Annotated in this window: 56 protein-coding genes and 4 pseudogenes (2 of these 60 cut by a window edge); 10 read left to right on the top strand and 50 right to left on the bottom strand. The window is 64.2% G+C overall.

The window, feature by feature from the left end; genetic code table 11:
- Both F627_RS0105310 and F627_RS0105305 read right to left on the bottom strand, forming a co-directional pair.
- Nucleotides 1-1,794: the 5' portion of a bifunctional diguanylate cyclase/phosphodiesterase gene (locus tag F627_RS0105310; RefSeq protein WP_019583485.1), read on the bottom strand. It extends 1,548 nt beyond the left edge of the window; 1,794 of the gene's 3,342 nt are visible here — the first part of the coding sequence; it begins with the start codon at nt 1,792-1,794; its stop codon lies beyond the left edge, outside the window.
- 541 nt (nt 1,795-2,335) lie between these two features.
- A complete protein-coding gene (locus F627_RS0105305; protein WP_019583484.1) occupies nt 2,336-2,833 on the bottom strand; it encodes a DUF302 domain-containing protein in 498 nt (165 codons plus the stop codon).
- A 211-nt stretch (nt 2,834-3,044) separates the two neighbouring features.
- Between F627_RS0105305 and F627_RS0105300 the strand changes: the two genes are divergently transcribed.
- The gene (locus F627_RS0105300; protein WP_018867105.1) at nt 3,045-3,269 is read left to right on the top strand and encodes a hypothetical protein; all 225 of its coding nucleotides are present in this window, start codon (nt 3,045-3,047) and stop codon (nt 3,267-3,269) included.
- A 51-nt stretch (nt 3,270-3,320) separates the two neighbouring features.
- Complete coding sequence (locus F627_RS0105295) at nt 3,321-3,527, top strand: hypothetical protein (protein ID WP_018867106.1); 207 nt, start codon at nt 3,321-3,323, stop codon at nt 3,525-3,527.
- A gap of 842 nt (nt 3,528-4,369) precedes the next feature.
- On the opposite strand, the gene F627_RS0105290 is transcribed toward F627_RS0105295, so the two are convergent.
- Nucleotides 4,370-4,795 carry a restriction endonuclease gene (locus F627_RS0105290; protein ID WP_026332036.1) on the bottom strand — a complete coding sequence of 142 codons (426 nt, stop codon included), beginning with the start codon at nt 4,793-4,795 and terminating at the stop codon, nt 4,370-4,372.
- 307 nt (nt 4,796-5,102) lie between these two features.
- On the opposite strand from F627_RS0105290, the gene F627_RS0105285 reads away from it, so the two are divergent.
- Both F627_RS0105285 and nadS read left to right on the top strand, forming a co-directional pair.
- Nucleotides 5,103-5,441 (top strand): type II toxin-antitoxin system RelE/ParE family toxin, encoded by a 339-nt coding sequence (locus tag F627_RS0105285; RefSeq protein WP_018867108.1) that lies wholly within the window; start codon nt 5,103-5,105, stop codon nt 5,439-5,441.
- Nucleotides 5,438-5,722: a NadS family protein gene (gene nadS, locus F627_RS0105280; RefSeq protein ID WP_018867109.1), complete on the top strand. Its 285-nt coding sequence runs from the start codon at nt 5,438-5,440 to the stop codon at nt 5,720-5,722. The genes F627_RS0105285 and nadS overlap by 4 nt, the downstream gene beginning before the upstream one ends.
- Nucleotides 5,723-5,897: 175 nt before the next feature.
- Here the strand turns inward: nadS and F627_RS0105275 are convergent, their stop codons facing one another.
- From F627_RS0105275 to smc, 42 genes and pseudogenes are all read right to left on the bottom strand, one after another.
- Nucleotides 5,898-6,305, bottom strand: a complete 408-nt coding sequence (locus F627_RS0105275) for a type II toxin-antitoxin system VapC family toxin (RefSeq protein WP_019583482.1) — start codon at nt 6,303-6,305, stop codon at nt 5,898-5,900.
- 3 nt (nt 6,306-6,308) lie between these two features.
- Complete coding sequence (locus F627_RS0105270) at nt 6,309-6,545, bottom strand: AbrB/MazE/SpoVT family DNA-binding domain-containing protein (RefSeq protein WP_018867111.1); 237 nt, start codon at nt 6,543-6,545, stop codon at nt 6,309-6,311.
- Between the two features lie 226 nt (nt 6,546-6,771).
- The gene (locus tag F627_RS0105265; protein ID WP_018875684.1) at nt 6,772-7,323 is read right to left on the bottom strand and encodes a sugar transferase; all 552 of its coding nucleotides are present in this window, start codon (nt 7,321-7,323) and stop codon (nt 6,772-6,774) included.
- Between the two features lie 128 nt (nt 7,324-7,451).
- Entirely contained in the window at nt 7,452-8,765 is a 1,314-nt protein-coding gene (locus F627_RS0105260; protein ID WP_019583481.1) for a type II toxin-antitoxin system HipA family toxin, read from the bottom strand.
- Nucleotides 8,765-9,013 (bottom strand): helix-turn-helix domain-containing protein, encoded by a 249-nt coding sequence (locus F627_RS0105255; protein WP_019583480.1) that lies wholly within the window; start codon nt 9,011-9,013, stop codon nt 8,765-8,767. The genes F627_RS0105260 and F627_RS0105255 overlap by 1 nt, the downstream gene beginning before the upstream one ends.
- Nucleotides 9,014-9,259: 246 nt before the next feature.
- On the bottom strand, nt 9,260-10,210 hold the full coding sequence (locus tag F627_RS0105250) for an NAD-dependent epimerase/dehydratase family protein (RefSeq protein WP_019583479.1): 951 nt from the start codon (nt 10,208-10,210) through the stop codon (nt 9,260-9,262).
- Between the two features lie 13 nt (nt 10,211-10,223).
- Complete coding sequence (locus F627_RS0105245) at nt 10,224-11,105, bottom strand: glycosyltransferase (protein ID WP_019583478.1); 882 nt, start codon at nt 11,103-11,105, stop codon at nt 10,224-10,226.
- 109 nt (nt 11,106-11,214) lie between these two features.
- Nucleotides 11,215-12,375, bottom strand: coding sequence for an ATP-binding protein (locus F627_RS0105240; protein ID WP_026332034.1), 1,161 nt, complete (start codon nt 12,373-12,375; stop codon nt 11,215-11,217).
- A 382-nt stretch (nt 12,376-12,757) separates the two neighbouring features.
- Nucleotides 12,758-13,063, bottom strand: a pseudogene (locus tag F627_RS15560) (transposase); the annotation flags it as partial.
- Nucleotides 13,064-13,138: 75 nt separating this feature from the next.
- On the bottom strand, nt 13,139-14,194 hold the full coding sequence (locus F627_RS0105230; protein WP_231370135.1) for a glycosyltransferase family 4 protein: 1,056 nt from the start codon (nt 14,192-14,194) through the stop codon (nt 13,139-13,141).
- Nucleotides 14,195-14,410: 216 nt separating this feature from the next.
- Nucleotides 14,411-15,382 (bottom strand): IS481 family transposase, encoded by a 972-nt coding sequence (locus F627_RS0105225; RefSeq protein ID WP_019583475.1) that lies wholly within the window; start codon nt 15,380-15,382, stop codon nt 14,411-14,413.
- A 104-nt stretch (nt 15,383-15,486) separates the two neighbouring features.
- Nucleotides 15,487-16,608 (bottom strand): non-hydrolyzing UDP-N-acetylglucosamine 2-epimerase, encoded by a 1,122-nt coding sequence (gene wecB / locus F627_RS0105220; protein ID WP_019583474.1) that lies wholly within the window; start codon nt 16,606-16,608, stop codon nt 15,487-15,489.
- 312 nt (nt 16,609-16,920) lie between these two features.
- Nucleotides 16,921-18,360 (bottom strand): glycosyltransferase family 4 protein, encoded by a 1,440-nt coding sequence (locus F627_RS16325; RefSeq protein WP_081630720.1) that lies wholly within the window; start codon nt 18,358-18,360, stop codon nt 16,921-16,923.
- 237 nt (nt 18,361-18,597) lie between these two features.
- Nucleotides 18,598-20,043 (bottom strand): hypothetical protein, encoded by a 1,446-nt coding sequence (locus F627_RS16880; RefSeq protein WP_155987094.1) that lies wholly within the window; start codon nt 20,041-20,043, stop codon nt 18,598-18,600.
- A gap of 17 nt (nt 20,044-20,060) precedes the next feature.
- On the bottom strand, nt 20,061-21,209 hold the full coding sequence (locus tag F627_RS0105210; RefSeq protein WP_017926877.1) for a DegT/DnrJ/EryC1/StrS aminotransferase family protein: 1,149 nt from the start codon (nt 21,207-21,209) through the stop codon (nt 20,061-20,063).
- A gap of 142 nt (nt 21,210-21,351) precedes the next feature.
- Nucleotides 21,352-21,927 carry an acyltransferase gene (locus tag F627_RS0105205; protein ID WP_017926878.1) on the bottom strand — a complete coding sequence of 192 codons (576 nt, stop codon included), beginning with the start codon at nt 21,925-21,927 and terminating at the stop codon, nt 21,352-21,354.
- 86 nt (nt 21,928-22,013) lie between these two features.
- Nucleotides 22,014-22,400 carry a GxxExxY protein gene (locus F627_RS0105200; RefSeq protein WP_017926879.1) on the bottom strand — a complete coding sequence of 129 codons (387 nt, stop codon included), beginning with the start codon at nt 22,398-22,400 and terminating at the stop codon, nt 22,014-22,016.
- Between the two features lie 58 nt (nt 22,401-22,458).
- The gene (locus F627_RS0105195; RefSeq protein ID WP_019583472.1) at nt 22,459-23,523 is read right to left on the bottom strand and encodes a Gfo/Idh/MocA family protein; all 1,065 of its coding nucleotides are present in this window, start codon (nt 23,521-23,523) and stop codon (nt 22,459-22,461) included.
- A gap of 23 nt (nt 23,524-23,546) precedes the next feature.
- Nucleotides 23,547-24,863, bottom strand: coding sequence for a nucleotide sugar dehydrogenase (locus tag F627_RS0105190; protein WP_017926881.1), 1,317 nt, complete (start codon nt 24,861-24,863; stop codon nt 23,547-23,549).
- A 605-nt stretch (nt 24,864-25,468) separates the two neighbouring features.
- The gene (locus tag F627_RS0105185; RefSeq protein ID WP_019583471.1) at nt 25,469-27,196 is read right to left on the bottom strand and encodes a hypothetical protein; all 1,728 of its coding nucleotides are present in this window, start codon (nt 27,194-27,196) and stop codon (nt 25,469-25,471) included.
- A 198-nt stretch (nt 27,197-27,394) separates the two neighbouring features.
- Nucleotides 27,395-29,110, bottom strand: a complete 1,716-nt coding sequence (locus F627_RS0105180; RefSeq protein ID WP_019583470.1) for a bifunctional sulfate adenylyltransferase/adenylylsulfate kinase — start codon at nt 29,108-29,110, stop codon at nt 27,395-27,397.
- Between the two features lie 228 nt (nt 29,111-29,338).
- Entirely contained in the window at nt 29,339-29,677 is a 339-nt protein-coding gene (locus tag F627_RS0105175; protein WP_018878726.1) for a MarR family EPS-associated transcriptional regulator, read from the bottom strand.
- A 156-nt stretch (nt 29,678-29,833) separates the two neighbouring features.
- A pseudogene (locus tag F627_RS15555) lies at nt 29,834-30,064 on the bottom strand (hypothetical protein); the annotation flags it as partial.
- Between the two features lie 286 nt (nt 30,065-30,350).
- A pseudogene (locus F627_RS16315) lies at nt 30,351-30,573 on the bottom strand (hypothetical protein); the annotation flags it as partial.
- Nucleotides 30,574-30,599: 26 nt separating this feature from the next.
- Nucleotides 30,600-30,899 carry a nucleotidyltransferase domain-containing protein gene (locus F627_RS16310; RefSeq protein WP_081630719.1) on the bottom strand — a complete coding sequence of 100 codons (300 nt, stop codon included), beginning with the start codon at nt 30,897-30,899 and terminating at the stop codon, nt 30,600-30,602.
- A 138-nt stretch (nt 30,900-31,037) separates the two neighbouring features.
- Nucleotides 31,038-31,451 (bottom strand): PIN domain-containing protein, encoded by a 414-nt coding sequence (locus tag F627_RS0105160; protein WP_019583467.1) that lies wholly within the window; start codon nt 31,449-31,451, stop codon nt 31,038-31,040.
- Entirely contained in the window at nt 31,451-31,726 is a 276-nt protein-coding gene (locus tag F627_RS0105155; RefSeq protein ID WP_019583466.1) for a type II toxin-antitoxin system Phd/YefM family antitoxin, read from the bottom strand. The genes F627_RS0105160 and F627_RS0105155 overlap by 1 nt, the downstream gene beginning before the upstream one ends.
- Before the next feature lie 197 nt (nt 31,727-31,923).
- Nucleotides 31,924-32,304, bottom strand: a complete 381-nt coding sequence (locus tag F627_RS0105150) for a type II toxin-antitoxin system VapC family toxin (protein WP_019583465.1) — start codon at nt 32,302-32,304, stop codon at nt 31,924-31,926.
- Nucleotides 32,301-32,507, bottom strand: a complete 207-nt coding sequence (locus F627_RS0105145; RefSeq protein WP_018878730.1) for an AbrB/MazE/SpoVT family DNA-binding domain-containing protein — start codon at nt 32,505-32,507, stop codon at nt 32,301-32,303. Before F627_RS0105145 ends, F627_RS0105150 begins: the two co-directional genes overlap by 4 nt.
- Nucleotides 32,508-32,803: 296 nt before the next feature.
- A complete protein-coding gene (locus F627_RS0105140; RefSeq protein ID WP_018882246.1) occupies nt 32,804-33,247 on the bottom strand; it encodes a transposase in 444 nt (147 codons plus the stop codon).
- Nucleotides 33,248-33,490: 243 nt separating this feature from the next.
- Nucleotides 33,491-33,682, bottom strand: coding sequence for a DUF2283 domain-containing protein (locus tag F627_RS0105135; protein ID WP_018882247.1), 192 nt, complete (start codon nt 33,680-33,682; stop codon nt 33,491-33,493).
- A gap of 2 nt (nt 33,683-33,684) precedes the next feature.
- A complete protein-coding gene (locus F627_RS17310; RefSeq protein WP_081630718.1) occupies nt 33,685-34,209 on the bottom strand; it encodes a DUF4258 domain-containing protein in 525 nt (174 codons plus the stop codon).
- A 181-nt stretch (nt 34,210-34,390) separates the two neighbouring features.
- Nucleotides 34,391-34,681, bottom strand: coding sequence for a type II toxin-antitoxin system RelE/ParE family toxin (locus tag F627_RS0105130; RefSeq protein WP_019583464.1), 291 nt, complete (start codon nt 34,679-34,681; stop codon nt 34,391-34,393).
- 11 nt (nt 34,682-34,692) lie between these two features.
- On the bottom strand, nt 34,693-34,935 hold the full coding sequence (locus F627_RS0105125) for a type II toxin-antitoxin system ParD family antitoxin (protein WP_019583463.1): 243 nt from the start codon (nt 34,933-34,935) through the stop codon (nt 34,693-34,695).
- A 280-nt stretch (nt 34,936-35,215) separates the two neighbouring features.
- Nucleotides 35,216-36,382, bottom strand: coding sequence for a nucleotide sugar dehydrogenase (locus F627_RS0105120; RefSeq protein WP_019583462.1), 1,167 nt, complete (start codon nt 36,380-36,382; stop codon nt 35,216-35,218).
- Nucleotides 36,383-36,615: 233 nt separating this feature from the next.
- Nucleotides 36,616-38,517, bottom strand: coding sequence for a nucleoside-diphosphate sugar epimerase/dehydratase (locus F627_RS0105115; protein ID WP_026332033.1), 1,902 nt, complete (start codon nt 38,515-38,517; stop codon nt 36,616-36,618).
- A gap of 388 nt (nt 38,518-38,905) precedes the next feature.
- Entirely contained in the window at nt 38,906-39,361 is a 456-nt protein-coding gene (locus tag F627_RS0105110; RefSeq protein ID WP_019583460.1) for a transposase, read from the bottom strand.
- A gap of 148 nt (nt 39,362-39,509) precedes the next feature.
- Nucleotides 39,510-39,701 carry a HepT-like ribonuclease domain-containing protein gene (locus F627_RS16875; RefSeq protein WP_019583459.1) on the bottom strand — a complete coding sequence of 64 codons (192 nt, stop codon included), beginning with the start codon at nt 39,699-39,701 and terminating at the stop codon, nt 39,510-39,512.
- A gap of 66 nt (nt 39,702-39,767) precedes the next feature.
- Nucleotides 39,768-40,154, bottom strand: coding sequence for a nucleotidyltransferase family protein (locus F627_RS0105100; protein ID WP_019583458.1), 387 nt, complete (start codon nt 40,152-40,154; stop codon nt 39,768-39,770).
- Nucleotides 40,155-40,424: 270 nt separating this feature from the next.
- Nucleotides 40,425-42,515, bottom strand: coding sequence for an NAD-dependent DNA ligase LigA (ligA, locus tag F627_RS0105095; RefSeq protein WP_019583457.1), 2,091 nt, complete (start codon nt 42,513-42,515; stop codon nt 40,425-40,427).
- A complete protein-coding gene (locus F627_RS0105090) occupies nt 42,512-43,726 on the bottom strand; it encodes a cell division protein ZipA C-terminal FtsZ-binding domain-containing protein (RefSeq protein ID WP_019583456.1) in 1,215 nt (404 codons plus the stop codon). The genes ligA and F627_RS0105090 overlap by 4 nt, the downstream gene beginning before the upstream one ends.
- A gap of 140 nt (nt 43,727-43,866) precedes the next feature.
- Nucleotides 43,867-47,361 (bottom strand): chromosome segregation protein SMC, encoded by a 3,495-nt coding sequence (gene smc, locus F627_RS0105085; protein ID WP_019583455.1) that lies wholly within the window; start codon nt 47,359-47,361, stop codon nt 43,867-43,869.
- 173 nt (nt 47,362-47,534) lie between these two features.
- Between smc and queF the strand changes: the two genes are divergently transcribed.
- The 4 genes from queF (at nt 47,535) to cysZ (ending at nt 50,465) form a co-directional block, all read left to right on the top strand.
- Nucleotides 47,535-47,957, top strand: a complete 423-nt coding sequence (queF, locus tag F627_RS0105080) for a preQ(1) synthase (protein WP_018878344.1) — start codon at nt 47,535-47,537, stop codon at nt 47,955-47,957.
- Between the two features lie 11 nt (nt 47,958-47,968).
- Nucleotides 47,969-49,264: an FGGY-family carbohydrate kinase gene (locus F627_RS0105075; protein WP_019583454.1), complete on the top strand. Its 1,296-nt coding sequence runs from the start codon at nt 47,969-47,971 to the stop codon at nt 49,262-49,264.
- Nucleotides 49,265-49,507: 243 nt separating this feature from the next.
- Nucleotides 49,508-49,717 (top strand): DUF3185 family protein, encoded by a 210-nt coding sequence (locus tag F627_RS0105070; RefSeq protein ID WP_018875710.1) that lies wholly within the window; start codon nt 49,508-49,510, stop codon nt 49,715-49,717.
- A gap of 7 nt (nt 49,718-49,724) precedes the next feature.
- Nucleotides 49,725-50,465, top strand: a complete 741-nt coding sequence (gene cysZ, locus F627_RS0105065; protein WP_018875711.1) for a sulfate transporter CysZ — start codon at nt 49,725-49,727, stop codon at nt 50,463-50,465.
- A 304-nt stretch (nt 50,466-50,769) separates the two neighbouring features.
- On the opposite strand, the gene F627_RS0105055 is transcribed toward cysZ, so the two are convergent.
- The 4 genes from F627_RS0105055 to F627_RS0105040 form a co-directional block, all read right to left on the bottom strand.
- Complete coding sequence (locus tag F627_RS0105055; protein WP_018875712.1) at nt 50,770-52,740, bottom strand: DUF1631 family protein; 1,971 nt, start codon at nt 52,738-52,740, stop codon at nt 50,770-50,772.
- A 368-nt stretch (nt 52,741-53,108) separates the two neighbouring features.
- Nucleotides 53,109-53,435 carry a non-heme iron oxygenase ferredoxin subunit gene (locus F627_RS0105050; RefSeq protein WP_018875713.1) on the bottom strand — a complete coding sequence of 109 codons (327 nt, stop codon included), beginning with the start codon at nt 53,433-53,435 and terminating at the stop codon, nt 53,109-53,111.
- 44 nt (nt 53,436-53,479) lie between these two features.
- Nucleotides 53,480-53,824, bottom strand: coding sequence for a hypothetical protein (locus F627_RS0105045; protein WP_019558184.1), 345 nt, complete (start codon nt 53,822-53,824; stop codon nt 53,480-53,482).
- A 391-nt stretch (nt 53,825-54,215) separates the two neighbouring features.
- Nucleotides 54,216-54,665, bottom strand: coding sequence for a YaiI/YqxD family protein (locus F627_RS0105040; RefSeq protein ID WP_018866806.1), 450 nt, complete (start codon nt 54,663-54,665; stop codon nt 54,216-54,218).
- A gap of 540 nt (nt 54,666-55,205) precedes the next feature.
- Here F627_RS0105040 and F627_RS16290 point away from each other — a divergent pair.
- A pseudogene (locus F627_RS16290) lies at nt 55,206-55,319 on the top strand (PLDc N-terminal domain-containing protein); the annotation flags it as partial.
- A 30-nt stretch (nt 55,320-55,349) separates the two neighbouring features.
- On the opposite strand, the gene F627_RS0105030 reads toward F627_RS16290, so the two are convergent.
- Complete coding sequence (locus F627_RS0105030) at nt 55,350-56,798, bottom strand: P-loop NTPase (RefSeq protein WP_019583452.1); 1,449 nt, start codon at nt 56,796-56,798, stop codon at nt 55,350-55,352.
- 231 nt (nt 56,799-57,029) lie between these two features.
- On the opposite strand from F627_RS0105030, the gene F627_RS0105025 reads away from it, so the two are divergent.
- Nucleotides 57,030-57,044, top strand: the beginning of a protein-coding gene (locus tag F627_RS0105025; protein ID WP_019583451.1) for an HDOD domain-containing protein. Its footprint extends 2,118 nt past the window's final position; only the first 15 of its 2,133 coding nucleotides appear in the window; its start codon is at nt 57,030-57,032; the stop codon falls past the right edge of the window.

Here is a 57,044-nt window from a genome sequence, read left to right as displayed (position 1 = left end):
GCGGCCGACCACTTCGTCCTGGGTATATCCCATCAACTGCGTGAAGGCGCGGTTCACCGACAGGATGTGCGCGGTGGCATCGGTGATCACCACCCCCTCGCGGGTGTTTTCGAACACCACCGACGCCAGGCGCTGACGCTCCTCCTGTTCGCGCCGTTCGGTGATGTCCTCGACCGTCGCGACGACGCGGTCCAGCGCACCCTCGGGCGTGCGGCTGCACTTGACGTCGATATCCGCGACCATCACCCGGCCATCGCGCCGCAGCAGGCGTTTCACGACACTGTAGCCGCTGCGTTCGCCGCGCCGCATCTCGGCGTCCAGTTCCGCCTCGCAGCCACGATCCTCGGGGGTCGCCAGCCGGTTCCAGTCCATCGCCGTCAGTTCGTCCGGGGCATAGCCCAGCATGTCCGCCAGACAGGCGTTCACGCGCTCCCAGCCCTCGCCACCCGGACCCGAGATCGCCATACCAACGAACGGCATGTCGAAGAAGATCCCCAGCATCCGGTCCTGGTCGGCATGGGCCCGCACCAGCGCCAGGTTGCGCCGCAGCCATTGCTGGCGCCACAGCAGCCCGCCGGCCGCCAGCACGACCAGCCAGACCAGCAGCGTGGCCCCGGCCGCCCAGACCGCCTGCTGGCGGGGTGCCAGCTGCACGCCATCGAGATCCCGCTTCAGCACCAGGTCCCAGCCGGCCGGCGCCAGGCCCTGCACACCCGCGAAGAAGCGGCTGTCCGCGTTGTCGAAACGCTCGATCACCACCGCGTCGCGCGGATGGTCCAGGATCCGCTCGCGTAGCCGCGGGAACGCAGCCGGAGCCGGGATGATCACCCCGCCGGCTGCGCTGATCCGGGCAATCGTGGCCCGCTGGTCGCCGCCCCGCACGACGATATGCGCCTGCGCATCCAGCCCGTTCCGGCTCTCCGTCAGCGTCAACAGCGGATGCAGGCTCTCGACCGTGGACGACAGCAGCACCAGCCCCACCACCGGATCATGCGGCCGCGCGCGATCCCGCACCGGCACCGCCCAGCTGATCCGCGGGCGTCCGTCCGGGTCGGCATGCAGGATGGGTTCGCTCGTCTCCGCGCTGCGCCGCACTTCGCGCAGTACGGCATCCATCTGCGATTCATCCAGCGCGCTGCGCCCCAGTTCGATCACCGGCTGGCGATTAGCATCCAGCAGGGCAACACCGTCGTAGTCATAGGCCCGGCGCATCAGCTCCAGGCGATCACGCACCTGCTCCAGCGCCAGCACCGAGCGCCGTTCCAGCGCCGTCACCGCGAACAGATTGAATCCGCGCGCCTCGGCCAGCACCACGGCGTCCCCGGTACGCTCCGCCAGCCAGCGATCAATCACGCCCCCCTTCAGGAACGCGGCGCGTTGCAGGTCCTCGCGGGCCTGCGTCTCGGCGGCCGCCACCTGCCACTGCCAGGCGCCCAGCCCCACCGCCGCGGTCGACCCGATCACCGCGGCCGCCAGGGCCAACCAGGGCCAGTAGCCGAAGCGCCCGAGTGCCTGACGGGACCCCGCCACCGGTGCCTCCGGGTTCGAGGCCGGCAGCCAGCGCATCGCCGCGTACAGCAATACGCCAGAGACCAGCACAAACCCGATGCCCTTGCCCAGGTTCGCGCGGGTCAATGCGTCGGGCACGTCCGCGCCGGCCCACCACGCCAGCGCCACATCGGACAGGGCAATCCACAACACCCCCACCACGACATAGCCCCCGGCGATCCAGCCGGCGGCGAAACGACGGGTCCTGCGGCGCGCGTCCGTCATCGAGCGCCCCCGCACGCCCATACGGCAGACGCAAAAAGGCGCCGTACCCCGTTTCCGGTCCGCACGGCGCCCCAAAGGCCGGGTTCAATGGTTGTCACGTCGTCAGTCGACACTGCCAAAGGCATTCGCACCCGCAAAGAGGTCTCTGTCCAAATCTGTTGTCACCGGCATACCGATGTACTACCCGGCCCGAACAGCATGGGACCCGCCGAAGCGGGCCCCTAGGGAGACGCTGACTTAATCGCACGTTCGCGCTCGAGTCGCTTTTGCGTGCGAACAAGGCGCGGTGACTGCGGTGCAGTCATTCTGCACAAAGGAGCCGCAACGCCGTTCCCGCGCGAAAGCGGCCGAGCCCCTGCTTTCAATCGCTTGTGGGGTTGGTGCCCCCTGTTCCCCGATCCTGCGTTGCGCCGCTTGCGGGTAGAACCACTACCCGCTACACGACGCGCCTTGTCTCGGAAAACAGGGGGCACCAACGCGGACGTGCGATTAAATCAGCGTCTCCCTCGTACCGGTTCTCGCCCGAGAACCGGGTCACAGTACCGGACTGTACCGGATTGCGTTACTCGGCGACGGTCCGCTCGATGATCGCCTCGATCTCCTCCGAGGACTTCTCCATCACCTCGGCGACACCCTCGGGCATCATCGGCAGGAAGCCCGGCACATTCATCCGCGAGATGAACACATCGCCCTGGCTGTCCTGATAGATACTCACGCGGCAGGGCATGAACGCGGACACCGGACGGAAGGCATCCTCCTCCAGGACCTGCGCGCTGTAGCGCCCGCTGCACACATCCAGGATCACCACCGGATCAATCGTGAAACCGCGCTCCGACAGCGTACCGGCCATGTTGTTGCGGTTCAGGATGCTCCACCCCGCCTCGGACGCCTCCTGTTCAAACGCGGCAAGCGTGGCCGGGAAGGAATGCGGGCTCGGGGTCACCTTTACCATGTCCGGGCGTTCGCCCCCATGACTGCCGGCCTGCACCGCACCGGCAAAGGCCAGCGCAAACAGCATCGCCAGAAGCGCGAGGAACCGCGCACCATGGCGCATGGTCATCACATTAGACTGCATCTTGATTTCTCCTTTCCCTACAAGCGGGAATCGTCGTGATGGTCCGCCTCTTCGTTACGTTGGAGACGTCACCTGCACAAACAGACTAGCGACAACGGCCTGGACCCGTATTGATGCAGGTCAACCAGACACGAATCAGACCCGTTCCAGACGGGTCCCACCGGCGCAGCGTCGCCGCAAACGCAAGGAGATCGACATGGAAGCCACACTGAAAAACGGAACGGTCACCCTGAAGATCGACAAGAAGGCCGCCAAGGACATCGCCGAGAACATCACCGAACTCGACGGCGAGATCAGCAACGGCGCGCGGGCCCTCGGCTCCGTACTGCAGGAAGGCGTCTACGAACTGGAAAACGAATTCCGCCAGCCCCCGCACGCCTTCGACGAGCACGCCCCCAAGCAGCCCTCCATCGAGGACTGACGCGCCCGCCACGGCCGCAACAAGCCAATCAAGAATACTAAGGAGCACGACATGCACCTGGAAAAAGCCGAGAACGGCGAACTCGTCATCACCATGCCCGAGGCCGAAGCCGCCGACGCCCTGGCCACGCTGAAAAAGCGCGCCGACGAACTCGACGAATGCGAGGACCTCACCGAGGCCCTGGAAAACGCCGGCGTCCAGCTCCCCGAACAACCCGACCACATCCGCCACGAATACATGCCCCCGGCGGACCACTAACCCCGCCCCACACTCTTGGGGCGGGCACGCCGTCACACCCCGGGGCGATGATTCGGGCCTATCCAGCACCCCATCGCTGAGAGACTCGGCTCCTACAATTCCAGGGCCACCACACGGCGTAGGAGCCCAGCCCCCTGGGCGATCCGACCTGCCCACACCCCAATCGCCGAGAGGCTCGGCTCCTACGCATCCCGAAACCACAGCCCCCGTAGGAGCGTGCTTGCACGCGAAGCCCCCGCCAAAGCCAGTCACGGAACACCTTCCGCAGCCCCCACCGGCTCACAAGCAAGAAGCCCAAATAAACCCATGCCCCATAAAGAGAAAGAGCCACCCCAGCATCCGTGCCCGGGCGGCTCTTTCAGGGGGCATCCCTGTCCCCGCGACAAAAACTAGCACACAAAGTAGAGGATTCCACCCCATCCACGAAAAAAACGCCCAACGGTCGTTTTCGACCCCTCAGCGGTAGCCCCACTCCCCACCATCGGACCAAATTCGAGCATTACCCGACACCGTCGCATATCCAGCATCCCGGCACCATGCTACAGCCCGCTACTCCCGGCTCCCCCAGATCCCGAATAACCGCAACGCCGTTTCCGCGACAACGCCCCCGATAAGCCCCCTGTAGGAGCGGCCTCGGCCGCGAAGCCCCCGCCAAAGCCCGAAAACCACCCGGTCAGGGCAAACACCAAACCACAACCCTTGCGCCTCTCCAGCCCGGCCCAGCGAAGATGCCGTAAGAACCCAGATCTCTCACGCCGGACCGCACCCGACGCCGGAGCCATTCCGGCGAAACCCCGGATAACCACAACGCGGTTCCCGAGATAACCATCGATGCACACAAATCAGCCCAGCAATGCCTGTGTCTCCGCGTCCAGCGCACTCCAGTGCTGGCGCAACCGCTCGGCCAGGTCCTCCGCCTCCAGCAGCATCACCGGCATCGGCAAGTCCGCTGCACGCTCCCGCGCCGCGGCCGAGAACCCGGCCAGGTTCACGTACATTCCCCGGTCACCGGCGCCGCGTCCGGTGGCAAAGCGCTCCAGTTCGACCAGCTCCGTCTCCACCGTCGAATCATTCGCCACACCCACCACCAGCCGCGGCACATAGTCACCCCCGCCACCGGCCGGAACCGTCACCCGCTCCAGCCACGGCCGGTTTTCATCCTCCGACGCCTCGACCACCACATACCCCATTCCGCGCAACAGCCCCTGCACCACCCGCATCCGCTCCGATGCCGCCAGTTGCTCCATCCGCTCAGCCCAGTCATCCATCACCATCTCCCGCATCCACCCCTCGACGCTAAGGGAAAACCCGCACAGAAACCAGATCCCCGCCCATCACACGCCAAACACTGAACCATTCCCCTGTAGGAGCGGCCTCGGCCGCGAAGCCCCCGCCAACGTTCGATAACCACCAACCCCACCTCTTCTATGCCCCGAAGCCCCATCACCCGGCACAGCACCCGCCTCCTGCGCCGATCGGCAGAACCTCGACCGTATCCCGGCAAGACTCGCCCCAGAACACACAATGGTGTACACTGTACGCTTGGGTGGTACAGACATAAGGACATTTCTCCACGTGCTCCATGCCATTGAATTCATTGAAACCCCAACGTTCACTCGGCAATTCCAGGCGATCGCTACAGATGATGACCTGAAAGAACTCCAGAACACGCTGATCGCCCAACCCGACAAAGGCGACCTGATCCAGGGAACAGGCGGCCTACGGAAAATCCGCATCGGGTTGGGCCAACAGGGAAAGCGTGGTGGCGGCCGCGTCATCGACTTTCTGGCGAGTGCGCAGATCATCTATCTGATTCTGGCCTATCCGAAGAACGTGAAAGACAACCTCACCGCCACCGAAAAAGTGGCCCTGAAAGCACTGACTTCACGGCTAAAAGAGGAAACTCCCCAATGAGCATCTACGACGAACTCCAGAGCTCACTACAGGAAGCCGTCGCCATCAAGCAGGGCAAGAAAGCACCCAGCCGCGTCACACGCCACGAAGTGGCGGACGTGAAGGCCATTCGCGCCCACTTGCACGTTTCGCAAGCCGAATTTGCCAAGGCCATGGGAACGAGCGTCGACACCATCAAGAGCTGGGAAGCCAAACGCCGCAACCCCACCGGACTTGCCGCAAAGGTCCTCGCCACCATCCAGGACAACCCCAGCTTTTACAGCGAAATCGCCGCGCACTGACCCGAGCGAAACGCAAAGAATCTTCGTATCCCCCGCAGGAGGCCAGCCCTCTGGCCGATGGGGCGTCGGGCTGGCGTGGGTGATCGGCCAGAGGGCTGGCCTCCTACATCGAATACCGCCCCCGGTGGGGGCGAGTCGCCCACGAAGCCCCCAACGCGCTACTACACACACCTGATCAATGCGCCGCCACCCAGTTCTCTACCTGCAGCCCGGATACGCGCTCGAATTCACGGCCATTATTCGTGACCAGCACGGCCCCAATGGCCCGAGCATGCGCTGCGATCAAAAGGCCGTTTGCACCAATCGGAGTCCCTACGCGCTCCAGCTCGGCACGGATGTCGCCGTAATGTTCGGCCGCTTCTTCCGGCCAGTCGCACACCCTCGCGAAAGCCAGAAAGCGCTCCAGTGCGGCCTCGCTGCGTTCCCTCTGATTCGACCGGCGAACCCCGTACCGCAATTCCACCAGAACGACAGCAGAAAGGCCCACCTCCCCCACTGGCACACCACTCAGGCGTGCGTGCACCTCGGGTGGTCGGCGTTTCATGATGTAGATGCAGATATTCGTATCCAGCATGTAGCGCATGGCTCACAACGCCTCGCGATCCTGCGCCACGCGATCCTCGATCGAATCGGGAAAGTCATCCGGCAGGGTCTCTCCAGACCCCTGGAAGTAATCATCCCAGGATCTCGGCTTGGCACGCAGGATCAACGCATCGCCACGCTTCTCGATAACCACTTCATCCGCATCGAACGCAAAACCCTTGGGCAGCCGAACTGCCTGGCTGCGTCCATTCCGGAACAAACTCGCCGTGCGCCGCTTCATCGCCAACCCCACATCCTTTGCATATGCCTAAAGCATATCCTCCACCCGCTCCCATTCCAAGGCCCCGCTGCCACCCCTGTAGGAGGCCAGCCACCTGGCCGATTGTATGTTGGACAGGCCCCATCGCCCAGGAGGCTGGCCTCCTACAACCAATGCTACCCCCCTGTGGGAGCGGCCTCGGCCGCGAAGCCCCCGCCAAAGCCCGAAAACCACCAAAGCGCGGAACCTAACCCCGAACCCGATCCCCGGAACCCTTCCCCGTAACCGTCAAAACCAAATACCGGAAATAGCCCGCCAGCGTCAGCGACCCAATCATCTTCGCATCCACCTCGGCCAGCCTCTCGGGGTCCGACATATCGATCCCGTTCACCTGCGCCAGCCCGGTAATGCCCGGGCGCACCGCAAACACCCCGCGCGCCTCGCGCGCCGCGATCAACTCCACCTGACTCACCAGACAGGGCCTCGGCCCCACCAGGCTCATCTCCCCCTTCAGCACGTTCCAAAGCTGCGGCAGCTCATCCAGCTTCGTCTTGCGCAGAAAGCCCCCCAGCCGCGTCACCGACGAAGACTCCGCCAGATGCGTCGCCACCGACGCCGTATCCGGCCGCATCGTCCGAAACTTCACCAGCACAAACGGCCGCTGATACCGCCCCACCCGCTCCTGCCGGAACAGCGGCGAACGCGACTCCATCCAGCCCAGCACCCACAACACCGCCATCACCGGCGCCGCCACCACCAGCCCCACCAACGCCAGCACCACATCCAGAATCCGAATCAAAACGCCTCCTAAATCCCAACCAACAACGCCCCGTAGGAGGCCGGCCCCCTGGCCGATTGGACGTTGGACAGGCCCCATCGGCCAGAGGCTGGCCTCCTACACCGAGCGCCGCCCCTGCGGGCCTGGCCTCAAAGAACCCGCTCCAGCGACTGAATACCCGCTTCCACCGAACGCCGAACGGCGTCATGGATGCCAGCCGGGAACCCCGCCGGCAATTCATGTTCCACCTGATCCAGTGCGGATGGGGCCTGCAGCACCACGGATGCCAGGACCTCGTGCACCATCGCCGCAGGCAGACGGGCCGAAGCGCCCGTCTCCAGAAAATGGCGACCCTGGATGCCATCCACCCGATAGTGGTTGCGCCGCCCCACAGCGAGCGCCAGCCGAACCTGCTTGCGCTCGACCTGTCGGCTGGCCACGCTGGGTAAAATCGTCAACACGTCATACAGCGGCGTGAGCCGGAACCCGCCGCCCGGTTGCAGGAACACGCTGAAATTCTTGGCGTGCCCATCCGTGGCGCCGATCAGCCAGAACAGGGTCTGCGCCTTCAACACTGTCGCCTGGTCCGCCCCCGGCGTATCACTGCCCCGCAACAGCCCCAGCACATCCACCAGCCCGGGGCCACCTTCGCTCTGATACTTGCGGCTCGGCGGCACGCCCAGTGCCTGGCAGCAGTCCTCCTGCGGCAAGCGCAGCAGCCGCCCATCGCGCGCCCAGTGTCGATCAAACCGCTCCACTACCAGCGCCCGGGCGCCCCCAAAGCGCCCGATCTCCGCACGCGCCACCGGCAAACCAAACGCCGCCAGCAATCGCAGGCAGTAAAACTCGTTCTCCACACTATCCGACAGATCCAGCCCGTTGGGTAACTGCCCAATAGCGGGCTTCAGGATATGCGTAGTCGGCGTCGAGCCATGCGGCTTGAGCCAGCGACCCTCATGCCACAGCAGTGCCGTCTTCTCCTGGGCACCGGCAATCGAAATGCGGAAAGCCTCGTCGCTACCCAGACCCAGCGGCGCCTGGGCCAAACCGCCAAGCAGCTCTTCGATGCCCCTTTCATCGACCGGCTCCCCCTGAATCCCTCCAGCGGGCCCGGACTCCTGCGCATCCGACAGCGAAAACTGCAAAGCCCCCACACAATCATGCCCGATCGCCGCCAGCAGGCTGTAGGCATCCGTCCCAGCGGCGCCCACACGTTGCGCCACACGCCGCCGCAGGACGTCCGCATCCGGCAACAAGTTCTCGAACACCGCGGCCACGGCCTCGCCGTGGTAGGCATCTTCCCGCAACGGAAGCGATAGCGAGACCGGCAGCGCATGCTCCCAGCCCAGCCAGCTAGCGTCATACCGAAACCGGATCGCCCCGGCCGCCGACTTCTCCAAAAACCCCACTAGGCGACTATTCAGCAAGACACGCAGCGGCGGATGGCGGCGCGTGCGCGGCATCAGAAAATTTCTTCAATGGACGCCGCCGACCGCGCACGGGGAGAAACCTGAAACTCCAGATCCAGCGCCGCCAGAACCGCAAGCAACGTCTCCAACCGGGTGGCCGGGTTTCCGTTCTCGATCAGGGAGATCGTCTCCTGACGCAATCCCGACTTCTCACCAAGCGCGGCCTGCGTAAGGCCCTGCTTTCGCCGGACCCGGCGCACAATCGTCCCAATCTGCTTAGGTGTTCGCGCAAGCAATGTCATAACGCCCGATTATGCGCCCAACCCGATAACCAATCAATATCGGAATCAACCCATAAACCAAGCACCCCGCCGCCCTCTGGCCGATCACCCACGCAAAACAACACCCCCCTGTAGGATGCCAGCCCCCTGGCCGATTGGATGTTGGACAGGCCCCATCGGCCGAGGCTGGCCTCCCACACCAAATCTCACCCCCTGTGGGAGCGGGCTCGCCCGCGAAGCCCCCGCCAAAGCCGGAAAACCACCAACCTACCCAACCAACGACACCACCGCCCGCCGCAACCCCTCATCCACACTCACCGGAGGCTCCCACCCCAGCGTCTCCCGCGTATCTGAAATATCCACCTGCAACGAATCCAGCAACCGCCGCGCCATCTCGCCGCGCCTCACCGCACGCGCCCCGGCCCGCAACAGCCCAGGCGGCACCGGCACCAACCGCGCCCGCCGCCCCATCGCCGCCGCCACCCGGCGCAACAGATCCGTGGTGGAAAGATCCTCCCCATCCCCCGCCAGGAACACCCGATTCGCCGCCGCCGGATGCTCCAGACACGTCACCAGCAGATCCACCAGGTTATCCAGCCCCACCAGCGAACGCCTGTTTCCCGTCACCGCCCCCAGCGGCAGCGGCACACCACGAGCCACCCATTCCATCAACTTGCCAAAGTTGCCCGGCGCATTCGGCCCGTAGACGAGCGGCGGCCGAACGATCACCACCTCCATCCCCGTCTCTCGGCTCAAATCCTCAAGCCCCTGCTCCGCCTCCCACTTGGATACGGCATAGTCATCCTCCGGAGCCGGCGGATCATCAAAACGCAAAGGGCGCTCACCCGAGCGCCCCAGCACACCAATCGAACTCAGAAAAACAAACCGCCGCACCCCAGCCTGCGCCGCCTGCCGCGCCAGCTCCAGCGTCCCGTCGACATTGCACCTGCGAAACTCGGTCAAAGGATCATCAGCCGCCTCATCCAGCACATGCGCCCGGGCCGCCGCGTGGACCACCGCACTCACCCCGTGCAGCGCCTCACTCCAATCCGCGCCCGCTTCCAACGAAGGCGTAACAACCCATTCCGCGCCACGCGACAACGCCCCACCCCGCCGCGAGCCGGCGCGCGCCTCCCAGCGACCGTCCCGCTCCAGGCGATCCACCAGCGCCGATCCGACAAAGCCGCTCGCACCGGTGACAAGCACGCGCCCCGTCATCCCTCAACACCCGTCATTGCGAGGGCCCGAGGGGCCCGTGGCAATCTAAATCCACGCCCCCATCGACGGGATGCAACCACCCCAGCCGCCGCGCCACTCTCGGAAGATGATTCCGCACCGCCGCCCGCCCCGTCTGATGCGCCAGACAGTACGCTGATCGCATCACCGACAACCCTTCCAGCTCACGGTAGACCCGCCAGGTGTACCCCGCCGTCGTCAACTTGTTGGATGAAACGGACCCGGAGCGAACCGTATACCGAACCAGCGGCTCATTCAGCCCCTGCGCAAACTCCACCTGCTTCAACAGCCAAAGCCACAGTCCGTAATCCTGCCTCCGGTCGATAAGCGGCATCTCCACCTTCCCGAAGAACCCGGTGTCGTACATCACCGTAGAACAGCCAATGTAGTTGGTCTTCAGGAGCTCTCCATAACCAACACGCTCCGGCACCCCGGCCGCGGACAGCCGCCTCCCCTGCTCGTCCACACGCTCCATCGCCGTAAAGCTGAACACCGCCCCGCGCTCCATCAACTGCACCTGCCGCGCCAGCTTCTCCGGCGCCCAGACATCGTCGCTGTCCAGAAACGCGATATACCGCCCGCGCGCCTCGCGAATGCCCGCATTGCGCGCCACCGCCGGCCCGCCATTGCGCTCCAGCCGCAACACCCGAATGCGCGCATCCTCCGCCGCCAGCGCCTCCACCCGCGCCACCGAGTCATCCGTGGAAGCATCGTCCACCACCACCAGCTCCCAATCCGCCAGCCACTGCCCCTGAACCGAACGCACGCCTTCAACCACCCGATCCGCCGCGTTGTGCAGTGGCATCACCACAGAAACCCTCGGCGTGGACGAATCCGAACGGGTCACAAGCCCACCCTCGACCGGATCACACCCCATCACAGTGCTCCCCGTGGCTCTGCGGAATCGACACGCACCCACATCCCGGCAAACCAGCACTCACGAGCGCCCCCGTGCACGTCTGGTCCACACGCAGCAGTCCCGACATCTAAACAACCTCGCCAATCTTTTCCCAGCCCAGTACCCGCACATCCTTCCGCTGGTGCTCGCCCTCTCCCCCGTAAATCAGCGTAGGAGAACGGGCCATGTCACCGGCCAGCACGGTCCAGCGCTCCAGCCCGGTGAAGAAATCCCGGTTCAACGTCTGCCCGGACTTGATCTCCACCGGCACCAGGCCACCCGCCCACTCGATCAGCAGGTCGACCTCATTACCGTTGCTGTCGCGCCAGAAGTGGAAGAGCGGCGGCTCGCCGCGATTGAGAAAGGCCTTGCGCAGCTCCGAAATCACGTATGTCTCGAACACCTGCCCGCGCAACGGATGCACCACCAGCTGTTCCGCCGCCTGAACCCCCAGCAACCAGCACAACAACCCGGTGTCGTGGAAATACAGCTTCGGCGACTTGATCAGCCGCTTGTTGAAATTCGCATGGTGCGGCCTCAGGAGAAACAGCACATAGCTGGCCTCCAGCACCGAGATCCACGCCTTGGCCGTGTTGTGGGTAATACCGCAATCGGTCGCAAGGGATGACAGGTTCAACACCTGACCACTGCGCCCGGCACACAGCCGCACAAAGCGCTGAAAGGCGTCCAGATCCTGCACCTGGAGCAATTGCCGCACATCCCGCTCCACGTACGCCGTCACATACGCCGGAAACCAGTGCCGTGGAGACACCGGCCGGTCATACAGTGCCGGGTAACCACCGGTAAACATCATCGCATCCAGAGCCGTTGGTGCCTGCCCGGCCTCCACCAACTCCGCATGGCTCAACGGCAGCAACTCCACAAAGGCCGAACGCCCGGCCAGCGACTGCGAAATCCCCGACATCAACCCGAACTGCTGCGACCCCGTGAGCAGAAACCGGCCCATGCGACCATCGCCGTCCACATGCGTCTGCAGATAAGAGAACAACTCCGGTGCCCGCTGAACCTCGTCCAGCACCGCCCCATCGGGGCACTGCGACAGAAACCCGCGCGGATCATCCAGCGCCAGCGCCCGCACATCTGGATCTTCCAAGGAACGATACGGGCGATCCGCCATCACCGAGCGTGCCAGCGTCGTCTTGCCGGACTGGCGCGGCCCCGTGACCGTGACGATGGGAAAGCCGCTCAACAGCTCCCTGACCAGCGTTTCGGCTATGCGCGTTATCATGCGCGTACGCTACCGCTATTTATGCAAACTGTAAATTGAGATAACCATTTGCATAGATCAACGCCGAACGGGGCCACCGCTCATACGCGTGACCAGCACTCGCCCCGGCATCCCTCAGCCCCCGTCATTACGAGGGCCCGAAGGGCCCGTCGCAATCTCGATCCACACCCCATCCACGGCGTGCAACCACCCACGCTCGCCAACCCAACCCCGTGTAGGAGGCCAGCCCCCTGGCCGATAACCCACGCCAGCCAACCCCATCGGCCAGAGGGCTGGCCTCCTACACCAACTGCTGCCCCCTGTGGGAGCGGGCTCGCCCGCGAAGCCCCCGCCAAAATGGCCCCCGAAAATAATCATCCCAATCTCGGGTTTGACGGGCAGCACCAAGGCACAACGTACCGTCGCGCTCCCCAAGCCGATTCCGATACCGCGTGGCACGCGCCGCCAGTGCCTTCATCAGACGGCCCATCGCCGCGACCTCCTCGCCCGGCCCCAGCAACAGGTGAACATGGTTGGTCATCAGGCAGTACGCATACACCCGAATCTCCAGCGCACTACTTAGCTCCCGCAGATCCTCCAGGTACCGCTCATGATCCTCGGGCCCGGCAAACACCACCTGCCGGTTATGTCCCCGCTTCACCACATGGTGCGGCATATGCGGCAATACCACTCGCACCATCCTTGGCATGCCTTCCCTCGCTGGTCATTCCTCTCGACCGCCACATCCGTGCATCGGAAAATAAATCTGTCCCGGTTTTAGCCACTACCGCAACAGCCGACGGTAAAGCGTCAGTAGCTTCTCCGCCTCCGGCGCCCAGCTGTACTCGCGTTCCACTGCCTCACGCCCGCGCCGACCCATGGCCTCGGCCTCTTCCGGGTGGGCCAGCAGCCACTCCATAGCCGCGGCGATCACGGCCGGGTCCTGCGGATCGACCAACAGACCGCATCCAGCGCCGTCCACGATCTCCCGCCACAGCGGGAAGTCGGACGCGATAATCGGCAGCCCAGCAGCCATGTATTCGAACATCTTGTTTGGCTGAGCATCCAGATGGTTCGGGGCCGGATGAAACAACACCAGCCCTGCCCGCACGTTCCCCAGGATCGCAGCCACCTCCGGGCGCGAGGCCCAGCCATGAAACACCACCCGCTGCCAGCCCGGTAGCGCGGCGAGTTCGTCGCCGTGGGTGGCGGGCGAGAACCCGCCGGCCAGTTGCAACCGACAGGCGGACTGACCTACACGGCCCGTGGCCTCCACCATATCCCGCGACCCGCGTATGCCCGTGATCCCACCGACATAGGCGAAGTGCGGCGGGCGCTGCTCGTACGGCACCGGGTCCGGCGCCACCAGCTCGGCCAGGATGGGGAAGTTCTGCACTGTAATGGTCTTGTGATCCGGGAAACGCCGCGCGATGGTCGGCGTGGCGGCAACGACACCGTCGAACACCCGCCCCGCCAGCCACTCGAACGCTTCCGCCGCCCAGGCCACCGGCCGCCGCAACCACGCCGAAATCCAGTGCTTGCCCAGGATCTGCCGGGGCACGTCCTCATGCACGTCGTACACCACCTTGATGCCCGACAGCTTCAGCGCCAGCCCCACCGGGATCAGCTCCGGATCATGAAAATGCGCCACCCGCGGCCGCACAGTACGCACCGCGCGGTACATCCGCCAAGCCCCCAACACCATCCGTCGACCACGCCCCCCTAGGGTCAACCCTGTATCCACCACCTCAACGATCGCAGCTTCATCACATTCGGACCCCTTCCCATCCTGAACATACAGGCCGACGTCCCCGTCAAGGTATTCGGCAAGCGAAGACACTTCCTTCACCCGGATGCGCGTATCACCCCGTGGGTGCACGGTCGTGAAGTGGATGATCTGTGTCATCGCCCGCCACCGTCATCTATGAGCACATCACTGTGCACCGCCGTCAACATCTTTGATTCCCTTTCCCCAAAGAGTCTGCATACTCGTTCCTTAAAGCCCTGACGCAGCGCGGCACCCTTGGTTTTCGTTAAATTAGATGCCAGGTCGCGCCTAGTCATATAAACGTTTTCGAAAACAATCGGGTCGTTCATGCTGCCAGGCCTTGAGGGTTTCCACCGGCGTCCGATGCCCCAGCGCCTTCTGGCCGATGTGATGGTTGTACAGCCGCTGGTAGTGCCGCAGCGCCTCGTCCAGGTGCTGGCCAGAGTTGAAGTGCCGCGTCCGCAGCAGGTCGGCGATGCGCCCGTTGAAGCGTTCGACCATGCCGTTGGTCTGGGGCCGCTTGGGCCGGATCAGGCGATGCTCGATCCCGTGTTCGGCGCACAGCCGGTCGAAGGGGTGATGCCCCGTGGGCTCGCGCTCGCCAGTCGCGGCAAAGCGGTCCGTGAACTCCTTGCCGTTGTCGGTGACGAGGTGGGTGAGTTGGAACGGCGCTTTCTCGAGAAGCTTCTTCAGAAAGCCGCGCGCGGCTTCGGCGCTCTTGGTGCGCCGCACATCCTGGTACACCCAGCGGCTGGCCCGGTCGATGGCGACGAACAGGTAGCCCCTCGAGGCCTGGTCCGCCATCTGCGGCAGGTACTTCACGTCGACATGCACAAAGCCCGGCACGTAGTCCTTGAATGGCTTGTGCGCCGGTTCCTCGGGTTCCCCGTCGCGTTCCCGCTGCAGGGCCCGCACGTCAGCCACGCCGTGCCGGCGCAGGCAGCGCGCCAGCGCCGCCCGGCTGAGATCCGGGTTCAGGAACTCGCGCGCCACGATCAGCAGGTCATCCAGCGACAGCAGGGCCACTTCCCGCACCTGGATCACGATCGCCTCCTGCTCCGGCGTCAGGGTCGTGTGCAGCCGTTTGGGGCAGTGCGACCGGTCTTCCACGTCCCGGCGGTAGCGCCACTTGCGCACGGTCATGCGGGTAATGCCGTAGCGCCGGGCCAGCTCGGGATCGCTCACGCCCGGCGGCGCTTCCTGCAGCTCCCGCCGAATCTGGGGTGTGGTCCGCGCGTTCGAATGGATCGTGCTCGCCATGCTATCCGTCTTGCGTGGGGTCGTCGCACACGCTACTCAGCCACTCCCGGGCACGAAACAGGGGCGCCTTCTCGTGCGGTATAGAATCATCCGTTACCCAACACCTAAGCCCCTTGCAACAAGTGCTCAACGATCCGTTCCGCGGCCTTTCCACCCCCGTACAATTCGCCGTCGTCCTTGACAGGACGTGCCAGATGCCGCGAAGCCGCCTGCTCGATACGACTAGCGTCGGCACCAACCAGCTCATTCGCGCCAATCTCGACGAGTTCCACCCACTCGGTCTGATCCCGCATAGTCACGCACGCCTTGCCGAAGAAAAACGCTTCCTTCTGTACACCGCCACTGTCGGTCATCACTAAATCGCAGTGATCTAGCAGCCAGATCATCTCAAAGTAACCGACCGGGTCAATCGTGTGGGTCAGCAACTCCAGGCCCTGTCGGGTGATCGCAGCACGAGTCCGTGGGTGCAGGGGCAAAAGAACCGGAGCCACGTCACGGTGAACGGCATTTAAGGCCTTGACGATTGCCGCGAGGCGTGTCGGATCATCCGTGTTTTCGGCCCGGTGCAATGTAACCAGAATGAACGGATTCGCCAGACGGCCTTCTTCCTTACCTCCTTCCACCTGATCCTGCCTGCGCAACAACACCTCCGGTAGATCGGAGGGACGCATGGCTCGTTGCGCGAAGAACAAGGCGGCATCCTGCATGACATCACCAACCTTGAGAACATGAGCCCACTTGTCACCGAAGCCTTCTCTTTCAAGGTTGTGCACCGCCGAGCCAGTGGGACAGAACAGGAAATCACTGACTTGATCGGTGAGAATGCGATTGATCTCCTCGGGCATACGCATGTTGAAACTACGCAAGCCCGCTTCGACATGAGCGACCGGAACATGAAGCTTCGCCGCAGCCAAGGCTCCGGCTAGCGTTGAGTTCGTATCACCATAAACCAACACCCGGTCGGGCTTCTCCGAAAGTATCACCGCCTCGATCTGCTCGAGCATCCGGCCAGTCATCGCCCCGTGCGACCCTCCGTGAATGTCGAGTTGCACATCAGGGCGTGGAATCCCGAGCTGATCAAAAAAAACGTCGGACATGTTGGCGTCGAAGTGTTGACCCGTGTGAAGGAGAATTTCGTGAATCCCCTCCCGTGCCTGGATAGCTTTTGAAACAACACTCGCCTTGATGAACTGTGGCCGAGCACCAATAATCGTCAGAATCTTCATATAATGGTTAGAGCCCTTTTTATACGAAGCATCAATGAATGCCCCGAACTATTTCCTCTTTTTCGCCGATGCGAAGCGCTTGATTCCGTTTGCCAGCGCTTTGCAAATGCTCGCAAAAATACCGTTCAAAAACGACACGATCGCCAACACGAGTAGAATTTTCGCGTATTCACCAAGGCCGCCGACCACCAGGTTACCCGCAATGCTCAGGAAAAGTATCAGCCGAATCCACATTCATAAGGGCAGGGCCAACCCGCCCTTTATCTCGGCAAACGTCCTTTACCCCGGGATGCGTTTCACTCTCCTAAGCTACTACTGGTAGGCTTCAAGCAGAGCGGGTTCGAATTTCGACCAAGACATCTCCGACGAAAACCTTTCGCAGTTCTTCCTCCACCTGGCAAGGTCGTCCTCGTTGATATTTTCCAAGGCCGACAACACATCGGACGCCGAGAAATCTCTCGGGAGCAGAGTACCGATATCCCATGCCCGGATCATCTTGCCCATCTCAATGAGGTCGGTGGCCAAGATCGGCACCCCGGCGTTCGGGTACTCCCAAAGCTTGTTCGGCGTGCAATACAGATGGTTCAAGCTCGTGTTTTCGTACGGAATAACACCGAGTGTCGCCCCTGAAGTCCAGGCCACAAGGTTATCTTGAGAGACAGGGGGGAGAAGCTCGACCGCAGACCGACCTTGCTCCCGCCCCTGATTCAACTTAGAAGAAACGTGAGAAATCATATCTTCTAGCTTCCCCCAACCCATAAAAACGATCGTCCAATACGGGGGAAGGTCTGATGCAGCTTCTAACAGAACCTCAATCCCACGCCCCGGCGAAAATCCGCCCTGAAACAATAAGACTTTTTGTGAACCTTCCAAACCAAGCGTTTTCTTGATTTTATTTTCGGAGCATGAATCTGACGAATATCCACCTTTACGTGAGCCATCATAATTCAGCATTGTTGCATTCATAACGACCGACGCCGAGGGCAAGCGTGGAAATTTTTGGGCGTAGATCTCCTTAAAGCTATCGCTAATGGTTACGAAGGAGTCAATCTTACGCGAGGCTGTGCGCATCAATTCCCTTATGTAAACACGCTCCATGCAACTTGAGTAGGCAACCTCATCATATAACTCATGGGCATCCCAAATTAACTTCACTGACGGATTTTCTTTTTTATAGCGCAGACCGGGTATCAACGCGATTAGGTCATGACAATGAACGTAATCATATTCCTCAGATTTTATCGCATTAAATAAAGCACCGCCAACCCGTTCAAACGCTGCTTTTCTCTTGACGTACCCAACTTTCTCAAAAAGCAGAGGCCAAGCAGCATATGCTATTAAAAGCAAGCTTAGGAACATTAGCACCAGCAGGCTAAATTTACCCGGATCGGAAGAGCCACCAATGAATACGCCGGCGAGGACGGCAATCAAGCCAAACAAAACACCGGAAGACCCTTTTACAATCTTCTTTAAATCATTCCGAAACTTGTTAACAGCGTTCACTGAACGAAGTATAATCTTGTATATATGAAATTGATAACCTAACTTTGTGCACCGAGACGTAAGATCTATAAGTGTAAACGATCGACATCCTTCGATCTTTTTTGCCATCACCTCCCTGTCCGTTTTGACACCATAAACATCAACCGCTAATCCCGACTCCCACAACGTCTTAACCTCTTTCAGGACTCGGGCATCCTTAATCACACTATTGTGAACAATAACCGCGACGCGTGTGGCATTTTCTCTCATCTTATCATCCTCGCATACTGATCGATTTCAGGACCTCAGCGTGTCAGGCGACAAACACGCCCACGCCTAGTCAAGGTCAGGAGACATATATTAGGAATCGACGCCAACGCCGCCAAGTCGATCTGACACACGCGTGATTACCATAAAAGCTCGCACTCAAGGACGGATCAACATCTTACCGGCAACTGCATGCTCTTTTACTAGAAGCTGCCAACATCCCCGTGGACACACAGACGATCAATGCAAAATGTCCTCAGCATTTTGAAATTGCTTGAGAACTTTCCCCCGATTTAAAGCATTCAGAAGGTCCTGAGGGCTTGCGAAGACCAAATCATTTTTGCGGAGAAAAATATCGTTATTGTGCAACCAGCTTTTTGCAATCCTAATCAATCGTCTGTCAAGCTCTGGGTCGTCGTATGAAGAGGTCCTTGCTAAATAAATTAGGGCCATGATGTGCTGTGTATGGTAGTGATTTTTCCCGTCCTGTTTGGCAAAGTTGGTTGGATAACCACATATCAATTCAGAGTCATCATAATCACTCAAACTAACCTTTACCGCACTCAAATCTCCGTCCAACGCATGTGACTTAAGCTCACGCCACTCACCCGTTCCGTCCGGTGTTGCGCGGTAAGGATCATAACCATCATCACGAATCTTCAGAGTAAATTCACCACGTGAATATACATAAACGTCGAAAAGGCCAGAGCAAGTTAGACCCATTGTAGAGCGCCGCCCGGCCTGCCTCAGAATGCGCACATCGAAGCCGGAGAGAACACGTTCATAGTCACGAACCGGAAACACTTGGTAGTTGCTTAAGCGGGAATCTTTTGCTTTATAAAAAACACCATATTCAGCATTATCTGAAACATGATCCAAAACAACTCGATGAGGAGAAGTATCTGAGTATCTGCTTATTTTTCTTTTATTATCGTACCAAACATCGCTATTATCTGCGAAAAAAACAAGGTTATCGTGAATATATTCAGCAACGTCCTGATCAGCCCGGACGAGGGCATAGTCGTTCAGATGCAATAAAGAGTGCAACCATCCGTTCAATATTATTTCCGGATTCGACTGAAAGAGAGGGAGTTCTAACTGAGCCACACCCAGGTTAACGCCGCCGATATCATGCGGCAGCATCAGCCCCTTCAGAACTTTCAAAAGGGCCTCATCTAGCTGCTTTGTTGGCGTTTTCTTAAATTGATTCAATAATCCAGCGAGGATCTCACTCTGACTAATCGCACTGTACATGAGATGCGGGCCACTCATGCGATTTAGCGCATATCGGTTTGGGTAATAGAAAGCGACACCGCCATTCGGCAAGTCGACGGAAACCTTAGACAAGGCGTTCGAGATCGCCTCTGGGACATTTTGGTTGTATATCCAGCGACCAAAAACCATCGGATGAAAGACGTATTCGTTGGGATTGTCGTTTTGCCAGTATTTAGCGTATGGAACCCCATGATGAAGAACGACCGATTGCTTGTTACCGTACATTTCAAAGTCGGTAGACTTCACTCCGATCTCAACCACCTTATCGGCATAAGCCATAGCCTGCTCTGAAGGTTGAAATGGTCTAGGTGTATAGCAGCTCCCCCCCCCCCCCAAAAGCTCGCATGCCATTTTGTGCATATTCGGATCTCCAAAACCAAGAGATGGAAGGAATAACAATGTCGCTGTCAACAGATTTTTCCGCATACTCATAAAAGCCGGGCCACTGTGCCTTTCAAACAATTGGCAACGCGCTCCATGGAGCTTGACGCGAGATAAGGGTGCATAGGAAGACTAATTACTGCCTCGGCAGCTCGATCACCCCCGGGTAGATATATGGACTGATCGCTCACCGCTGGCTGCTTGTTGAGCGGAATCGGATAGTGGACCGCGGTTGGAATGTCTTCCTCCTTGAGAGCCGCCTGCACCGCCTCACGATCGGAGACACGAATGGTGTACTGCGCCCAAGCGCTACAGTTATGTTCCTTGATAACTGGAGTTTGGCCACGGAATGCTTGGACCGACTCTGAAGAGGGTTCTGTCAGTGGCTGTCCGTGAATGTCCGTGGCCGACAAGAGCTTGTTGTATCGAGCGGCAACCTCGTTTCTAAGCGCCAGCTCTTCTTCCAGGATTTCAAGCTTGGGCAGCAAGATAGCCGCTTGCAGGGTATCCAGGCGGCTATTCACTCCCACACGGAGATGGTGATACCGCCGGTCCTGCCCGTGACGGGCGATCTGGCGAAGTTTTGTGGCCAGTTCTTCATCGTTGGTGAAGAGTGCGCCGCCATCCCCGTAGGCCCCCAAGGGCTTGCTGGGGAAGAAGCTGGTGGTACCGATGGTGGTCAGGTTGCAGGAGCGCTTGCCCTTGTAGGTCGCACCGAAGCTCTGCGCGCCGTCCTCGATGACCGGGATGCCGTGCTTTTCCGCAATCGCATTGATCTCATCGAAGTCGGCACACTGCCCATAGAGCGAAACCGGGATGATTGCGCGTGTCTTTGAAGTGATCGCGGCTTCAATCTTTGCCGGATCCATGTTGTAGGTAACGGGATCGATGTCAACATAGACCGGTTTTGCACCCAGTACGGCTGGCGTTTCCGCGGTGGCGATGTAGGAAAAACCGGGAACGATAACCTCGTCGCCCGGGCCGACACCGACGGCCATCTGCGCAATCTGCAGGGCATCCGTGCCGTTGGCGCACGAGATGCAGTACTTTGCCCCAGTGAAGTCAGCCAGCTTTTCTTCCAGCTCGGCCACTTCCGGGCCAAGGATGTACTTGCCGTGAGCGAGCACCCGCTGGATGTTCGCGTCGATCTTGTCCTTGATGCGTGCCTGCTGCGCGGCGAGGTCGATGAACTGCATATTTTTTGATCTTCGTTTTGGTCTCACGCGAAGGCGCTAAGACGCTAAGGGTTGTTGGGTTCCACGCGTATGGGCTGACGGCACGTCCCTGCCACACCCACTGTCGTTCTTTATTTTGGTGACTGTTTGCCTTAGTCGAGAGTCACTCAGCCGTTACTTGGCCACCGGAGAGCTTATAGCGCCTGCCCGTGTGCTCACAGACTGCCTCACCATCCCCTTCCAGGGGCAGGTCGAGGCGTTCGCCGTATTCGCTCATCCAGCCGATCTGTTTGGCGGGGACGCCGACCATCAGGGCGTAATCGGGTACGTCTCGGTTGATGACGGCACCGGCACCGATGAAGGCATAGCGTCCGACGGTGACGCCGCAGACGATGGTGCAGTTTGCACCTAACGTGGCGCCCTGCTTGACGAGGGTAGGACGGTACTCGTCCTTGCGCGATACCGCCGAGCGAGGATTGTAGACGTTGGTGAAGACCATGCTCGGCCCGCAGAAGACGTCGTCCTCTAGGGTGACGTCGTCGTAAACCGAGACGTTGTTCTGCACCTTGACGTTGTCGCCGATCTCGACGCGGTTTCCGACGAATACGTTCTGGCCGAACGAGCACTTCTTGCCGATCCGCGCTCCTCCACAGACATGTACCCAATGCCAGATGCGGGTGCCTTCGCCGAGCTGCGCGCCGTCATCGACGATGGCGGTGGGATGGATGGTTGTAGTCATTGAATTAGCCACGGATGTTCACGGATGGACGCTGATGGTCACGGGTTTTGGGTAGTCACGGATGATCACGAATTCACCTGGATGCCTTACAGGACGAAGCGTTTGATTTGCGCCCGGGACTGGCCGAAGTTGATCAGCAGGCCGAGCGGAATGCCGGTGGCCCGCAAATAGTTGAGCACTTGCGCTTGGTGCTCCGGTGCCAGCTTGCTACAGGCCTTCAGCTCCAGCAGCACGCGTTTCTCGACGAGGATATCGGCAACGTACTCGCCAACTGCTTGTCCCTTGTAGCAGACCTTTACGGGCTGCTGTGTCTGCACCGGGAGCCCCGCATCACGCAGTTCGATTGCCAGGGCGTTTTCATACACTCGCTCCAGGAACCCCGGTCCAAGTTCATTGGACACCGCGAAGACACAGGACCGGATCCGATAGGTCAGATCCTCTTCAACAAGCGTTCCCTGCTCGTCCATATCCATTCGCCCTTCATCCGTTTTCATCCGTGAACATCCGTGGCCGGCTTTTTGCCCTTGGTCGTCAGTAATCCAGCGGCAGAGGCGTCTGGCGGCCGTCGCGGGCGGAAAGATACGTGGCGATGAGAATTTCCAGGGAGCGCAGGCCCTCACGACCATCGGTTTCCGGGTCGGCTTCGCCGCGCAGGCTGTCGATCACGTTTTCGTAGTACGCCGGGTGGCCAAAGCCGTAGACCGAGGTGGTCTCGTAATTGGCCTCCTTCACCTTGGCGTCTTCGGGCTGCTCGTCCGCGAACTCCCAGTGCTGGATCTCGTTCACCGCAACGCCACCCACGCGTACCGTGCCCTTCTCGCCGAGGATGGTGATGGAGCCTTCCAGGTTCTTCGGGTAGGTGAGCATGGTGACGGCCATGCTGCCCAGAGCGCCGTTGCGCCAACGAACGTTGAGCACGCCGGAGTCTTCGACCTCGATCAGGCGATCCTGCGTGGCAGTGTAGGCCTGCACGCTCTCCACCGGGCCGATCAGCCAGTCGAGAAGATCCACGTAGTGGCTGGCCTGGTTCATGAAGGCTCCGCCGTCGAACTCCCAGGTGCCGCGCCATTTCGCGCTGTCGTAGTACTCCTGCGGGCGCGTCCAGAAGACGTTCAGGTTGACCATGAAGATGCGGCCGAAGCGGCGCTGCTCCACTGCGCGTTTGAGCAGTTGCAGCGTGGCGTTACGCCGGTTCTGTTTGACCACGAACAGCCGCACACCCGCATGGTCGCACGCTTCCACCATGGCTTTGGCGTCCGCCCAGCGCGTGGCCATGGGCTTCTCGGTGATCACGTGCTTGCCGGCCTCGGCGGCCAGGATGGCCTGGCGGGCATGTACGCCGCTGGGGGTGCAGAGGACAACGCCGTCCAGGCCCGGGTCCTGTTCGAGAAGATTGCTCAAATGACGATATCCGGGGGCGCCGGTACGCGCCTCGGCCTGGGCCAAGGCAGCCGGGTCGATGTCGCAAACGGCGGCCAGTTCGATGTTCTCGGCGTGCTTTTCAAGCGCGTCGATATGCTTCTGGGCAATGCGGCCACAGCCGACCAGGGCCAGGCGGATGCGGCGATCGGTAATGGGCGTGAACTGATGAATCATGGGGTTCCCTGTGTTGGATGGGCTCAGGCGCGAACGATCTTCGGGTCGGTACGATCCCGGTAGACCCCGCGGGTATCGAGGATCAATGGCGCGTATTTCTGGACCTGGTCGTAGTCCACCGCAGCGTGATCGGTGGCGATGAGTACACAGTCCTGTGCCGCCAGGGTTTCTTCGCTGATCGGCGTGTGCTCAAGATCGAACTGGTGCTCACGCATGGGGGGAAAACTGGGCACGTGTGGATCGGAATAGGCCAGGACGGCGCCCTGCTCGCGCAGGTATTCCATCATCTCGACCGCCGGGGATTCCCGCATATCGTCCACGTTCTTCTTGTAGGCGATGCCAAGGATCAGGATGCGGCTGCCGTGGACGGCCTTGCCGCGTGCATTGAGCGCGTCGGCGAGTTTGCGCAGCACCCACTCCGGCATGCCGCTGTTGACCTCGCCGGCGAGCTCGATAAAGCGGGTATTGAGCCCGTACTCACGCGCCTTCCAGGTGAGGTAAAAGGGATCGATAGGGATGCAGTGCCCGCCCAGGCCCGGCCCCGGGTAGTACGGCACGAAGCCGAACGGCTTGGTGGCGGCTGCATCAATGACCTCGTAGATGTCAATACCCATACGGTCGGCGACCATCTTCATCTCGTTGACGAGGCCGATGTTCACCGCGCGGTGGATGTTCTCCAGGAGCTTGGTCATCTCCGCGGCACGGGCACTGCTGACCGGTACCACCCGATCCACCACCTGGCCGTACAGGGCCTGTCCCACCTCCTGACATGCGGGGGAGTATCCGCCGCAGACCTTGGGGATCGTCTGGGTCTTGAAGTCGGGGTTGGCGGGGTCTTCGCGTTCCGGGGAATAGACAAGGAAGATCTCCTCCCCCACCTTAAGTCCACCGGAGCCGATGCGCGGGGCCAACTCCTCTTCGGTCGTACCCGGATAGGTGGTGCTTTCCAGCGAGACCACCTGGCCCGAACGCAAATACGGGACGACGGCATCCGTGGTGCCCACCACATAGGACAGATCCGGTTGGCGATAGCGGTCCAGTGGCGTGGGGACACAGATGATCAGGGCGTCCGCCTGCGATGCCCGTGACATGTCGCTTGTGGCCTCGAACAGACCGCCGCTGACCGCATCGGCAATCTGGTCGCCGTGGATGTGCTCGATGGGGCTTTGCCCCGCGTTCAGCTGCTCAACCTTGGAGGGGTCGTTATCGAACCCGAGCACATGGTAGCCCAGCTCCACATAACGAAGCATGAGGGGCAGACCGACATAGCCCAGCCCAATGATGCCGATGATGGCGCTGCGCTCTTCCAAGCGCTTGATCAGTTCCTGTTGTGCAGACATTCCGTTGTATTCCACTAGATGTTTTGGTTCGTTGGCCCGGTTGGACCGATTCCATTACTGAGAGGACTAACCGCTGAACGTACAGGCTCGGCGCTTCGGCCCAGCCGGGATGGCAAACTAGAGAAGTGGCATGACTCCACCCAGTTTCAGCACGGGCTGTAATTATATTCGGGATCGCCAGGGTACCGCTCTGCACCGCGCGGGAGCCGCAGCAGCTCGTCCTAGTCGCGCATGCCCCCGGGAATAAGTTGCCCCGGCCATTCCCGCCGAACTCCTGATCACCAAGCACGGTTCGCTTTCGTTATTGTCGATGCCTATACACTCGGCCACCCCGAATTCTTCCAGTGCCTGCCGCACCAGTTCGCGCCCGATGGTGCCGCATGCACCCGTGATCAGAATTCTCTTGTTGTTTCAGCTGGTTCAATTTCGCATCCCTGTTTGTCGCAGCGGAGCCAGTCACCCTGCTAAAAAAACTCTTGAACCCCTGCAAGAGTAACTGCTTTCAGGGGAATGTTTATCCAAATACTCCAACTATTCGCCCGCGCCCTCCCGGCGCTGGCGCAGCCTACCGAACTTCACCGATGGACGGAAGCCACACGCTCTCACTACCGCGACTCGTTCCCGGCTCGCTCCAATTGGTCGAGACTATCCCGGATGGGCTTGAGCTTTCTGGTCGCATCGAGGTAATGCTTGGCCTTCAGGTCTCTTTCAAGGTCGGCCGTCAAGGCCGCTAGATCAAGAGTGATATCCGATACATTCTGGAGTAGGGAATCGCCGTTTCGAATCACCTCGGCAGCGTGCTTCAGGTCTTCACTACCCTTGGAGGATGCAGGCCAACCCACACCAGCGGGCTCCATTGCCCAGCGCCCCCAGTGAAGCGCCACACCTGCTCCATCTTGCGTCGCGATCACGGTGGCTGGCTTGAGGTCGGGGTTGTGAAATACCATCGGCGCGTTTCTCAGATGCTCCTGCCATTCAGGCAGGCGTTCGACCAGGGCCCGCAGGTGCTCCTCTGAGCATCCATCCGTGGCAATGCGCAGGGAATCGAGCAAGGGGGCATCCATACGCTGCCAGAGTCGGGCCCGCGACCGGCCATATTGAGCAACCATCGCTTTTCCGGGCAAGAGCTGGAGCAGCCGTGTGCGCACGTCGAGCAGGAGGGATTGCGGATTTTGCGCAGTACTCCCCTGCCCATCATCGAGCTTCAGCACATGGCAGCGATAACCCCGAACCGATGTCGCACCCACCCACCCCGGGGCCGGTAGCCCCCTGGGTGCGGCGCTCAGCAGTGCGGCTTCATGCCGAGCCTGGCCCATGCTCTTGTCCTCGAAGAGCTTGACCAGGTAAGTACCGCCGCCCGCAACCTCGCAGCGCAAAGCGAAAACTCCGGAAACCATCAGTTCTTGCCAGCGCACAACAACGTCCGCAGTCGACGACTCTTCGGCGAGATCGTGGAGAACCCTTGGGATCCACTGCGCACGCTCTTCCGGAAAGAGAAGATCCATCACACTGGCGCCCTGCAGAACAGTGGGCGGGTGATAGGCGGCGCGATGAAAGAACAATGCATCCAGTTTCGAGCGCTGCTGGTACAAGTCGTTGAGCGAGGGGACTAGAGCGCCCAGCCGGTTGAAGCCCTGGCGCGAGAGCAGCAAGGCGATGATCGCAGGGATCAGCCCTGGGGGGTCGCGATAGAGAAAATCCACGACCAGATACCCGAAGGCCAGCATGAAACCGACAGCAGCCATCACGGCCGTCCATGACGCCAGTGAGGCCTGTACCTTCTCGCGCATTGCCGAACTGAGCAACAGCAGCGCTACCAACGAACCACCCGCGAGCGCGGCATAGATCACCATCAACCAGCCTACCGCTGGATATAGCCACAGCAAGAGCAGGATCGCCAGCAGCACAAACACACCACCCGCGAGTGCGGCGGCATAACGTTTGTACGACCGGCTGGCCACCTGATCCTGCCCCTCGAACAGAACCATCTTGCGACTGCGAGCAAGCAAGCGGGTAGCACCGCGTTCCGCCCCCCACGCAATCACCCGCTCCGCGAGCAAATAGAGGAGGTAGAAGGCGATCGTGGCGATCGTGAGCCAGATAATCAGGGCATCGCGATCAACCCGCTCGAAAGCCGGGGGGAAGTACCGCGGAATACCGTCTGAACCGAGCAGGATGATGACCTTGAGAGGCAGAAAGAACGCAAGCAACAAGGCAATTTGGGAGACCAGCGTCGCGGCCACAACAGTACTTGTGGCTGCCGGCACCGCCCAGAAGAACTTGGCGCCCAGGCGGCTGCTCCATTTCAGACTGTCCAGGATGGATCGGATCAAGGGGTTGTTCGCTGGTTGGTTGGTGTTGTTTTCAGTAACCGGGGAGATCCCGGCTCTTCGCTTCGCTACGGCCGGGACGACCGTTTACCGGCGGTGGCTCCGGACCTGTAGGAGCCGAGCCCTCTCGGCGATTGGGGTGCTGGACAGGCCCGATCGCCCAGTGGGCTGGGCTCCTACAGGTATATGGGCCGGTGCTGTTTACGGGTTGCGGATGAAGCCCATGGCTTCGAGCTTGAGCAGGATGCGGTGGGCGGCTTCGTCCGGGGCCATGTCGCGGGTGTCGATGCGCAGTTCCGGGTGTTGCGGCTCCTCGTAGGGGTCGTTGATACCCGTGAATTCCTTGATGAGGCCGGCGCGGGCCTTGGCGTAGAGGCCCTTGCGGTCGCGCGCCTCACAGGTCTCCAGCGGGGTGGCGACGTGGACCTCCAGGAAGCCGCCGTGCTGCTCGATGCGTTCGCGCACGCGGCGGCGCATGTCGGTGTACGGGGCGATGGGGGCGCAGATGGCGCAGCCGCCGTTCTTGGTGATCTCGCTGGCCACATAGCCGATGCGCTGGACGTTGATGTCGCGGTGTTCCTTGGAGAAGCCGAGTTCGCTGGAGAGCTCCTTGCGCACGATGTCGCCATCCAGCAGCGTGACGGCGCGCCCGCCCAGTTCCATCAGCTTGACCCGCAGGGCATTGGCCATGGTGGACTTGCCGGAGCCGGACAGCCCGGTGAAGAACACGGTAAAACCCTGCCGGTGGCGCGGCGGGAAGGTGCGCCGCAGCTCCTGGATGACCTCCGGGTAGGAGAACCACTCGGGGATATCCAGGCCCTCGCGCAGGCGGCGGCGGAACTCGGGGTTGTCGAGATTGAGCGTGTGTTCGCCTTCGCGTACCTCGTTGGCCGGCACGAAATCGGCGCGGTCCTGCACATAGGTCATCGCCTGAAACGGGACCATCTCGATGCCGATTTCGTCGGCGTGGCGCCGGATCAGTTCCTGCGCCTCGAAGGCGCCATAGAAGGTCTGGCCATCCGGGCCCGGGTCGGGGCTGGCGTGGTCCTGACCGACGATCAGGTGTGTGCAGCCATAGTTGCGGCGGATGATCGCGTGCCACAACGCCTCGCGCGGGCCGGCCATGCGCATGGCCAAGGGCAGGAGGCTGAGCTGGGTGGTCTGCTCCGGGGCCTGGCGCAGCACGTGCTCGTAGCATCGCACGCGCACGAAGTGGTCCACATCGCCCGGTGCGGTCACGCCCACCGCCGGGTGAATCAGCACGTTGGCCTCGGTCTCGCGCACGGCGCGTCGGGTGAGCTCCACCTGCGCGCGGTGCATGGGGTTGCGGGTCTGGAAGGCGACCACGCGGTTCCAGCCGAGCTTCTGGAAGTACTCGCGCAGCTCCGTGGGGCTGTAGCGGTAGTTGCGAAAGTCATGGTGGACCGGGGGCTCCAGGCCGTGCAGCGTACCGCCCAGATTGACCGGGCCGGCGCGATGCATCAGCTCGTTGACGCCGGGGTGCGCGGTATCTCGGGTGCCATACACGAGCTGCACCTCGCGGGCGCGATCCGGCCACCAGCGATGCTCCACGTCCATCACGGCGATCAGCATGCCCTCGGCGTCGCGCAGGGCGATCCGGCTGCCCTCCTCCACCTGCGCGGCGAAGGCTTCGGTCACGTCCAGCGTGATCGGCATCGGCCACAGCGTGCCGTCGGCCAGGCGCATGTTCTCGAGCACGCCGTCGTAGTCCGCCGGGCCCATGAAGCCCGTCAGCGGGGAAAAGCCGCCATTCAGCAGCAGCTCAGCGTCGCACTGCTGGCGCTCCGTCAGATCCCAGGAGGGCATATCCCGCGCTGCTTCATTCAGTTCGCGGGCTGTCGCCTCGTCCACATACCGCTCGCAGAGCGTGCCGCCGTACGGCGCAATCAATTCCATTCCATCATCCGTTGTCGCCTTACCCCCCAGGAGGCCAGCCCTCTGGCCGATTAGGGCATTACCAGCACCCCATCGCGCAGAGGGCTGCGCTCCTACAGGGAAATGCCACCGCCATGCGGCGTGATCCATTCCATTCCGTCATGCGTTGTCGTTTTACCCCCCGTAGGAGGCCAGCCCTCTGGCCGATTGGGGCATCACCAACACCCCATCGCGCAGGGGGCTGCGCTCCTACAGGGGGGATTCGCCGTTTTGCTGGATGTCCACGCGTAGTTGCTCGATCTCGGTCATCAGCGCCTCGTGCTCGGCGCGTTTGCGTTTGAGCAGGTGATACGCCAAGCGTGCCTTCTCCTGCAGACCGCCCGGGGTCAGCTTGTACAGGTAGGCGGAGCGATTGTCGGATCGGCGGAAGTTCTGTGTCTTGACCCAACCGCGATCCAGCAGCGCCTTCAGCGCGTAGTGGGTCTTGCCAACGGAGAGCCCCAGCGCCCGCGCGATCTGCCGCTGGCTCATCTCGGGGTCCGCCTCCAGCAGGCGAAGTACCTGGTACTGGGTGTCGTCGTTGATCAACCTGCCGGTCCAAAGCCGCCCAGCGGCGACTGCGTTCACGCATTGAGCGCGCATTGGACCACGCACCATACCCCGCCGCAAGCCAACGCCTGTAGGAGGCCAGCCCCCTGGCCGATAGGGGTCTGGATACGCCCCAACGCCCACGGGGCTGGGCTCCTACGCAGTTAGCCAGCCTCGGGTGCGCATATCGTTCAGGAATGCCTTAACGACGGCCGTCAACGTGGGCACGAATTCATGTCCGGCCTGCAGAGCATCGGCCAGGGTGGCCGAATCCTCGATATATTCATGCACCATCTGGTTGCGCAGTTTTCGCATGGCCAGCCAGTCGTCGCTCGAGGGAATGAGCCCCAGCTTCTCGGCTCGGTCGAGGTTGTCGATAGCGGCGCCTTGGGAAACACTGATCAATGTACACACTCGCGTTGGTACCCCAGGTTTTCCGAGACAAGGCGCGGTGCGCAGCCGGTAGTGGTTCTACCGGCAAGAGCCGCAACGCAGGATCGGCGAACCTGGGGTACCAACCCCACCAACCTTTCAATGCAGGGGCTCGGCCGCTTTTGCGCGCGCACGGCGTTGCGGCTCCCTTGTGCAGAATGACTGCACGGCAGTCACCGCGCCTTGTTCGCACACAAAAGCGACTCGAGCGCGAGTGTGTACATTGATCAGTGTTTCCCTGAGTGTTCTCCCAGGACTTCGAGGTAGAGCGGGAGCAGCTTATCCCCCAGCGTATCCTGCAGGCGACCAAATCGGCTCACGAAGGCTTCCACTCGTTCAGCCTCGTCTACGTTCTCGGCGAGATCGCGCGCACGCGCCGGGGTGAACGGCTTGTTGAACACGCGCTGGTCGGTGGTCAGAAGATGCTGTTGTTCACGTTGGACTACACGCGCGAGAAACCGCAGACGTTCCAATTGTTCAGGCCCGATCTTCATAGAAGTCGCCCTTCTTTTTCGGCGGTGTTATGAACCGCGCTCCGCGTGATGTTCGGGGCGGAGAGGACAACGTCCACTGCACGCCCCTGGAGACGGCGGCTGATCATGGCCGAGAGACGCGCTGAAAGAACCGCCGGGCGCTCGACGGGTTCCTCCAGCTCGACCAACACGTCGACATCGCCGCCTCGCCGCGTATCGTCCAGACGCGAGCCAAACAGCCGAACACGGGCACTGGCACCGCATTCGCTGCGAACCACCTCGCGGATCGCTTTTACGTGCTGGGAACTAAGGCGCATATTGTCGATTATACGCCTGCCGTGAATTACCGGCCCAACGGAAGGTAAAAGCGGAGACCGATGTATGTGCCCTCGCATCGCGCAGGGGGCTGCGCTCCTACGGTTTCGGCCAGATGACCCCGTACGGGCGTTTCCGCGTCATCGTGGAATCTGGTGCACGCGCAGGCCCGGTACCTTTTGAAAGTCGCCATCGCCCGTCACGAAGGCGCCTTCCGGGTCGACCGCGAGCAGAGACGCGGCCTGGATGGCGTCGGGTGTGCGCAGGCCATGGTGTGCACGCAGTTCCGTCGCCTTCTCCAGAACGGCCGTATCCAGCGCGATGACCGACAACCCCGGGTCGCCGAAAAACGCATCCAGCTGTTCCAGAACCGGGGTGTTCGCTTCGCGTAGCGGGCGTACGCGGCATTCCAGACGACTCAAGGCGGACACCGCCAGCGCGGGAGGGCCGTCGCCCTGCTCCAGTTCTCTGAGCACCTGGCGAACCGACTCTCGGGTCCGGCGATCGCCCTCCAGGAGGTAGATGATGGCACTGGCATCCAGAAACGCCAGCATCAATCGGACCAGCCTTCGCGCTCCGCTTGCAGTTCGCGGTCCAGATCCGCCCGAGTTCGGGGTGCGGCGGGCGATGCATCGTCTTCCAGCAATCGGTGCCACAGCCGAACCCTGGCCTCGGCGCCCTCGGCCAGACGCTGGTAGGACTCCTCGCTCAGGATCACGTAACGCGGACGATTGCGCTGGATCACGTGCACCGGCCCCTTCTCCAGCGCCCGATCCACCGCGCTAATGCCGCGCCGCTTGATCTCCTGCGCCGAAATCACGTTCTCCATACACCCTCCGGTGCCGATTTGGGTACCGATTATAGCACCCCGCAGGAGGCCAGCCCCCTGGCCGATTGGGGCATCACCAGCGCCCTATCGCGCAGGGGGCTGCGCTCCTACGGGCGGGAATGCTCCAAGATCCGTAGGAGGCCAGCCTCTGGCCGATGGGGTGTTGGACAGGCCTCATCGGCCAGGGGGCTGGCCTCCTACGGGGAAGGCTTCGGGATGTAGTGAACGGCTGGAAGCCCGTCGAAATCCGCGTCCTGGGTCCAGAGGTCGGCCTGATGGGCGCGCGCGGTGGCGTAGATGATGCTGTCGGCGAGCGGGAGGCCATGCTGGTTGCCTAGACTGGCGGCTGACAGTGCCAAGGGCCCCGTGAGTTCGACGAGTTCGCCCTGCTGCATCAGTGCGGCCGCCTGCAGGGCCGCCGCCTCGCCTCGTTGCTGGAGCACCCGTTTGAAGACTTCATAGAGGCTGATCGTGGGCACGATCAATTCTGCCGTGGTCTCGATTGCGTCTGCAAACACATCGGCGTTCGGGCCGTCGGCAAAGTATTCCAGCCACGCAGACGAATCGACCACGTTCACACGCGGTCTCCCTCGCGCGGGATGTCGGGGTCAATGCCCTTGAGAAACCCCCGCATCTCGCTCATGCGCCGTTCGGGAATCAGCTCGATACGGTCGTCGTACGCCACAATCTGGACCTTCTGGCCTGCACGAAGATGCAGCGCCTCGCGTACCGCCTTGGGGATGACGACCTGATATTTCGGAGAGATGGTGACGGCTTCCATTTCAGCACCTTGATCGATCGATCATTCGTTTTACCAATGTAGCATCGATGCCGTAGACGAGCGAGCGATCCATCGCCCCCTGGCCGATTGGGGCACCACTAACGCCCCATCGCGCAGGGGGCTGCGCTCCTACAGGCGGGAATGCCCCAAGATCCGTAGGAGGCCAGCCCCCTGGCCGATTCGGGCAGCACCAGCGCCCCATCGCGCAGGGGGCTGCGCTCCTACAGGCGGGAATGCCCCAGATCCGTAGGAGGCCAGCCCCCTGGCCGATGGGGCGTTCGGCGCAACCCCACCGGTCAAAGCCAGATCGCATCCCAGTGAGGATAGTCACCCAGATTGCGCACCAGCCCGGCACGCAAGGGATTGGCGGCGATATAGCGGGCCCGCGACGCGAGGTCTTCTTCGCGACGTACCGCGTGATCATGAAAGCCCTGCTGCCAAAGGGCCCGCCCAAGCCTGCGGGCGGTGACCGCCTTGACCGACCGCACGACAGTAGACAGGGACATCCCGTCGCCTAGCGTCATCAGCCAGTGCAGATGGTCCGGCATCACCACGTACGCCAGCGTATCCGCATGCCCAAGTGCTTGCGCGTGGCGCAGCGTAGTGACCAGGGCACGCGCGGCGACGAAGTCGCGGAACACCGGCGTGCGATCCCGCGTGACAGTGGTGATGTGGTAGGTGCGCCCGGGCTCGGAATAGCGGCCGCGGCGAAGGGCTTGGGCGTGAGGTTTGCCGTCCATGGCATCGCTCCCGTTGTGCTGGTTGTCGTGTCCGCCGAGGGGCGGAAGGGTGTCGTCTGCTCTTCTTCGGCTGGCAATGAATTAGATTCTGGCCGTTGGGGCTTTGTTCGGCTTCCTATCGCGCAGGGGGCTGCGCTCTTGTAGGAGGCCAGCCCCCTGGCCGATTCGGGCGCTAGCCATACCCCCAATCGGCCAGAGGGCTGGCCTCCTACAGGTGAGGTTTGCCTCTCTGGGCTACGGGAATCAAGCGGCTCTAGAGCGCAGAAGCGGCCATGCACCCTGTTTGGATGCTTCGAGGATCACGACTTCGACGATCGTTCCGTCCTGTGCGTAGCTCACATGGGTATTCCAGTCCTGCGAGCATTCGCGCGTGATCGGCTTGTCCGAGAGGTGGAGCACCAGAGTGTCGTCCGCTTCGTCATATGTGGTCCGCATCGTCACTCTCTCCAGTCAAAGTGGTGCATAACGGTTTTGACCACCAACTGCTCCTTAAGGAAACACTGATTAATGTACACTCTCGCGTTGGTACCCCAGGTTTTCCGAGACAAGGCGCGTCGTGCAGCGGGTAGTGGTTCTACCCGCAAGCGGCGCAACGCAGGATCGGGGAACCTGGGGTGCCAACCCCGAAGGGGCTCGGCCGATTTTGCGCGGGAACAGCGTTGCGGCTCCTTTGTGCAGAGTGACTGCACGGCAGTCACCGCGCCTTGTTCGCACGCAAAAGCGACTCGAGCGCGAGCGTGTACATTAATCAGTGTTTCCTTAAGGATCACGGCTGCACAGACGAGATTGTCGGACCGCTCCTCGAAGTGTTTCGCCACCCAAAGCCGTATCTCATCCTTGTAACGCAAGTCGCCGCGCTCAAGCAATTCCAGGAGGTCGGCTTCGGAGATACCGCGCTGCTTCATGCGTTCTTGCGCGTGGCGAGTTACGGTCACCCGTCGTTCAAATCGCTGGGAATGCATTCCGTTGCCTTCGGTCAAGTCTTCTGTAGGAGGCCAGCCCTCTGGCCGATCGGGGGTATGTTCAGCGCCCCATCGGTCAGGGGGCTGGCCTCCTACACACGCCGTAGCCCCGGACCTGTAGGAGCCGAGCCCTCTCGGCGATTGGGGCGTTGGCTGGCTCCTACATCGCTTGCGGCGAACCTCAAGAGTTGGGAAGCCAATCTTCGTGTGCGTGGCGCACCCGGAGAATATAGACGTCGCCAACCGGATCCAGGATGTAGACGACGATATGCGCCTGAAACGGGTGGACACGTACAGGCGGATCGATCTCGGCGCGTTCGCGGGCCACCAGCGGGTTCTCCGCCAGGAACCGGAACTGGCGCTCCAGCGCTGCGTGATACCGCCCTGCTTGGTCAAGACCGAACTCTGCTGCACCCTGGACGAAGATGGAGATGACATCCTCCTCCGCCTTCTCGCTCAGGTAAAAGGGCATTACCTACCAGGTCAGGAACCGGAACATTGGCGCGCCGCCCGCTCACGGAGCTCTTCCATACTGTGCTGGCCGGGACCGCTCTCCAGCGCTTCCGTGACGAACGTCTGCATGCGCTCGATCTTCTCGGCACGCTCCTGGTCGTGACGGATCAGATCGCGCACGTAATCGCTGACGTTGCTGTACCGACCGGATTCGGCCTGCTTTTCGACCCAGTTCTTCATCGAGTCGGGAAGCGATACGTTCATGGTCGCCATAGCCTCAAAAACCTCCAACCTTGATTGGCAATCTTTGCCATAACGGCAATGATAGCCATCCCGAACCCATTGTGCGACTGCACCCCCGGATCCCGGAAACCGCATCCCTACCCCGTCATCCAGGAAGCCCCGGAGCCGTTATTGGGGATTTCCGGGATGACCGTCTACGTACCGTAGCCCCGAACCTGTAGGAGCCGAGCCTCTCGGCGATAGCGGCGCTGGACAGGCCCCATCGCCCAGGGGGCTGGGCTCCTACAGCAGGTCGGTGGGACACGGTCGGTCAGTCGCTGTTGAAGAGGTCGCGGGTGTAGATTTTGTCGGTCTGGTCGCGGATGTCGTCGGTGATGCGGTTGGCGACGATGACGTCGCTGATGCGCTTGAACTCGTCGAGGTCGCGGATGACGCGGGAGCGGTAGAAGTCGTCTTCGGGCAGTTCAGGCTCGTAGACGACGACCTCGATGCCCTTCGCCTTGATGCGCTTCATCACGCCCTGGATGGCAGAAGCGCGGAAGTTGTCGGAGCCGCTCTTCATCACCAGCCGGTAGACCCCGACCACCCTGGGCTGGCGCTTGATGATCGCATCCGCGATGAAGTCCTTGCGCGTCCGGTTGGCGTCCACAATGGCCTTGATGATGTTGTTGGGCACCTCGTCGTAGTTCGCCAGGAGCTGCTTGGTATCCTTCGGCAGGCAGTAGCCGCCAAAGCCGAACGACGGGTTGTTGTAGTGGCTTCCGATACGCGGGTCCAGACAAACGCCATCGATGATCTGGCGGGTGTCCAGACCGTTGGCCTCGGCGTAGCTGTCCAGTTCGTTGAAATAGGCCACACGCATGGCCAGGTAGGTGTTGGCGAACAGCTTGATCGCCTCGGCCTCGGTGGAGTCGGTGAAGACCATGGGGATATCGTCGTCGACCGCGCCTTGGGCCAGGAGGCTGGCAAAGGTCTGCGCCCGGTCGGACCGCTCGCCGACGATGATGCGGGAGGGGTGCAGGTTGTCGTACAGGGCCCGGCCCTCGCGCAGGAATTCCGGCGAGAACAGGATGTTGTCGGTTTCCATCTGCGCGCGGATCTCGCGCGTGTAGCCGACCGGCACGGTGGATTTGATGACCATCGTGGCGTGCGGGTTAATGGTCAGCACGTCGCGGATCACGGATTCGACGGTGCTGGTATTGAAGTAGTTGGTCTGCGGGTCGTAGTCCGTGGGCGTGGCGATGATGATGAAGTCCGCGCCCTCGTAGGCCGCCTGCTTGTCCAGCGTCGCCTTGAGGTTCAGCGCGCGGTTCTCGAGGAAATCCTGGATCTCCGCATCGATGATCGGGGACTGCCGGCGGTTGATCTGCTCGACCTTCTCCGGCACCACATCCAGCGCGACCACCTCGTGGTGCTGCGCGAGCAGGACGGCGTTGGAAAGCCCGACATAGCCGGTTCCGGCGACTGCGATTTTCATCCCTTGCTTCCTTTCTGTCTGGATCTTTGTGTCTGCGTTTGCGGTCGCCCCGAACCCGTAGGAGCCGCCTTGGTGGCGAAGCCCCTGCCAGGGTCCGGCTTTGGCAGGGGCTTCGCCTGCGAGCAGGCTCCTACAGGGGGGCTGAACCACCGCACGCGATTATTCAGGGCCCGAGGATACTGGGGCGGCGTGAACCATGATGCGATCGGGGGCACGAAAGGCTAACGGCCTGCTTACCCCGCGAACCGTTCTTGCGGCGGGTGGTCGGCCGGGGTGTACTCGCGCACGACTGCCCGGATGGTGTGGCAGGCGCGCTCGGTATCCATTTTGCGGTCGGCCTGGTCCAGCTGGTTCAGGGCCGCCTGCAGGTCCTGTGGCGCGACGCAGTCCTCGCGGGCGCGCATGATCCGGGCATGCGCGGTGGGCTCGACGTTGTCGCCGATCAGCAACTCCTCGTAGAGCTTCTCGCCCGGGCGCAGGCCGGTGAAGACGATCTCTACCCCGTCCTCGGGCATACCGTCTTCCTTCACTTGGCGCCCGTGCAGGCGGATCATGCGCCGGGCGAGGTCGATGATCCTGACCGGCTCGCCCATGTCCAGCACATAGACCTCGCCACCTTCCGCCATGGCACCGGCCTGGATGACCAGCTCGGCCGCCTCGGGGATGGACATGAAGTAGCGCGTGATCTCCGGGTGGGTCACCGTGACCGGCCCGCCGTCACGGATCTGCTGGTGGAACAGCGGCACCACGGAGCCGGAGGACCCGAGCACGTTGCCGAAACGCACCATGCTGAAGATCGTACCCCGCCGCTCGCGGGCTCGATCCTGCAGGACCATCTCCGCCAGACGCTTGGTGGCCCCCATCACGTTGGTGGGCCGCACGGCCTTGTCGGTGGAGATCAGGATGAAGCGTTCCACTCCCGCGTTCAGCGCGGCTTCCGCCAGAACGGCGGTGCCAAAGACGTTGTTGCGCACGCCCTCGATCAGGTTGGACTCGACGATCGGCACGTGCTTGTAGGCCGCCGCGTGATAGAGCGTCTGCACGCCGTGTTCTTCCAGCACCGCGGCCACGCGCCGCGCATTGGCCACGGAGCCCAGGACGGCGTGGATCGCCGGGTAATGCTCCAGCTGTGCCGCAAGCTCCTGCATCTCGCGCTCGATGCTGTAGAGCGCGAACTCGTTGCGCTCGAACAGGATCAGCGCGGCCGGCTCGAGGCGGATAATGCGCCGGCAAAGCTCCGACCCGATGGAGCCACCCGCCCCGGTCACCATCACCACCCGGCCGCGCACACTGCGGGTGAGCAGCTCCGGGTCCGGCGGAACCGGATCCCGGCCCAGCAGATCGCCGATGTCGACGTCCTCCAGCTGCTCGAGGCTCGCGTGTCCGGAGACCACTGCCTCCATCGACGGCACGGTCTGCACGTACACCGGCAGCGGTTCCAGCTGCTCGAGGATGCGGCGGCGCTCCTGGCGCGTCGCGGACGGGATCGCCAGCAGCACGCGGCCGACCCGGAAGCGATTGACCAGACGCGCGAGGTGGGCCGGCTTGTGAACCCGAATTCCGTCGATCGAGCTGCCCTGCAGGCTGCGGTCCTCGTCCACGAACGCGACCACACGGAAGCGGCCTCCGGCCTTGAGCCCGGACAGCAACTGCACACCGGCCTCGCCGGCCCCGAACACGATCACCGGCTCGGCACCCGCCGACGCCTCGATGATGGAGCGATACCAGGTGCGCACCAGGAATCGGCTGCCACCGACGTAGATGAAGGCCACGATCGCGAAGTTGATCGGGACCGAGCGCGGGAAGCTGTCTATACGACCGATCGCCGCCGCAGCCCACAGCACGAGCGCGAGCACGGCAACGCCGGCTCCCACCGCCCAGATCGTCCGCGACCCCATAAAGCGGATCACGGCCCGGTAAAGGCCCAATTTTGCGAATACCGGGATGCCCACCAGCACCACCAGCGGGAACAGCCACCAGGTCTCCAGCATGATCGGCGGGAACGGCTCCGCCAGGCGGATGGCGAAGCCGGACCACAGCGCCAGCGGCAGCATCACGACATCCGCCAGCACCATGAGCCAGCGCTTCCGCGAGCGCGGCAGGTTGAGCAACCTTTCCAGGCTCCTGCTCAGCATGAGCTGCAACACCCTCTACGCATTGGCCGCCCGACTCCGATGTCCACCAAAACCACCCGGATACAGTACATCAAGCGCACAACCCGAGGGCCACCGCGATCCGTCACGGCCCGCGAAGCATAAGCAACCCCTGATAAAAATACACCCCGACTGCGTGATACACACTGTGGGAGCCTGCTCGCGAAGCCCCCGCCCGCGCTGGGAAACCCACCTCGCGCAGGAGCCTCGCTGCCAAGGCGGCCCATACGGGGCTGCCCCAACGCGCGACCATCTCCCTGCTCTGGCAGGGGCTTCGCGGGCAAGCCCGCTCCCACAGTTGACAGAACCCAGGGTCCCGCTGTGGGAGCGGCCTTGGCCGCGAAGCCCCTGCCAAAGTCCATTCAGCCCCTCACTCCAACCAGATCGCATCCCACAGCGGATAGTCGCCCAGATTACTCACCAGCCCAGCCCGTAGAGGATTAGCCACCACGTAACGCGCGACGGCCTGGAGGTCCTCCTCCCGGCGCAAAGCGCGGTCATGGAAACCCGGCTGCCAAACCCGGCAAGGTCGTCCACTCAACTGCCCGATTCGACGAGTCGTGGAACTCTTCACCTTCTGTACGGTGCGGGACAATTCCCCATCGTCAAGTTGCATCAGCCAATGGACATGGTCGGGCATGACCACGAAGCAGAGTGTAGTCGCCGTCCCTTCCACCTCACGCAACGCCTGAACCACGCAGCGACCGTGATCGAGCGCGCGAAACCAGGCATGCCGATCGGCACATACCGCCGTGACCAGGTAAATCCTTCCGTGCTCGCTGACCCGCCCACGCCGCAACCGGTGGGATCGTGCCTTCCGTGGCATTCGAGCCTCCCGAGATTGTTACCACTAAATAGTTCTGTGGGAGCGGCCTTGGCCGCGAAGCCCCTGCCAGAGTCGGCCCGGGGCAGGGGCTTCGCGGGCAAGCCCGCTCCCACAATGCCCACCCAAAAACCCGTCTCGCCCGTTCGAGCTAGGTGCGTTGTTCAGCCCAATGAGCGAACCGGGTATACACCTGAAGGGCTGGCGTGACAGCGCCGATGACCCGCTCCAGCTCGATCGTGTCGTACGGGTGTGTAAGGACGTTGCGCATCGCGCAGGCGTCCATCAACTGCTCGGCCAGTGTCTCCTCGAGATCAAGACGATCGCGAAGGGTCTCGAACACGTCGCGGCGAGGCGATAGCCATCGCGGCGCAACATCGACAACTTGCGCTGCATCACCTCGGAAGTATCAGGCGACATCCGAACCCTCTGTCTGGTGGCGCTGGAACAGGACGGAATCCGCGTGCAGGAAAAACGCACGGTCCTGCTCCGCATGGAATCGCCCTTCACGCTCCTCGAACAGGCATTCGCCATCGCGGAACACCTCGAAGCGGGTGACGGGCGACACACGATCCGAAAGGAGCAGAAGATCGACCGGGACGGGCTCGAAGATTGCTTCCAGTTCTCGTTGCCACCGTCCCTGCGTCATCAGGTCCGGCATCGCGTGCGGTTCGACGGCCAGATCCACATCCCGCCCGTGCCCTTCCCGGGCTACGGACCCGAACAGGATCACCAGTCGCCAGTGGTGCCGGGCGGCGAGTTCATTGATGCGGCTAATCGGTTCCGGCTGAAGCATGCGAATCACGATTCGAGGCTAAGTCGTATCGTCAGAGTAGCAAACGCGCGGTCGCTTATCCTCGGCGTTGCCGTGATGAGCCTTGTGGGGGCAGTTTTTTCAGACCAGATCTGTGGCATCTATCCCGTGGGAGCGGCCTTGGCCGCGAAGCTCCTGCCCGGGTCCGACTTTGGCAGGGGCTTCGCGGCCAAGGCCGCTCCCACAAAACAACCCCCACAAATCCACTCCGACCAGACTACTTCCTCCAGCCCAATCCTACAGGTGGGCTGATCAGGCGAGGAGCTGGGCGAGGTCGTCGGGGCCGAGGATGGGGATGTCGAGGGATTCGGCCTTGGTGACCTTGGAGCCGGGGTCGGCGCCGGCGATGACGGCGGTGGTCTTTTTGGAGACGGAGCCGGTGATCTTGGCGCCGCGGGCCTCGAGGGCGGCCTTGGCCTCGTCGCGGGTCATGGTGTCGAAGCTGCCGGTGAGGACATAGGTATGGCCCGCCAGCGGGGCTTCGTCGCCCGTCTCCGTGGGCTCGCGCCGGGGCGGATCGGGCCAGTGCACGCCGGCCTCGAGCAGGGCGCGGATGACCTCGAGGTTGTGGGGCTCGGCGAAGAAGTTGGCGATGTGCTCGGCCACGATGGGTCCGACATCGGGAACCTCCTGCAGTGCCTCGGCGTCGGCCTGCATCAACATGTCCAGGTTCCCGTAGTACTCGGCCAGGTTGCGGGCGGTGACCTCCCCCACCTCGCGGATGCCAAGGGCGAAGATGAAACGCGCCAGCGTGGTCTCGCGCGCCTGTTCCAGGGCATTGACCAGGTTCGCGGCGAGCTTCGGGCCAACCCGTTCCAGCGCCTCCAGGCGTTCGGCGTCCAGCGCGAAGAGGTCCGCCGGGCTTTGCACAACGCCGCCGTCGGCCAGCTGTTCGATGATCTTCTCGCCGAAGCCCTCGATGTCCATCGCGCGGCGCGAGACGAAGTGCTTGAGGGCCTCGCGGCGCTGCGCGGGGCAGACCAGCCCGCCGGTGCAGCGGGCCACCGCCTCGCCCTCCGGACGCTCGATGTGCGAGTCGCACTCCGGGCAGGTTGCGGGCATCTCGATGGCGCGGGTATCGGCGGGGCGTTCGCCACCGGCGCGGCCCACCACCTCGGGGATCACATCGCCAGCGCGGCGCACGATCACGCGGTCGCCGATGCGCACATCCTTGCGCGCGATCTCGTCCATGTTGTGCAGCGTCGCGTTGCTGACCATCACCCCGCCCACCAGCACCGGCTCCAAGCGCGCCACCGGTGTCAGCGCGCCGGTGCGGCCGACACGGAACTCGACATTGCGCAGCGTGGTGGTGCGTTCCTCCGCCGGGAACTTGTGGGCGATGGCCCAGCGCGGCGCGCGCGAGACGAAGCCCAGCGCCTGCTGGTCGGCCAGGGCATCCACCTTGTACACGATGCCGTCGATCTCGTAATCCAGCCCCGCCCGCCGCGTGGCGAGGCGCTCGTAGTACTCGAGGCAGGCGTCCACGCCCTCCAGCACCTCGCGCTCCGGGCAGGCCGGGAAGCCAAGGCTTTGCAGCCAGTCCAGCGTGCCGGACTGGGTGTCCGGCAGGGTCCCGCCCTCGACGAAGCCCACCGAGTAGGCAAAGAAGCTGAGCGGGCGGCGCGCGGTCACCTTCGAGTCCAGCTGGCGCAAGCTGCCGGCGGCGGCATTGCGCGGGTTCATGAAGCCGCGCTGGCCGTCTGCCTCGAGCCCGGCGTTCAGCCGCTCGAAGTCGGCGCGGCGCATGAAGACCTCGCCGCGCACCTCCAGCACCCGCGGGGCGTCGTCGGTGAAGCGGTCGCCCAAATGCAGCGGGATCGGGCGTACGGTGCGCACATTGGCGGTCACGTCCTCGCCGGTCTCGCCATCGCCGCGGGTGGCGGCCTGCACCAGACGGCCGTCCTCGTAGATCAGACTGATGGCGAGGCCATCCAGCTTGGGTTCGGCCATGTAGGTTACCGCGGCCTCGCTGCGTGCCGGGTCGCCGGTCTGTTTCGCCAGGCGTTCGCGCACGCGGCGGTCGAAGTCGCGGATCTCGTCCGCCTCGAAACCATTGGCCAGTGACAGCATCGGCAGACGGTGGCGCACCGTGGCAAAGCCCTCGGCGGGGGTGGCGCCGACGCGCTGGGTGGGCGAATCGGGGGTGACGAGCGCCGGGTGCTCGGCCTCCAGCTGCTCGAGCTCGCGCATCAGGGCATCGAACTCGGCGTCCGATACCTCGGGGTCATCGAGGACGTAGTAGCGGTAGTTGTGATGCTCGATCTGCCGGCGCAGCGCGTCGATGCGGGCCTTCGGAGCGTCCTTCGAGCCTGCCTGCGTGGCAGGCGAACCCGACGCGCTCATCGCGCGCTCCGCCGGCGCAGCACGTCCGGGCGGTGGCGGCGCAGCCAGTCATTCAGGTCCTCGCGCATGTAGGCCAGCGTCTGGTTGGTCGCGGTGGACTGCTGCGCATCGAGGATGCTGCCGCCCAGGTCGCGCGCCAGCACGTGGGCATGCTCCAGCAGCGCCTCGAAGGCCCGCTGCGGCTCGGCACTGCGATGCACCTGGGTGAACAGCGTGACGCCGGGTGTCATCATGTCCGCCAGGTCCTCCTCGCGCAGGGTGCCCGGCGGCACCATATTGGCGGCGGAGAACAGCGGCACACGGTTGTCCGTCTCCGGTTCCTGGAAGTGGTAGATGTCCATCTCGCCGGGGGTCATGCCGGCGCGCTGCATGGCCGCGCCCAGGGCCACGCCGGTGAACGGCTTGTTGCGCGGGGCCACCACGTGCAGCAGCAGGATCTTCTCGTCGGTCGCGCGGCGCTCGGCCTTCGGATTGCGCCCGACCACGCGCGGCTCGGAGACATACTCGCCCAGGGTCTCCATATCCGGTGCCGGCTTCTCGATCAGGTCCGGGTCCACCTCGTGGTCCGGGTGCAGGTGCTCGCCCAGGGTGTCTTCGGCGCGTGCGGGCTTGAGCCGTTCCGGACGCACACGCTCCATGCCGGCGCGCAGGCGGGCGCCCATGCCACCGAGCGCCGCCCGCACACGCTCCACCGGCGCGCTCGCCCGGCCCTTGCGCCGGGTGTGTACCGGGCGGTCCTCCGGCGACGGCTCGAAGGCACCGTGCGGCGGGGGCGGCGTGGGCTCCTCGTCGCTGTCCAGCACGCCGTAGATATCCTGGGCGCGGTCGCCCCGGCGTCCGTAATCGGGCTCCAGGTCGGGTTCGTCGTCGCTGGCGGTCACGCCCAGGTGGGGCTCGTGGCGATCCTCGCGGGACGCGCCGGGGATGCGCGGTTCCTCGAATGCGGGCTCGCGCGCCCCGCCGGTGCGAACGCTGCCGGTATCCAACGGATCCCCCCAGCCCGCCTCCGGCTCGGAAACGCTGCCAGGCTCGGCCGGCTCGAACCAGCGCTTCTGCCCCGGCTGCTCACTGGCGCGGATATGCACGGCCTCGTCGCCCCAGTCCGCGGCATCGTCCTCCTCGTCGCGCGCTGCCGCGCGCGTGCGCAGGCGATGGCCAAGCCAGATCCCCGCGATCAGGACAATCCCCAGTATGACCAGACTGATGCGCATCCAATCCACGCAGTACCTCGTTTGATTGCAGTGATTTTGCCGCGGTTTTTCCGGGCGCTGGGGGTCCGATGGAACCCGTTGTGCCATCCCCTGGAGATTGCCGCGGCTCCTTTGGAGCCTCGCAATGACGGGGGCTTGGCTCAGGCCTCCGCCAGCTCCACGGCCTCGTCGATATCCACGCTGACCAGCCGCGACACACCCGGCTCGTGCATGGTAACGCCAATCAGCTGCTCGGCCATGGCCATGGTGGCCTTGTTGTGCGTGATGAAGATGAACTGGATCTGCTCCGACATCTCGCGCAGCAGATCACAGAACCGACCGACGTTGGCCTCGTCCAGCGGGGCGTCCACCTCGTCCAGCATGCAGAAGGGCGCCGGATTCAGCTCGAAAATCGCGAACACCAATGCCGAAGCCGTGAGCGCCTTCTCACCTCCGGACATCAGATGAATGGTGGACAGCCGCTTGCCGGGCGGGCGCGCCATGATGGTCACGCCGGTATCCAGCAGGTCGTCCCCGGTCATCTCCAGGCGCGCCTCACCGCCGCCGAACAGGCGCTGGAACTTGTGCCCCAACCCGGCATTCACCTGGTCGAAGGTCTGCTTGAACAGCGCGCGCGTCTCGCGGTCGATGCGGTGCATCGCCGCCTCCAGGGTCTCCAGTGCCTCGATCAGGTCGGCGTGCTGTTCTTCCAGGTAGCGCGAGCGTTCCTCCAGGCTGCGTGCCTCGTCGATGGCCGCGAGGTTGATTGGCCCCAGCTTTTCGATCTTGCGGTCCAGTTCGCCGATCGCCTGCTCCCAGGCCGGGACGGTGGCGTCCTCCGGTAGCTCGGGCGCAAGGGCCTCGGCGGCAAAGCCGGATTCCTGGAACTGGGTCTTCAGTTGTTCGATCTGCACCGAGCGCTCGCGCAGGTCCAGGCGCAGCTCCTCGCAGGTCGAGCGCTGCGCCTCCACGCGATTGCCGAGCTCGGTGCTGGCACCGGCCAGTTCGCGCAGCCGCGCGTCGCAGGCCTCCAGGTCGGCGCGCGCCCGGGTCAGGCGTGCCTCGGCCTCCTGGCGCTGCTCCGCAGCGGTCTGCAGATCCGTGCGCCACTGCTCCAGCGGGCCCTGGCGCTCGTCCAGCCCCTGTGCGAGGCGCTCGCGGCGCTGGGCATCGTCCTCGCGCTGGCGCTCCAGGCGGTCGCGCTCGTTGTGTTCGCGCTCCAGGCGGTGGCGCGCCTCCTGTTCGGACATGCGCGCCTGGTTGGCCGCGTCGCGTGCCGCGCGCAGCGCATCCCGGGCCTCGGACTGTGCGCCGCGGGCGGCCTCGACACGTGCCTCCAGCGCGGCGCGGTCGGCCTCCAGGGTCTCGATGCGCGCCAGCGCCTCGTTGCGCTCGGCCTCCGCGGCCGCGAACTGCTCGCGGGCACGCGCGGCCTCCTCGTCCAGCTCGCCCGCCTCGCGGTCGATGCGTTCCTGCTGCTGCTCGAGCTGCCGAGCCTGGTCGCGCAGGCGCTGCACGCGGCGCTCGCGGTCGTCGATCTGGGCCTGCTGCTCGCGGATCTGCCCGTCCAGCGCCTCGCGCCGGGCGCGGGTGGCCGCGAGGGTCTCGTTGCGCTCTTCCAGCGCGGCTTGCAGGCGGTTCATATCTGTCGCGAGCTCCTCCTGACGCTCCTGCAGCTCGCGCGCCAGACGCACCCGCGCGACCGCGCCGCTGGCCCCGCCCTCCAGCGTGCGATGCGCGACCCAGCCCGGGCCCAGCCAGGTGCCATCCGGGGTGATCACGCTCTCGCCCGGACCCAGCGTCGCCACCCGGGCGCGGGCGGTTGCGAGATCGTCCGCGCACTGCACCGTGGCGAGCCAGGCGGTGACCATCGGCGAGCCCTGCACGCGGGCGGCCAGGCTGCCGGCCGGCGCCTGCGCCCCCTGCGGCACGTCGCTATCGACCAGGCGCAGCATGGCGTCGGGCAGGTCCGGCGCGGCTTCCGGGGTGTCGGTCACGGCGGCCTCCAGCCAGGCCCCCAGGACCATCTCCACGGCGGTGTCCCAGCCCTCGACCACCTCCAGCTGCCGCACCAGCGGCCGCGACAGATCCAGCCCGTGTTCGCGCGCCCAGGCGTCGCGCCGGGCGCGGGTCTCCTGCGGGTCGTCCTCGCCGGCGAAGTGCTCGAGGCCTGCCAGACGCCCGGCGACCTCGCGCGCCTCGCGTTCGGTGGCGTGCAGGCGGTCCTGCTCCTCGCGCTGAGCCTGTTCCAGTTCGGCCAGCGCGTTCTGCTGCTGTTCGCGATCGCCCTGCAGGGCCTGCAGCCGCTCGCGCAGGCCGGCCAGTTCCGTATCCAGGCGGTCCGCCTCGGTACCCGGGTGGGTCTGCGGCAGGGCCGAACGCTCCGCCTCGAGGCGCTCGCCGCGCTGGGCGACGCGCTTGAGCAGGTGCTCGGCGTTGTCCATGCGCGAACGCGCGAGCTGCGCGTTCTGGCGCGGCTCCGCCAGCGAGCGTTCCCATTCGGTGAGGGTCTCGCGCGCGGCCTGGTATTCGGTCTCGGCCTCTTCAGCGGCCGCCTCCAGACGCTCGCGCTCGGCCTCGGCGCTGGCGGTAGCCGCCTGGCGTTGCGCGCTCTCCTGCTCGGCCTGCGCGATGCGCGCCTCCACCGCCTGATGCTCGCCGGCGGCGGCCTCGATGCGGCTGTCCAGCTGGCGCAGCTCGGCCTGTTCGCGCGCCAGTTCGTCCTCGGCATGGCGAATGGACTGCTCCAGCCGCGAGACCTCGGCGGCGCGATCGTAGTAGGCACTCTGCGCCTGGGTGGTGGCGGCCTCCAGCTCGAGGCGCTCCTGGCGCGCCTGTTCGGTGCCGGTCTGCGCCTTCTGAGCCTCGGCCTGGGCCTGGGCCAGTGCGGTCTCGGCATCGTTGAGCCGGGTGCGGCTGGCCTCCATCTCGCGTTCCTGCGCCTGCAGGCGCAGGAGGATGGCCTCGGCGCGCTTTTGCCGGCGTTCGGCCGCCAGGGCCTGGTAGCGCTCGGCGGTGGCGGCCTGGCGATTCAGGCGCTCGGCCTGCTTGGCCACCTCGTCGCGCACGTCGTCCAGGCGCTCGAGGTTCTCGCGGGTGTGGCGTACGCGGTTCTCGGTCTCGCGCCGGCGCTCCTTGTATTTGGAGATGCCGGCCGCCTCCTCCAGGTACACGCGCAGCTCCTCCGGCCGCGCCTCGATCAGGCGCGCGATCATGCCCTGCTCGATGATGGCGTAGCTGCGCGGCCCCAGGCCCGTGCCGAGGAACAGGTCTACCACGTCGCGCTTGCGCGCACGCTGGCCGTTGAGGAAGTACTTGGACTGGCCGTCGCGGGTCAGCGCGCGTTTGACGGCGATCTCGCCATAGCCGCTGTACTCGCCGCCCAGGCGGCCGTCGGAGTTGTCGAAGACGAGCTCGATGGAGGCCTGCCCCACCGGCTTGCGGCTGGAGGAGCCGTTGAAGATCACGTCCTCGCTGGAGTCCCCGCGCAGGTGCTTGGCCGAGGACTCGCCCATCACCCAGCGCACGGCGTCGATGGTGTTGGACTTGCCACAGCCGTTCGGCCCGACCACGCCCACCCGATTACCGGGCAGGACGAGGGTGGTCGGGTCCACGAACGACTTGAAGCCGGCCAGCTTGATTCGGGCGAGTCGCACGTTCGGCGCTATCCGCGGTCAGGGAACTCGGGGTTAGAATGGTACACGCTTACACCCTCAGAGTGACCCGCCCCCGAGCACCTGGCACCTGTCCCGCTGTAGGAGCCTGCTAGCAGGCTCCCACAGGGGGCTGTCACACGCAGGGGCCACCCATTCAACGACGAGAGACGTAGATGCCCAGCCAGCCGAGCAAGACCCTGGAGACCTTCGACAATCCGGCGCCGGAGAACGACTTCGCGATCTATATCCGCGTACCGGAATTCACCTGCCTGTGCCCCGCGACCGGACAACCGGACTTCGCCGAGCTGCACATCCAGTATGTGGCGGACCAGAAATGTGTGGAGCTGAAGTCGCTGAAGAACTACATGTGGTCCTACCGGGATGAGGGGGCCTTCCACGAGGCCGTGACCAACCGCATCCTGGCCGATCTGGTGGCGGCGACCGACCCGCGCTACATGCGCCTGACCTCGTACTTCAACGTGCGTGGTGGCGTCTATACCACCGTGGTGGCGGAACACCGCAAGCCCGGCTGGACCCCGCCGGAGCCGGTGCAACTGCCCTCGCCCACGCGCAGCCCGCTCGACATGAACGGCTGAGCTCGCGCGCGATGCACGCCATCGGCATCGACCTCGGCACCTCCGGGATCCGGCTCGTGCTGCTGGACCCGGCGGGCGAGCGCATCCATGCCGCGCAGCGGGCGCTGCCGGCCTCGGTCGGTGGCGATGAGCAGCGCGCGGAGCAGAACCCGGCCCTTTGGTGGTCCCATGTACGCGAGCTCCTGCGCGAGGCCGCTACGCATCTGGACGGCGAGCCGGCGGCAATCGCGGTGGACGGGACCTCGGCCACCCTGCTGCGCCTGGACGCCGATGGACGCCCGACCCACCCGGCATTGATGTACAACGATGCCCGGGCCACCGACATGCTGCCCGTCCTGGCCGGGGTGGCCCCGGCCGCTTCCGCCGTGCACAGCCCCAGTTCCTCGGCCGCGAAACTGCTGTGGCTGCGTCGCCACGAGGGGCTCTCGGGCGTGCGCCGCGTCCTGCACCAGGCCGACTGGATCGCCGGGCGCCTGCGCGGGCGCTTCGACCACATGGACGAAAACAACGCCCTGAAACTGGGCTACGACGCCCTTTGGGGGGGCTGGCCGAACTGGCTGCAGGAAACCCTCGGGACCGACGCCACCCTGCTGCCGGAGGTGGTCCCCGCCGGCACCGTGCTGGGCCCAGTGGACCCGCAGGTGGCGGAGGCACTGCACCTGAACCCGGCCTGCCGGGTGGTGGCCGGCACCACCGACAGCATCGCCGGATTCCTCGCCTCCGGCGTCGCCGATGACACCACCGGGGTCACCAGCCTGGGCTCGACGCTGGTACTCAAGCAGCTGGCACCGGAGCCGATCTACGCCCCGGAACTGGGCATCTACAGCCACCGCTTGCTGGGACGCTGGCTGGTCGGTGGCGCCTCCAACAGTGGCGGCGCCGTACTGCGCCAGTACTTCGACGACGCGGCGCTGGAGCGACTGAGCGACACCATCGACCCGGAGAGCGACAGCGGGCTGGACTACCGGCCCCTGCCCAGAACCGGCGAGCGCTTCCCGGTCAACGATCCCGAACTGGAGCCGCGTCTCGCCCCCCGCCCCGATGACGACGCGCGCTTCTTGCAAGGGCTGTTCGAGGGGATCGCCCGCATCGAGCGCGACGGCTACCGCCGCCTGACCGAACTGGGCGCCCCGCGCGTGGAGCACGTGGTCTCGCTCGGCGGCGGCGCCCGAAACCCCGTATGGACCCGCATCCGCAGCCGCATCCTCGAATGCCCGGTCACCCCGGCCGCGGATGACGACGCGGCGCACGGAGCCGCCCGCCTCGCGCGCATCGGCGTGGGCCTGGAGCCCGGCTTCACCGACTAACCCGCCCCATGCCGACAAGCTCGATGTAGGAGCCGCCTTGGCGGCGAAGCCCCCGCCAAAGCCGGAGACACCCCCAACAGCGCGCGTTCAGCGAACCGGCTCCTGTAGCACGGATATCCGGTGTTCCAGAACCGTACGCGGGCAGGGGCTTCGCGGCCAAGGCCGCTCCTACCGTGCCCCGGGGCCGCACACCGGCCATCGATGCTACATTCCGAAGGGAACACCACAACAAAGGGATACGACATGCACTGGACGCGAGTTCTCGGGATTGCCCTGCTGGTGGGCGGGATCATTCTGCTGGTGATGGGCTATAACGCGACCGAAAGCCTGGGCGAGGAGCTGCACCAGGAATTCATGGGGCGCTACACGGACGAGACGCGCTGGTACCTGATCGCGGGCGGCGTGATGTCCGTCGTTGGGCTGGTGCTGGCGATCTTCGGGGTGCGCCGCTGAGCCCACCGTGCCGGCCCGTTCGCTCCGCCTGACCCCGCTGTTCGCGTTCCTGGCACCCTTTCGCGGGCTTTCGCGCGTATTCGAGCCGGGCCTGCGGGGCCTGGTGATCGGGCCCCTGATCATCAACATCGTGGTGGTGATCGGGCTTGCGGCGGCGGCCGCACTTGGCTTCGAGGCGCTGCTGGCCGCGTGGCTCCCGAGTGGCTGGGACTGGCTGGCCTGGCTGCTATGGCCGTTGTTCGCCCTGGCGCTGCTGGTGGCCTTTGCGGTATCGGCAGTAGCCCTGGCCGCGATCATCGCCAGCCCGTTCTCCGGCCCGCTGGCCTACCGTACCGCCCGCGGCCTGGGCCACGAACCGCGCCAGCCGGCGCGCTCGTTTCTCGGCGAGATGGGTCACGCGAGCATCACCGCGCTGCGCAAAACCGGGTACTACGCCCTGCTGTTCATCCCGGTCCTGGTGATCACGGTGATCCCCGGGCTGAACCTGCTGGCCGGACTGGCGTGGTTCCTGTTCGGCAGCTGGGTCCTGGCCGTCGAATTCATGGAAGCCCCGCTGGCGAACGACGGCCTGGAGTTTGCGGCGGTCCGCCAGACCCTGCGCGCCCACCGGCTGGAGACGCTCAGCTTCGGGGCCGGCACCACGCTGCTGGCGATGGTGCCGGTGGTGAACCTGCTGCTGGTCCCGGCCGCCGTAATCGGCGCAACCCACCTGCGCGTGCGCCTGCCCGACCCCCGGGGCAACGCCTAAGGCATTTTTCACCACAGAGAGCACGGAGGGCACAGAGAAAGAAATTCAAAAGCGGGTTACAGGAAGTAGGGAAGGACGCTGGAAGGAATAACGATGGCCGGGTCCATTCCTCCGGAATCATCGATCTCGGATGCAGACCTTCCGGGGCAAGGCGACTCGCCGAAACCCTGCGAGCCCCAGGCCCTCCAGCCCATCATCCCTTCCAACCTTCAAACCTTCCTGTAAACCGCCCTTGCCCTTCTTCGTGCCTTCGTGCGCTTCGTGGTGCCAAACGCCCTTGACCTCGTGAGAGGCGGGATCCGAATCAGCCCAGTAGCGCATCCAGCGGGTTGTCGGTCGGCAGCGGGCGCATGCGGCCCTCGCGCAGCTCCTGCGCGACGCCCTGCAGGGAATGGCGGCGGCTGGCGCCCTGGTCGAGCGACAGGAAGAGATAGCCGCGCGTGGCCTCGCCGCGCCACACGAGGCCCATGCGGTGCAGCTGCCCGCTGGCCTTGTCCACCAGTTCGAACCACTCGCCGGTGCGCATCCGGCTGGCATCGAAGACCCAGGGGTCGTCGAGATCGGTCAGCAGATCCGGGTCGTCGTCCTCCAGGCGCGTGGCGCGACGCGCCTGGATGCGTGCCTGCGGGTCGAAGCGCGGCTCGTCGGCCGCGGCACGGATACGCTGCAGGTGCGCCTGCCCGAGGTGCTGCACCACCGCCTTGATGCGCGCCTCGTCGGCGCCATGCTCGCGGGCGGTGGCGACGATCTTCTGCACCAGCGGATTGACTTCCTGCGGGGTGACCCCGTTGCAGATTGCCCGCACCACCTCCTGAACCTCGGCGTCCAGGACCTGCACGGCCGCCTCGTCCACGGCCAGCAGGTCTTCCCAGGCCTCGGCGATCTGCTCGGCGGCGCGCTCCGGCAGCTCGGCACCGGTTTCCAGCACGCATACAGTCAGGGTGCGTCGGGCCCGGGCGGCGCGTTCCTTCTGGCACATCGGCTCGGCAAGTGCGTCCGCCTGCGCCTGCCAGTGCGCGTCCTGCTCCGCCAGGGCCGTATCCCATTCCTCGCGCAGGGCCTGTGCGCCGGCGCGATCGAGGACATCGACCTCCTTTTCCAGGCGTTCGACGCTCTGGCGCATCGCGTCGAGATAGCCTTTGACCAGCGCGGCATCCTCCGCGCCGTTGTCGGGGCTGATGCGCACACCGGTGTTGATCAGGCTGCCCACCCATTCACGCAGCGGGTGGGCGGAGTCGTGGAAGAATTCGAGATCGCGGCTGACCACGCGCGCGAGCAGCGGTTGCAGCTTCAGCATGATCGCGCGGAACTCGGGATGGCACTCGAGCTGGCGCGACACCTCGGCGAACACGCCCGCCAGCACACCCGTGATGACGTCCTCCAGGGGGGCCTCGACCGCCGAGCCACCGGCGCCCGCCGCCGGGCCCATACCCGCCCCGCCGGCGGCCAGCAGCCAGCCGGAGGACGCCGCCCATTGCTGCCAGGCCTCCGGGGCCGCATCCGCCGCGGGCATCGGCGCGCGGGCCGCCACGCCCACGCCAGCGCCGGCTTCCGAAGTGGCCGCCTCGTCCGCCTCGGTCGCGGGCGCCGCCGCGCCGTCGGGGGCCGGTTCGGCGCTGGCGGCGCCCCAGCTCGCGCGAGCCGCCGGCCGGTCCAGATCGCCATCCGGTTCCTCGGAAACCGGCTCGCGGACCAGCCCACAGGACTCCACCGTCTCGACCACGAAGGCCAGGGTCGGCGCGGCGGTACTGCCCAGGCAGCGCACATACCCGCGCATCAGATCGAGGGTCATGTCGGTACGGCCGAACTGGGCCTCGGCGGTCTCGATCAGGCGCTCGTACCAGTTCAGCGGCGACCACGGCGCCCAGCCGGGGTGCTCGAAGCGATCCTCCTCGCGCGCCGCCTGCAGGAAGACGAACCAGGAATAGCGATTGTGCTCGCGGACCAGTCCTTCCAGCTTGTGCCGCAGGGAGCGGCGGGTGGACTGGTAGTCGTCCAGGATCTGCAACCCGGAGTTGTCGCCCGCGTAGCTGGAACCGGAAAATTCGTACTTCGGGGGATAGGTCGTGGCCAGGAAGTCCCGTTCCAGGGCCTCCTCGAACTGGCGGCGCAGCACGAACTGATAGCCCTGAAGCTGGTTGGCCCACTCGCTGCTTTCGGAGTCCTTGCCGCCGGCGGTCCAGTCCCGGGCGATCGCCTCCAGACAGCGGTCGAGGTGATCCGCCACTCGTGGAACGATGCCACGCGCCAGTTGCTGGCGCTGCGCATCCGACAAACCGGCCAGTCCCGACCAAAGCTTCGCCGGATCACCCCCCGGGCCTTCCCGGCCTGTCTGCTCCGTGCCTGCCATTGCTTGGGTGCCCTCGTCTAGCCGCGCGATAGCCCCCGTAAGTTCAACGTGAGGCGCCCCATAGTGTACAGGCGCGGCAAAAGCAGAGCATCCGGGGCAGCTTCCGACTCAACCCGAGGGGAAACACTCATCAATGTGCACGCTCGCGCTCGAGTCGCTTTTGCCTGCGTTTAAAGCGCGGTGACTGCCGTGCAGTCACTCTGCACAAGGGAACCGCAACGCCGCGCCTTGTCTCGGAAAACCTGGGGTACCAACGCGAGTGTGTCCCTTGATCAGTTTTCCCCTAGCGCGGTTCAGTCGTCCAGTGGCTGTGCGCCCACCTGCACCATGTCGCCTTCGATGCGCACGGGGAACCGGGTCAGCGGCTCTTCCGCCGGCGGCTCCATGACCTCGCCGGTGCGCAGACAGAACTGGGCATCGTGCATCGGACAGGTAATGCAGTCGTCGGGGTCGATCTCGCCGTCGGCGATGGGTACATCCTCGTGGGTACAGAGATTCTCCACCGCGAAATACTCGCCGCCGAGGTTGAAGATGGCGACCTCGGTATCCGCCGTCTCCACCAGGCGATGGTCTCCATCCTCGATCGTCCCGACCGGGGCTACATCAATCCAATGTGTCATTGCGTCTCCCTTGGCAAAACCCGGGGTTCAGGCAGCAGATTCGTTCAACGGGCGGATGCACGCAGGGCCGCAGTGGCGGCCGGGTCAATCTCGATCCGCCGCCCTTCTTCCGGGTGATAGGAAAAGCGCCCGACTACGCGCAGGTTCTCGCCCAGGTGGTCGCGGACCGCCGAACCGGGGGTAACCGCCACCCGGTTGATGGCGTCGTCCTCGAGCCAGTAATGCTCGGGATCGTCGAAGCGGTTTACCACTCCCGCGGTTTCCACCAGCTCGCCGTCAAACGCCGGCGCCGACGCCGCCAGTTGCTCCAGCGTTACCGGCGCCACGCGCTCGCCACCGCAGGCTACCAACAAGGCTGACGCTACCAACCCCAGAATCAGGGCCTTCATCCCCTTCCACACGATCGTTTCTCCCGGTTCCGCTCACAGCGCATGCCGCATCCTTCTCCATACAGCCTAACGAAAGGGGCATTCGTCGTGCCGATTCACCCGCGAATCACAGGCTCAAGCGAGACGGTTCGCTGCCGTTACCCGGGAATGACGACCCGAACACGCACCCGACAGGGACGCTCGCTCGTATGAATTCGGCACATCAGAACCGCTCCCGCTCGCCCTCGCGAATGACCCGGCCTCGGTCGAGCGCCGGCCCGAAGGCCACGGGGGCACTGGACCCGAACGAACGGCGACACCTCGCTCCAAGGGAAGACTGGGTGGAACTGGCGGAGGAGACCCTCAGGCTGATCCGGCAACTGCGGGTTTAGGTACTGCGGCGCACCGTGCGTTAGCGGGCGTGCTGGGCAAGCCAGCGGTCCAGGGCATTGCCGAAGGCCTGGCGGTCGCGAGGGCCCAGGGCCGCGGGACCGCCGGTATCCACGCCGCTCCCGCGCAGGGTGTCCATGAAATCGCGCATGCTGAGGCGCTCGCGGATGTTGTCGCGGGTATAGAGCTCGCCGCGTGGATTGAGCGCCTGGCCGCCCTTCTCGATCACCTCCGCGGCCAGCGGGATATCGGCCGTGATCACCAGGTCGCCCGCCGCGAGGCGCCGGACAATCTCGTTGTCGGCCACGTCGAACCCGGCACCCACCTGGATGGAGTCGATCAGCTTGGACGGCGGCGTGCGCATCGGCTGGTTGGCCACCAGGGTCATCGGCGTCCCGGTCCGCTTCGCCGCGCGGAACAGGATTTCCTTGATCACAGCGGGACAGGCGTCCGCATCCACCCAGATCTTCATGGGCCTCCTTCCGGGGCGTTCAATGACGGTTGCGGCACAGGGTATCGGTTCGCGGCGCCCGGCACATTTTTCGCCGCCCGGATTGGCACCCGCACAAGCCCCGTGCTATCAGGGACCTGGACAGGAGAGACCTGCTCCTGCCTTCAAACAGGGCGTGCGTTCCGGTCGGGCCACGCATCCAACCCGCAAGGAGCATCCCATGGGCATCGAAGTTACCAGCATTCTGGGCCTCGTCTGGCTGCTGATCGTAATTTAGGGAAACACTGATCAATGCACACACTCGCGCTCGAGTCGCTTTTGCGTGGGAACAAGGCGCGGTGACTGCCGTGCAGTCATTCTGCACAAGGGAACCGCAACGCCGTTCGCGCGCAAAAGCGGCCGAGCCCCTGCTGTCAATGGCTTGTGGGGTTGGCACCCCAGGTTCCCCGATCCTGCGTTGCGCCACTTGCGGGTAGAACCACTACCCGCTGCGCACCGCGCCTTGTCTCGGAAAACCTGGGGTGCCAACGCGAGCGTGTGCATTGATCAGTGTTTCCCTAAGCCATCGTGCGCACCGCGCAAAGCCCCGCCGGCCCGGTCGTCAAGTTGCTGTGGATCCTGATCCTGCTGTTCCTGCCGCTTCTGGGACTGATCGCCTGGCTGCTGTTGGGCCCCGATAGGCGCCCGTCGCGCCCGTCGCGCCCTTCACAGGCGGCGCAGAAACGCCGCCAGGTCTACGTCCCGGCCCTCCAGTTCGCGGAGCCGCGCAAGCAGCGCTTCCTGAGATCCGAACCGCTCGTGATCAAAGCCCGGGGCACGGGATGTCCGCTGCGGCCCCGGGATACCCGCGTCCGGGTCCGCAGCACGCCAGCCGAAGTCCGGTGGCGGGGCGGCCGTCCGCGTATCGGCAACCGGAACGGCATCCCGCTCCGCAGGGGCCCGCGGGCTCGGCGGATCGGCGGGGCCCTGCGCCTCACCCAACGCGACATCCTCCGCAACCTCGGGGGTGGCCGCCTCTTCCGACGGCGCATCGACCGAAGGCTCAACCCCCTTGATGGCCGGTCGCCCGGTGCGCGCCCGGTACTGCTCGTGCAGGGTGTTCAGGACCTCGGCCAGGGCTTCCGGGTCCGCCACCTCCAGCGCGTTCTCGAAGGCCCGGCGTAACGGGGCCAGGCCCTGGTCGGCATCCACCTCCGGCGGGGGCGTCTCGCCGGCCGGGGAATCCACAGGTTCCTGGACCGCCGTTGCCGGCTGGGCCGTGGCTTCGAATCCGTCATCCTCGGCGGAACCGACAGCGGATCGGGGAGCGGGTGGAGACTCCTCGAGCCGCCCGCGCCAGAAGCGGCTGAAGGCCGCGTCGGGCCCCTGCGGCGGGTCGTCGTCCAGCGCGTTGGCCAGGCGCTGAAACGGGCGGAACGACGGATCGCCCTCGGCAAACAGCGCGACCGGGTGCTGCAGGGTGACCGCCGTCCGCAGACTCTCGTCGCGCTGGACGAACCCCAGGAAATCGACCCGCGTATGCAGGTATTTTTCCACCGCGTTGCCGAAGCGCTGGAACACGCTGCGCGCCTCGGCAACGTCCGCGACCATGTTGACGACCACCCGTACATCCAGCGCCTGCCGGCGCAAGGCGAGTTTCAGCAGGGAGAAGGCGTCCGTCAGGGAGGTCGGCTCCGGGGTGAGCACCAGCAGGACCTGATGGCTGGCCGCGAGGAAGTCCAGCGTGGTGTCGCCGATGCCGGCGGCGGTGTCCAGCAACAGGTCGTCGAAATCCGATTCGATGCGCGCCAGCTCCGTGACCAGGCGCTGCTGGTGGGCCTCGGAGAGCTCGGCGTATTCGCGGATGCCACTGGCGCCCGGGATGATCCGCAGGCCATGGGGCCCTTCCAGAAGGATCTCCTCGATGCCGCATTCCCCGGCCAGCACCTCGGGCAGCCCCCGTTGCGGACGCAGCCCCAGCAGGATGTTGACGTTGGCCAGCCCGGTGTCGCCGTCGAGGATGCACACCCGCCGCCCCCGGCGCGCCAGGGTAATCCCGAGGTTAACCGCGAGGCTGGACTTGCCCACGCCACCCTTGCCGCTGGCCACGGCCAGGACCCGTGGCCGCGCCACCGCTGCGGATCGGGAATCCGCCGAGGCACTGCGATCGGACATTGCGGCTCCCTGCATGGCACTCATCGGCATGGATTAAGGAAACCCTGATCGGTAAAGGATGACGGCGAACTCACGGCCGGTCTACCCCGTCCGGTAGCGCGTCCGAATACCGCACAGTATAGTCGGTTATCAAGAGCGGCCCGGCGCGCAGGCGCCACACGGTGCCACCACCGGGTTCGCGGTTCGGGCAACTGAGACGGCGGGTCGGCTACAGCGTCTCCGGGGAACAGCATGGCGAGGGTCAAC

The organism is Thioalkalivibrio sp. ALE16, assembly GCF_000381305.1.
Taxonomy (GTDB): Bacteria; Pseudomonadota; Gammaproteobacteria; order Ectothiorhodospirales; family Ectothiorhodospiraceae; genus Thioalkalivibrio.
This window is presented reverse-complemented; position numbering and strand designations above follow the sequence as displayed.

Bases quoted from the DNA above. Each gene is read 5' to 3' on its own strand.
- F627_RS0105190 (WP_017926881.1), bottom strand. From the start codon at position 24,863: ATGTCTGCACAACAGGAACTGATCAAGCGCTTGGAAGAGCGCAGCGCC.
- F627_RS0105120 (WP_019583462.1), bottom strand. From the start codon at position 36,382: ATGAAAATCGCAGTCGCCGGAACCGGCTATGTCGGGCTTTCCAACGCC.
- F627_RS0105295 (WP_018867106.1), top strand. From the start codon at position 3,321: ATGCACCTGGAAAAAGCCGAGAACGGCGAACTCGTCATCACCATGCCC.
- F627_RS0105090 (WP_019583456.1), bottom strand. From the start codon at position 43,726: ATGCGCATCAGTCTGGTCATACTGGGGATTGTCCTGATCGCGGGGATC.
- F627_RS0105110 (WP_019583460.1), bottom strand. From the start codon at position 39,361: ATGCCACGGAAGGCACGATCCCACCGGTTGCGGCGTGGGCGGGTCAGC.
- F627_RS0105135 (WP_018882247.1), bottom strand. From the start codon at position 33,682: ATGCGGACCACATATGACGAAGCGGACGACACTCTGGTGCTCCACCTC.
- wecB (WP_019583474.1), bottom strand. From the start codon at position 16,608: ATGAAGATTCTGACGATTATTGGTGCTCGGCCACAGTTCATCAAGGCG.
- F627_RS0105140 (WP_018882246.1), bottom strand. From the start codon at position 33,247: ATGGACGGCAAACCTCACGCCCAAGCCCTTCGCCGCGGCCGCTATTCC.
- F627_RS0105050 (WP_018875713.1), bottom strand. From the start codon at position 53,435: ATGACACATTGGATTGATGTAGCCCCGGTCGGGACGATCGAGGATGGA.
- F627_RS0105205 (WP_017926878.1), bottom strand. From the start codon at position 21,927: ATGACTACAACCATCCATCCCACCGCCATCGTCGATGACGGCGCGCAG.
- ligA (WP_019583457.1), bottom strand. From the start codon at position 42,515: ATGAGCGCGTCGGGTTCGCCTGCCACGCAGGCAGGCTCGAAGGACGCT.
- F627_RS0105100 (WP_019583458.1), bottom strand. From the start codon at position 40,154: ATGCTTCAGCCGGAACCGATTAGCCGCATCAATGAACTCGCCGCCCGG.
- F627_RS0105130 (WP_019583464.1), bottom strand. From the start codon at position 34,681: ATGCCCTTTTACCTGAGCGAGAAGGCGGAGGAGGATGTCATCTCCATC.
- F627_RS16310 (WP_081630719.1), bottom strand. From the start codon at position 30,899: ATGCGCCTTAGTTCCCAGCACGTAAAAGCGATCCGCGAGGTGGTTCGC.
- queF (WP_018878344.1), top strand. From the start codon at position 47,535: ATGCCCAGCCAGCCGAGCAAGACCCTGGAGACCTTCGACAATCCGGCG.
- F627_RS0105240 (WP_026332034.1), bottom strand. From the start codon at position 12,375: ATGATAACGCGCATAGCCGAAACGCTGGTCAGGGAGCTGTTGAGCGGC.
- F627_RS0105255 (WP_019583480.1), bottom strand. From the start codon at position 9,013: ATGACATTGCTTGCGCGAACACCTAAGCAGATTGGGACGATTGTGCGC.
- F627_RS0105030 (WP_019583452.1), bottom strand. From the start codon at position 56,798: ATGTCCGATCGCAGTGCCTCGGCGGATTCCCGATCCGCAGCGGTGGCG.
- F627_RS0105070 (WP_018875710.1), top strand. From the start codon at position 49,508: ATGCACTGGACGCGAGTTCTCGGGATTGCCCTGCTGGTGGGCGGGATC.
- F627_RS0105305 (WP_019583484.1), bottom strand. From the start codon at position 2,833: ATGACCATGCGCCATGGTGCGCGGTTCCTCGCGCTTCTGGCGATGCTG.
- F627_RS0105300 (WP_018867105.1), top strand. From the start codon at position 3,045: ATGGAAGCCACACTGAAAAACGGAACGGTCACCCTGAAGATCGACAAG.
- F627_RS0105040 (WP_018866806.1), bottom strand. From the start codon at position 54,665: ATGAAGATCTGGGTGGATGCGGACGCCTGTCCCGCTGTGATCAAGGAA.
- F627_RS0105250 (WP_019583479.1), bottom strand. From the start codon at position 10,210: ATGACGGGGCGCGTGCTTGTCACCGGTGCGAGCGGCTTTGTCGGATCG.
- F627_RS17310 (WP_081630718.1), bottom strand. From the start codon at position 34,209: ATGCATTCCCAGCGATTTGAACGACGGGTGACCGTAACTCGCCACGCG.
- F627_RS16325 (WP_081630720.1), bottom strand. From the start codon at position 18,360: ATGAGAGAAAATGCCACACGCGTCGCGGTTATTGTTCACAATAGTGTG.
- F627_RS0105260 (WP_019583481.1), bottom strand. From the start codon at position 8,765: ATGCCGCGCACGCGCCGCCATCCGCCGCTGCGTGTCTTGCTGAATAGT.
- F627_RS0105045 (WP_019558184.1), bottom strand. From the start codon at position 53,824: ATGAAGGCCCTGATTCTGGGGTTGGTAGCGTCAGCCTTGTTGGTAGCC.
- F627_RS0105210 (WP_017926877.1), bottom strand. From the start codon at position 21,209: ATGCAGTTCATCGACCTCGCCGCGCAGCAGGCACGCATCAAGGACAAG.
- F627_RS0105145 (WP_018878730.1), bottom strand. From the start codon at position 32,507: ATGGAAGCCGTCACCATCTCTCCGAAATATCAGGTCGTCATCCCCAAG.
- nadS (WP_018867109.1), top strand. From the start codon at position 5,438: ATGAGCATCTACGACGAACTCCAGAGCTCACTACAGGAAGCCGTCGCC.
- F627_RS0105195 (WP_019583472.1), bottom strand. From the start codon at position 23,523: ATGATTCATCAGTTCACGCCCATTACCGATCGCCGCATCCGCCTGGCC.
- F627_RS0105290 (WP_026332036.1), bottom strand. From the start codon at position 4,795: ATGGATGACTGGGCTGAGCGGATGGAGCAACTGGCGGCATCGGAGCGG.
- F627_RS0105275 (WP_019583482.1), bottom strand. From the start codon at position 6,305: ATGCGCTACATGCTGGATACGAATATCTGCATCTACATCATGAAACGC.
- F627_RS0105270 (WP_018867111.1), bottom strand. From the start codon at position 6,545: ATGAAGCGGCGCACGGCGAGTTTGTTCCGGAATGGACGCAGCCAGGCA.
- F627_RS0105115 (WP_026332033.1), bottom strand. From the start codon at position 38,517: ATGCTGAGCAGGAGCCTGGAAAGGTTGCTCAACCTGCCGCGCTCGCGG.
- F627_RS0105125 (WP_019583463.1), bottom strand. From the start codon at position 34,935: ATGGCGACCATGAACGTATCGCTTCCCGACTCGATGAAGAACTGGGTC.
- F627_RS0105075 (WP_019583454.1), top strand. From the start codon at position 47,969: ATGCACGCCATCGGCATCGACCTCGGCACCTCCGGGATCCGGCTCGTG.
- F627_RS0105225 (WP_019583475.1), bottom strand. From the start codon at position 15,382: ATGGCGAGCACGATCCATTCGAACGCGCGGACCACACCCCAGATTCGG.
- F627_RS0105155 (WP_019583466.1), bottom strand. From the start codon at position 31,726: ATGGAGAACGTGATTTCGGCGCAGGAGATCAAGCGGCGCGGCATTAGC.
- F627_RS0105245 (WP_019583478.1), bottom strand. From the start codon at position 11,105: ATGGGGTGTGATCCGGTCGAGGGTGGGCTTGTGACCCGTTCGGATTCG.
- F627_RS0105200 (WP_017926879.1), bottom strand. From the start codon at position 22,400: ATGGATATGGACGAGCAGGGAACGCTTGTTGAAGAGGATCTGACCTAT.
- F627_RS0105180 (WP_019583470.1), bottom strand. From the start codon at position 29,110: ATGGAATTGATTGCGCCGTACGGCGGCACGCTCTGCGAGCGGTATGTG.
- F627_RS0105160 (WP_019583467.1), bottom strand. From the start codon at position 31,451: ATGCTGGCGTTTCTGGATGCCAGTGCCATCATCTACCTCCTGGAGGGC.